Genomic DNA, 57,671 nt, shown 5'->3' on the forward strand with positions numbered 1-57,671 from the left:
GGTCTCCAGCATGTCGCCGGCCGGAACGACGGTCATGTCCTGGACCTCGGCCTGCTGGAGCATGTCCTTCACGCGGTCGCTGGTGCCGCACTCGGCGGTGCACTGGTTGATGCTGCCGGTGAGGACGAAGTCCGCGCCGAGGACGAACGCGGCGGCCACCGCCTCCGGCACTCCCAGTCCGCCCGCCGCGCCGACCCGCACCTGCCCGGCGGCGGGGAACCGGGCGGCGGCCCGGTCGCGCTGGTGGACTGTGTCGGGCAGCAGCACGACGAGTTGCCGCTGGTCGGTGTGGCCGCCCGAGTCGGCCTCGGCGCACAGGTCGTCGGCGAGGGTGACGCGTTCCGCGAGGGCCGCCTCCTCGGCGGTGACGGCTTCGTCGGCCAGCAGTTCCTCCACGAGGTGCCGCGGCGGGGGTTCGAGGAAGTACTGTGCGACCTCGGGTCTCGACACCTTGGCCATGACCCGGTGCGGCACGTGCACGGAGCCGTCGGGTGCCGTGCGCAGGCCGCTGATCCGGTACTGGACCAGCGGCCGGGTCGGGACGATGAACGAGGCCGCCTCGACCCGGCGAACCCGGTGCTCGAGGAACAGCCGTACCTGCTCCTGTTCTTTGGCCGGGTTCTCGTGCGACGCGAGGAGGTTGACTCCCCACGGGCCGTCACCGATCTCCCGCTGGAAGCGGCGTACGGCGGCGACGACCCGGTCGGCGCGCAGGCCGCCCGTGCCGAAGTAGGCGAGCAGGCCGGCCCTGCCCATCCGCAGGACGAGTTCCTCGGAGGCCACCGCCTTGTACATGGAGCCTGCCGCGTAGGCGTAGCGGACGCCGTGGTCGGCGCGGAAGGCCGCGCTGCCCAGCGCTTCCGCGCCGATGCGGCCGTGGTCCTCGGCCGTCCGGTCGGCCCGCACGAGCGATGTGGTCATCTGTGCCCCGTCCTGTCTGTGCCGCGTCCCGACGTCGTTGGCGTGCGGCCCCGGGGTCCGGGGCCCTGGCATCGTCGGGCACCCGCCGGTCCGGGCGGGTGCCGCGGTCACTGGCCGGCGCCGGCCTTGCTCTGCTCGTAGCGCTCGAGGATGGCGGGCATCTCGGCGCTGACGAAGCCCAGGAACCGCTCCATGTTGGCCAGCCGCAGCAGGCGCTCCTCGGAGGCGTTCTCGGTCCTGAGGCCGGTCAGCCCGTTAGCGGCGACGCGGTGGAAGTCGGGGAACTCCGAGAAGATGCCCCGGACCTTGGGGCCCCAACTGTTCTCGCGCAGCCGGATGGTGTAGTTCTCCTGGAGCGATCCGGTGCGCTCGAAGACGCTGACGGGGTCGTTCTCCGGGGTCAGCTGGTCCACGATGCGGTCGATCGCGGCGCGCGGCACACCGAGGGCCTTCTCGATGTCGGCGGCGGTCTGCTCCGGCGGGTCGCAGATCATCATCCAGCCGACGACGCGGCCGCGGTCGTGCGGCATTCCGTCGTTCTCGAAGTAGTACTGGGCGACCTTCTCCACGAAGGCCTGCTCACCCTCGGAGAGGGTGGTGGGGGCGGTCTGCTCGGTCATGGTGAGCTCTCCTCGCGGTGCGTCCGGGCGGCGGTCGGTCAGGCGGCAGCGGTGCGGCGGTGCTCCTCCCAGCGCTTGGACATGTCGGCGAGGTCGCCGACGATGTGGCCGAACAGCTCCTCGATCTCGGCGATCCGCCTGCGGCGGTCTTCGTCGGCGTCGGCGAGGACCTCGAGGCCGAAGCGGAAGATCTGGTGGTACTCGGGCCAGCTCGCGAAGGTGTCGGCGACGGCCTTGGGGTAGCCGTCGTCGACGAGCCGGTAGCGGGTCTCCTCGCCGGGAGACTCGATGCGCCGGTACAGGCCGGCCAGCGTCAACTGCTCGATGAGCTGCTCGATGCTGTCCGGCTCGGCGTCCACCGCGGCGCAGATCTGGTCCAGCGTCTGCTCGATCGGGTCACTGATGATCATCCACGCCATGGCCCGGCCCTTCTCCCAGGTCACGCCGTGCGCCTCGTGGTAGTGCCGCGCCACCTCGTCCACGAACGACCGCTCGGCCTCGGTCAGGGTGGCGTAGGTCTTCTCCGTCGTGCTGGTCACGTGTCCCGCCCTTCGGTTAGGCATGTGGCCGGTCCCGGCGTTCGGTCGGGAAGCTGTCGCGCCCGGCGGGACCGGCGGCCAAGCCTTGTCGACCAGGACCCCGGCCCGCCCCCGGAACTCCCCCAGCAGCGACCCCAGTACGGGTGGGCCGGGGGGCCGGGGCCGCGGGTATGCCGAAGGCGCCGCGGGCGCCCACCAGGGGGCGCCCGCCGCGCCACGTCGTGCTGCTCGGTGGGGGTCTACGCGGAGCGGCGGACGCTCTCGCCGTGCGCCGCCGGCCCGGTGGCCAGTGCCTGGGACAGTTCGGCCCGTTTGGCGATGCCGAGCTTGGCGTAGGCCTGGCTGAGGTGCCATTCCACCGTCTTGACGGTGACGAACAGGGCCTGGGAGATCTCCCGGTTGCTGAGCCCGGCCGCGGCTTTGTGCGCGACTCTCTCCTCGGCGGGTGTCAGCGGCGCTCTTTGCTGAAGGCCGCTTCTGACCTGGCGGACCCCTGCCAGGCGCAGCTCGGCCCGCGCCGTGGTCTCCAGTACGGAGGCGCCGATGCCCTGGGCCATGTCCAGTCCGGCCGTCAGGCGGCTGCGGGCCGCACCGCGCCGGCCCTGGCGGCGCAGCGCGGCGCCGAGCGCGACCAGGACGCGCGCCCGTTCGAGCAGGTAGGGCGTGGGTGCCAGGAGCTGGTCGGCGCTCTCCAGCATCTCCAGTCCCTCGTCTCCCCCGACGATCTCGCCGTGCGTGCGCAGCGCGGCGGCCAGCGGGCGGACGGCGCCGAAGGCCCGTGCGCGTTCGGTGACGTCGGCGGCGAGCTTACTGGCCGCCCGCGGTCCGGTCGTGATGGCCAGGGCCCGCGCCGCTTCCGGCAGGTACTCGGAGGACGCGGACGGGTACAGCCAGCCCTCCTCTCCTGCCTGGTCGCGGCATTCGGTGAGTTCCCGCAGCCCGTCCTCGAAGCGGTCCTGCCGGATGCTGAGCCGTACGCGCGCGATCCGCAGCGGGACGGACAGGGCCGACGGCGGCAGGGGTCCGGTCAGTCTGATGCGGCGCAGCGTGTCCTCGGCCTCCTGGAGTTGGTCCGTCTCGATGAGGCAGTGCGTGAGTACGGCGGCCGCCAGCGGCACGCAGGCGAGCGTCAGGGAACAACACTCCTGTTGTTGCAGCAGGCGCCGTGCGCCGGCTTCGGCCTCGGCGAGCCGGCCGGTGTCGAGGAGTACTCCGCCGAGCAGGCTCGTGGCGGTGGCCGCGGCGAGCATCTGCCCTGCGTCGGACGCCTTGCGCGCGGTCTCGCGCAGCACCCTTTCCGCCGTCTCCGCCTCGTCGCACTGGGTGAGGGTCCAGGCGGCGACCGCGGCGTCGGTCAGTTCCGTGTCTTCGCCGTACGGTGCCGCTCCGTCGGTGATCGCGGCGGCGGCCAGTCTGGCAACCCGGTGGGCCGGACGTCCGCGTGACAGTGCCTCGATGGCCGCGTGCGCTCTCGACGCGGCAGTGGCGGACGGCAGGCGGGGCGGGGTCGACGCGCGTCGGCCGGGGGCGATGCGGGCCACCACCGCGGCCGTCGTGCGCACCGCCTGCTCGGCGGGCTCGGTCGCGTCCGGCGGTGCGGCGCCCGGCTCCGCCAGCAGGGTGAGTGCCTCGTCGTAGCGGCCCGACGCTGTCAGTGCCATGCCCAGTTCGAGGCGAAGTCGGCTGCGGAAGGCCGGTTCGTGCGTGCGGCGCAGGGCTTCGCGGAGGTGTTCGATCGCCGAGGACTGCCGGGCGCGTAGTTCGGCCGACCCCAGCTGCCCCAGGATGTACGGGTCGTGCTCGGTGCTGGAGTCTGCCAGTGCCTGGCGCAGGTACCGGGTGGCGTCCACCGGCGACGCCCGGCGCATGGCCTCGACGGCGGCGGCACGCAGGGTCCGGACGGTCCAGGCGTCGCAGCCGGGTTCGGTACGGCACAGGTGTTCCGCCACCGTGGCGAGGTCGACGTCGGCGGTGTGCAGCGAGTGGGCGGACCGCCGGTGGGCGCGGCTGCGCGCGTCCGACGACATCTGGGCGTACACGACCTGCCGTACGACGGGGCGCCGGAAGGTGTAGGGCACCCCGGGGTTGAGCAGGTCGGCTTCGCGCAGGGCGTTGGCGGCGTCGAGGGCGACGCCGTTGTCCAGTGCGGCCGCGGCCGCGCAGTGGCGGGGGTCCGCGTCGTCGCCGAGGACGGCCACTGCTTCGGCGAGGGCGCGTGCGGACGGCGACAGTTGCTGGAGGCGGCTGGCCACCTCCTTGGCGATGCGGGCGGGCGCCAGGCTGAATATCTCCTCGGCGGCCGACTGTTCGGGGGTGATGCCGCGGCGGCGCATCTCATCGAGCAGTTCTGTCAGGTGGGAGGGATTGCCGTGGCTGGCGACGAGGCAAGCTTCGGTCACGTCGTCGTGTGGAGCGTCTCCGAGCCATACGCTGATCGCTTCGGATACCGCGTCCCTACCCAGGGGTTCCAGCGCGGCGTGCCCGGCGAGCGGTGAGCGGCTGGCGGACAGAAGCAGTTCCTGGGCTTCGCCGGGTACGTCGGGGGCGTTGGCGAGCACCAGCAGGACGCCGCTGCCCTCCAGCCGGTTGACGAGATAGTTGACGAAGCGTAGCGAGGCGGTGTCGGCGTAGTGGGCGTCATCGATGAGCAGCATCAGGGGAGCCGATGCAGAAAGGTTCTTGCAGAGCCAGTAGAGACCGTGCAGGACTCGGTAGAGCCCGCCGTCTTCCTGGGGCGGTGTGCTGATGCCCCCGGGGTTGGCGTAGTCGAAAATGCTGCTGGCGAGAGCCGCGGGACCGGCGAGCAGGTCGCCGCGGTCCGTGCGGTCTGCAGCGCTGAGGCAGTGTTCGAAAAGTTGGCGGACGACGACCCAGACGAATCTCCGCTCCAGCGCGCCCGCCCGCGCGTGGAGCACCTGTAATCCTTCCTTCTCCGCCTCCTGCCGCGCCGCCGCGAGAAGTCGCGTCTTGCCCGCTCCGCGGGCTCCCTCGAAGAGGACAAGCGCGCCGTCACCGCCGCGCGCCTGCCGCACTCCCGCCCGTATGAGTTCCATTTCGCGATCCCGTTCCAGAAGCAGGAATTCCTGCATTGCCACACCCCTTGATGGAAAGTCGAAAAGATCGGGAAGATTCCATAACGGAGAAGGCGCATAGCAAACTATGCGCCTTTTGGTGTGTGGATTTTCTATTGTGGCCTTGGTGGTCGTGACACGTTCCCCCGCCCGCATGACGTCGCGCCGATCAGGACTGGTTCAAAAGTTAACACGTGACGCCACCGTGTGCACTATATGGAGCAGTTAAAGAAGCGTCAAGATTGACCTTCCCAATATGGCCAAGGAGGCCGGAAAATGACATAGCCACCCCATGTCCTGGCCGACAAGGGGTGGCTTGATCCTCACTGACCGGATCAGGCGGGGCGCAGAGAGACCGGAAGCTTGTCGAAGCCCACCATTTGCGGGGGGATCGCCCAGGCGAGGTCGCCGTCCCGGTCGACCGTTATCTCCTTGAACCGGTCGAACAGGACGTTCAGGACCAGCCTGGTCTCCAGTCGGCCCAGGGCGTTTCCGATGCAGTGGTGCGTGCCGAAGCCGAAGCCGAAGTGCCGGCCCTCGCTGCGCCGGTGGACATCGAAGGTCTCGGGGTCGGGGAACTGCCGCTCGTCGCGGTTCGCCGAGCAGAAGCTGGCTGCGACGTGCTGGTTCTCCGGGATGACGACCCCGGCCAGCTCCACCTCCCGGGTCGATGCCCGCAGGCCGGTGGTGATCGGGGGCCGGTGCCGCAGCACTTCCTCGACCGCCTGCGGAATCAGGTCACGATTCTCACGCAGTTCGGCCTGGGCGCCGGGATTCAGGTCCAGGAGGTCAATCGAGTTGGCAATGGTCATGGTGGTGCTGATATGACCGCCGGCGAACATCACATTCGCGAAGTTGACCGTTTCGTCCTCGGTCAGCCGGTCGCCGTCGAGTTCGGCGTTGGCGAGCCGGGTGAGCATGTCGTCGGTGTTCTTGTTCTTCCGTTCACGTACCCGTTCCCTCAGGTACGAAATGGCTTCCTGCTGGAGTTCGCCGAGCGCCTCGAGATATCCCTCCTGTGCCATTTCCTCCGGGGTCACGTTCATGACCTTGCGGGCCCAGTCATAGAAGAGGACGCGGTCCTCGGCGGGCAGGCCGAGAATCTCCAGGATTACGGCGATGGGTACCGTGTAGGCGAGATCTGCCACGAGGTCCACCTGACCGCGGTCGGCGATCTCGTCCACGATCTCGTGGGTCAGCCGCACGATCGCTGGCTCGTAGGCCGCGATCGATGCGGGAGTGAACGCCGTGCTGAGGATCTGACGCACTCGGGTGTGCCGCGGCGGGTCCATCTGCGGCAAGCTTTCCAGTCCGGACTCGGGGAAGCCCATGCGATGCATTTCGGACGAGTAGATCCCCGGGTTCGTCAGGACGTGCCGGGCGTCGGCGTACCGGTACACCACCCACCAGCCGGTGGCGGGGTCCCGGTGCACGGGATGCTCGTCGCGCATCATGCGGTACCAGTCGTAGATCGCCGGATCGTTCACGTTGGGCTGCGGCGGGATCTCGATGCCTGTCGTGGACATCCCATCACCTTTTCCCTGGCGGGCGGGTCGGTCGATGCAGCCTTGCGAGGAGGCCCCGGGACGCACACTGGGGTATCCCCCAGCATCCACCCCAGAGCCTTCGCCCGACCTCGCCCAAAGAGGCTCAGCTGTTGATGTCCCGCCGGTTGAAACGCCGCACGCCGAGGCCGAACAGCAGCCCCGAGGCCACCACGAGCACCAGCACGTCCATCCACTGGAAGCCGTGCCGCAGCGGTTCACCGCCGATGTAGTAGTGGAACGGCGACACGTACGCGAGCCAGTCGGCGCCGAGCTGGCCGGCGAAGGTGTGCAGGGTGTAGGACACCACGCCGATCACGGCACTCGTCACCAGGACGACCGCCTTGCGGCCGACGGCCGCGCCCAGGCCGATGGCGAGCGCGCCGAAGAGGATCGCCAGCAGGGCCAGGTGGAAGCACTGGGCGAGGAACTCCAGCGGGGTGATGCTCGTCAGCTCGGAGCCGTTGCGGATGGCCAGCAGGCCGAGCCACACCAGCACCGCAATGCTGAGCGCGCCGGCGATCAGGGCGCCGAAGCGCTGGACCGTGAGCTGGGTGCGCGTGATGGGGTGGGCGAGAAGCAGGTCGAGCTGGCCGGACTCCTCCTCGGTGGCCACGGCACGGGTGCCCGCGGTCACGCCGTAGATCATGGCGAGCAGCGGGAGGATGACGCCGAACACGCTGGCGTGCAGGTAGCCCGCTGCGGTCTGGTCGATGTTCAGACCCTCGCGCAGGGCTTCGGGCAGGTTCGCTGTGTTCTCGCGCTGCGACGGGTACGTGCTGGCGTACACCATGCCGACCACCGCCGTCCCGACCGCCCAGCCGGTCAGGCTCCGTCGGCTGTCGGAGAGGTACTTGGTGAGGATAGCGGCGCTCATCGGTAGTCCTTTGTCCTTTCGGTACGGTTCTCGAGCGGCGACGGCGACACCGTCAGGCTGCGGGTGCCGTCTCGGTGCGGGGCGCATCCTGGGCGCCCGCGTAGTAGCTGTGGAACAGTTCCTCAAGGGCCGGTTCGGTGGCGCGCAGGCTGGTGACGGTGTGCTGTGCGAGGGCCTTGATCAGTGCGTCCGGACTGCCGGAGATCTGGCCGGTCAGCGTGGTGCCCGCCGCGTCGAGGCTGAGCCGGTCCGCCCCGGGCAGGCTCGCGAACGTCCCGGACGGCACCGGCGTCTCGAAGGTGATCTCGATGTCGCGGACGGCGCCGGTGCGCAGGTTGGCCACGGTGTCGAGGGCGGCTAGACGGCCGTCGCGGATGATGCCGACGCGGTCGGCGACCGCCTCGACCTCGCTCATGATGTGGCTGGACATGAACACGGTCTGGCCGGCGTCCCGGGCCTCGGCCACCATGCCGAGGAACGTCTGCTGCACCAGCGGGTCGAGTCCGGAGCTGGGCTCATCGAGCACGAGCAGCTCGGGTTTGTGCATGAATGCCTGGACGAGGCCGACCTTCTGCCGGTTGCCCTTGGAGAGCTTCTTGATCCTGGTGGCCTGGTCGAGGCCGAGCCGCTCGGCGAGCTCGTCGATGCGTGCCTCGGGCACACCACCGCGCAGCGCGGCCAGGAAACGCAGATAGCTGCGGACGTTCTGGCGGCCGTCGCACACGAAGTCACCCGCCAGGTAGCCGACCCGGCGGCGCAGTTCCACCCCGTCCTCCAGCGGACGCAGCCCGAGAACCGTCGCCCGGCCCGACGTGGGCCGGATGAGGTCGACCAGCAGCCGAATCGTGGTGGACTTGCCGGCCCCGTTCGGGCCGAGGTAGCCGAACACTTCGCCCTGGCGCACGTCGAGGGTGAGGTCGACCAGGCCGCGGCGCGCGCCGTAGGTCTTGGTGAGCTCCCTGAGCTCGATCACGTTCTCCATGGCACGCAACGTATCGAACATTCAGGGATCTGTAAACGTATCGAGTTCTCAGGGTGCTTGGTATGATAAGAACTCGTCAAGATGGAGGGCGTTGATGGACGAGAGGGACACCCAGCTGCGTGAGTGCGCGGAACGGCTCGCGCTGACGCTCGCCCAGAGCGGCATGCAGAGGACCACTGCCCGGGTGATGACCGCGCTGCTGTTCACCCAACAAGAAACGATGACCGCCGCCGACCTCTGCGAGGAACTGAAGATCAGCAGCGGCGCCGTCTCCGGCGCCGTGAACCAGCTCATCCCGACTGGCATGGTCGAGCGTGTACCGGCCCCCGGCAGCCGCCGCGACCACTACCGCTTCCGCGAACACGCGTGGGCGACCCTGATGGGCAACCAGAACGCCCTGCTCGACAGCATGTGGAACGCTGCGGCCGAAGGCATCAAGGCCGCGGGCCACGACAGCGTCGCCGGCCGCAGGCTCGACGAGATGCAGGACTTCTACAGCTTCATGCAACGCGAGATGGCGGCCCTGATCGACAAGTGGCGCCAGCGGTACGACGCCGGCGGCCGCTGAACAGGACGGCGCCTTCCGAGATCGGGCAGCAGGACGGGCGCGGCAGTGGCCGTCGTGGGCTGGTGGGGCAGAATCCCGGGGCGGTGAACGTCACCGCTAGCTATATAGCTAGACGCTTCAGGAGGCGCATCCCTTCGAAGAAGTGATCTGCCCCGCCTTTTGGGGCGCGTCACCCAGAGCCTGGCTCGACCAAGTCCCGGGCCCCCTGGGCAGTGGTCGACACCGCCTGCGACGGTCCAGGCGCGTGGGGCCGGCCAGTGCCCGCCCCGTTGCCTAATCGCTCGGTGGGACTACCCTGCCGACGTGGCCTCCGTCTATCGCGACGCGGCGCACCAACAGCGGGTGCGGAACTGGTGTCTCGAGCGGCTCGGTGAGTGGGATGTGCCGCACCTCCGCCATGAGGTCCCGACGACCGCCGGAGTCGCCCGCCGCCCCGGCGGCATCGTCGCCGGTGCCCTGCAGTACCGCCACCAGTGCATCCAGATGTTCGAGGGCTACTCGGGCTTCCGCGACGAGGTCGAGGCCGAAGAAGCCCTCGCGCGTGGCCAACTGCTCGCCGACATGGGCACCGATGGCGACCGCCTGTCTCTGACCGGCCCGGCCGGTGCGGAGGCTGAAGCGCGGCTCGCTGAGTTCGCCCGCCATGCCGTCTTCGACGGACAGGTCGTCACTGACGAGGTCCGGCTGCGCCGCATCGTCACCCGCCACGACCCGCACCTGTACCCGGGCACCTTCCTCACCCGCGTCTACAACCCCGAACGCGCCCTGTGCCGCACACCCTCCGGCTCCACCGAGACACCAGAGGCGGATGGGTCTCGCGCCATCCCCTTCGCGCGTCCCGGAAACGTGCTGATCCAGTCCCGCCGGGCTGGGACCTGACCCCGACATCGCCGCGGCGGCGACCGGCCTGGGCGAGGCGCTTGTCATGGACGGCGAGCTCGTCTGCGACGGATGACCGTCATCTCGCCTGGACGTGGGCATGACAGATGAAGGCCTGAGGGCTTCCTTTCGGAAGGCTGGAGACGCAGGAGAATGGTGTCGAGCGGTCCGCCGCTGAGACCTGCTCACCGGGGGCATGGTAGGACCGAGCCAGGTATCGCCGGCCTGCTCGACCACCTCGGTGGACAGGATCTGCGGCGGCTTCGAGTGGCCGGTCGGCCCGAGCCCGTTCGTGCTGCGCCGAGGCGAACGAACCGCGCACGTGGGCTACAACGCCCACTGGCAGGAGGCGGCGGGTGTTACTTCTCGGCCGTACCAGGTTCCCTGCTGAGGGACTCCTGGTAGGCGTCCGCATAGGTGCGCGAGTCCTTGACCAGGTCGTCGCAGAACGCGGCGACGTCGTTGCCGATGAGTTCCAGGACCCCCTTGCCCGCGGCAGCGCCTTCCTCAAAGAAGTCGACGATCCCGGGGAGCAGGGGCCCGTCAGGCAGGTCGATCGGTCCGACCTTGAACAGGTACTTCTGCATCTCCTTGTAGACGATCTGGTAGTCCTGCGGGAGCGCCTTGACCCGAGCCATGTGCGCCCGCCACTGCTTCTTGCCCTCGATGATGTCCTGGATGCTCACGTCAGCCTCCCAGCCGGCTCAGCTTCTTTGCGACGTTCCTGTTCAACTGCTCGCGCCACCGGTCGCGATAGGTTCGAGCCCCCTCTCCACCCGCCAGCGCGGTGCAGAAGCCCGGGATGTCGTCGCCGAGCACCTCCTGGACGCTCTGCCCGTCCGCCGCTGCCACTTCGAGCAGCCCCAGGGCGGCGTCGAGGATCGGCATCAGGTTGCGGCCGGTGAAGTCCCCATAGGGGAAGAGGTGGGCGATGATCTGCCCCCAGGCCGCCCGGTAGTCGTCCGGCAGGGCCTCGGCCCGGGCTTCGAACGCCTTCCAATCCCTGGTGAGATCGCTGCCTGTGATCTTCTCCCAGAAGTTCATCTCCCGCCCCCCTTGAGCCTGTCGATGCGTGATGAGACGTACTGCCATTTCGCCCAGAACTTCGCGAGCTCCTCGCGTCCGGCATCGTTGAGCGCATAGAACTTGCGCTGCGGACCGACCCCGGATGGTCGTTTCGCCACCTGGACGAGTTTGTTCCTCTCCAGCCGCAGCAAGATGGTGTACACCGTCCCCTCGACGACGTCGGCGAAGCCGAGCTCGTTCAGCTGACGGGTGATGGCGTACCCGTAGGTTTCCTCGCGGCCGATGATTTCGAGCACGCACCCTTCCAGCGTGCCCTTCAGCATCTCCGTCAGGTCGTCCAACGCGGGCCCTCCTCACCTCCTATCGGTACTGCGTAGTACCGAGTACCACTACACAGTATCACCGAGTAGTGGAGGATGTCAGCGCGTCAGTCTTGCCTTCTGCAGGCTTGGGGCTCCCCGCACCGCAACACGCTGAACTTGGCAGAGAAAGCGCCGGATGGGGCCCGCGGAGAGCTGGAATACCGTCCCGTCCAGCCGGACTTGGTCGCCGAATTTGTCGCCGACACCGCCATCGACACCGGCCGTTACCGGCACCCGGTCCGCTGCGTACGCGTTCGAACCGATCTGGCGCCTGCGGAGGTGTGTTCGGTGTGGGTATGTAAAGTGCCGACCGCCCGCGAGCCCGGTCCGCAACTCGCGGGCGGCCTGCTCTTATACACGCTTACGGCGACCAGCTCCTGTCCCGGCTCGCCCGCTTTGCAGGCGGTGAGATACCGCTCGGTGTCCAAGGCAGCCGCGCAGCCGCTTCCGGCATCCATGATGGCCTGGCGGTAGATGTGGTCGACGACGGCGAAGACGCCGGGGATGTTCGTGCTCGTGGACGGGGACTTCACCTTGAAGGCAGCCGTTTTCGTCCAGGTCCAGCTGGCCCTTGAACAGCTCCGAGCGCGGGTCGTGGCCAATGGCGATGAACAGGCCGGTCGCGTCCGGATCGTGGGTGGCGCTGGTGAGGACGTCGCGCAGGACGACGCCGCCGAGCATGCCGTCTGTCTCCTTGATCTCGGCGATTTCGCTGTTGAAGGCGAAGGAGATCTTGTCGTCGGCGAAGGCCCGGTCCTGCATGGCCTTGGAGACCCGCAGGGTGGAGCGCCGGTGCACAACGGTCACGGCCTTCCTCACCCGGTTCCCCGCCCTGGGCGACAAGTGGTGTCAGCTCCCCAGCTCCCACGTACAAACCCAACTCACTGACTCAACTCCCCGTGCCGATGGGTTCCTCCTTCCAAGGAAGCCGCCTCGCTGCCTTGACGTGACTGTGCCGGCGGTCACGCGGACGGCCAGGGTTCAGGGCCGGTAGATCATCTCGATGAGACCGGCCGCAATCAGGGCCCAGGCGGCGAGCCCCAGTAGCCACATCGACTCAGTGAGGCCCCCGGCTGTTCCCAGGGCGGCCACGAGGCGTTTGGCTGAAAACCGTCAGGGGCTCCCTTCCCCGGCGCCGGTTCACGCCGGGCTGTCGTTGCCCAGCTCCTCACGGATCAGGTTGATCAGCTCCTCGTCGTCGGCGGCGTCGAGCCGGTCCGCGATGGTGTCCGCGGTCTGTGCTCCGGCCGCCCACCTGGCGAGGAAGGCCTGCAACCGAACGGTGACCCTGGTCTTCGACAGCTCGTCCGGCGGATTGTCGGCCATCGCCGCCTCCAACCCGTCCAGCATCCCGATGAGCGGTTCGACGTCCGTGGCCGATGTCGCGCCCGGCAGCGTCCTGTCCAGGTGGGCGGCGAGCGCGGCGGGCGTCGGATGGTCGAAGACGATCGTGGCCGGGAGCGGCACGCCGCACTCCTTCGCCAGCCGGTCGCGGAACTCGACGGCCGTCAGCGAGTCGAACCCGAGGTCGCGGAACGGCCTGGTCTCGTCCATCTGCTCCGTCGAGGCGTAGCGGAGCACCTCGACGAAGACGCGCCGGATCACCTCCAGGAGCTCGGCCGTCCGCTCCCGCGTCCCCAGTACCGCAAGCCGGGCGCGCAGCCCGCCTCCGTCCTCCTCAGGAGCTTGCGCCGGGGTCAACGCACCGGCCACTTCGGGCAGGTCGCCAAGGAGCGGGCTCGGCCGGCCGGAGGTGAACGCCCGTGCGAACCGGTCCCAGTCCACGTCGGCGACGGTCAGCGCGCTCTCGCCGCGGTCGACGGCCTCCGCCAGTGCGGAGATCGCGAATTCCGGGTCGAGCGGCTCCAGGCCTCGACGGCGCAGGAAGTCCTCCGCTCCGTCGGATACCATCCCGGACCCCGCCCAGGGCCCCCACGCCAGCGAGGTTCCGGCGAGACCGCGGTCCCGCCGGTTCCTGACCAGGGCGTCCAGGTAGGCGTTCGCCGCCGCGTAGAGGGCTTGACCACCGCTGCCCCAGGTCGCCGCGATCGACGAGAACACGAGGAACAGTTCCAGGTCGGCGTTCTCAGTGAGCGCGTCCAGGTGCGCCCCACCGCCCATCTTGCCGCTGGTGATCTTCACGATGTCGTCGACGTCCGTCTCCGTCAGCATCGCCGACTGGGCGACGCCAGCGGCATGGACCACTCCGATCAGCGGGCGGTCGACCGGGATCGCGGCCATCGTCCCGGCCAGCGCGTTCCGGTCGGAGACATCGCACTCGGCCACGGTCACCCGGGCTCCTGCCGCCGTGAGTTCGGCGGCCAGGTCGTCGGCACCGGGTGTGCTCGCCCCCCGGCGACTGGTGAGGACCAGGTCCGTGACGCCCCGGCTGACCAGCCACCGCGCGACGGCCGCCCCGAGTGCGCCGGTACCGCCCGTGATCAGCACCGTGCCGGGCTTCGACGGCTTCCACGCCGCCGTAGGGGCGTCCGGGTGGCCGGTGCGGGTCAGCCGCCGGGCGAGAACCCGGCCGCCGCGCAAGGAGATCTGGTCCTCGTGGGTGCCGCCGCCGAGCACGGCCGCGAGAGCCGCTCGGGTACGGGAGTCCGGTACGGCGGGCAGGTCGATCAGCCCGCCCCACAGCCTCGGGTGCTCAAGGGCAGCGGCTTGGCCGAAGCCCCACAGCTGTGCCTGTTCGGGGTGGGTGACCCAGTCCGTACCGTCGACGGCCACCGCGCCGCGGGTGACCATCCACAACCGCGCGTCCAGGTCCGCGTCGTCGAGGGCGTGCATCAGAGTGAGGCTCTTCGCCAGCCCCGTCGGCAGGTAGACGATCCCGGTGACGTCGTCGGCGGCCGCGCGCAGGCGGCTCGCCAGTCCGTCCCGGTCGAGATCGCCGATGGTGACGCGGACGATTTCGGCTCCCGCCGGCTCGCCGAGGATCGCGTCATGCGCGTCGGCCCCCATGTCGGTGTCCGTGACGAGGAGCCAGGTGCCGTCGAGCCTGGTCGGCGGGACCGTGACCGGCTTCCACACGACCCGGTAGAGGCGGCCGTCGAGCGCCCGGTCCTGGCCGCCGGACCCCGCTCGGGTGCCCGACGTGAGCGACAACCGCGGCCAGTAGCGGTCGCGCTGGAAGGCGTACGTCGGCAGGGACACCCGACGGCCCGCGGGCACCACGGCCGGCCAGGCGACCTCGGCGCCCGCCGTCCACAGTCGGGCAAGCGCCTCCACGACGGTGTCCTGGTCCTCTCGGCCCTTGCGCAGCAGCGGCGCGAAGGTGCCTCCCTTGACGGATTGCCGCGCCATCCCGCACAGCACTCCGTCGGGGCCGAGTTCCATGAACCGTGTCACGCCCTGTTCCGCCAGATGGGTGACGCCGTCGGCGAACCGCACCGCCTCACGCACCTGCCGCAACCAGTAGTCCGGTGTGGTGAGCAGGCCTGGCTCCGCCACCCTGCCGGTCAGGTTCGACACGACCGCCGTGCGCGGCTCGGCGAAGGCCAGGGTCTCCAGTACCGCCGCGAACTCCGTCAGCATGGGCTCCATCAGCGCCGAGTGGAAGGCGTGCGACACCGTCAGCCGGTTGGTCCGGCGCCCCTCGGCGGCCCATCGCGCCGCCAGTTCGTCGATGACGTCCGCGGTACCCGAGACGACGACCGACACCGGGCCGTTGACCGCCGCGATGTCCGCACGGCCGGCGATCTCGTCGATCACCTCGGCCTCGGTGGCCTGGACCGCCAGCATCGCGCCGCCCGCCGGCAAGGCCTGCATCAGGCGGCCGCGGGCCGCCACGAGCGCACAGGCGTCGGGGAGCGAGAAGACGCCCGCCACATGGGCCGCCGCGATCTCGCCGACCGAGTGACCCAGCAGGAAGTCCGGCGTCACGCCCCATGATTCGAGGAGGCGGAACGCGGCCACTTCCAGGGCGAACAGGCCGGCCTGCGCGTAGACGGTACGGTCCAGCTCCCCGCCTTCGAACACGACGTCCCGCACCGGCCGGTCGAGCCGGAGGTCCAGCTCCGCGCAGACGGCGTCGAACGCGTCCGCGAACACCGGGAAGGTCTCGTACAGCCCACGGCCCATCCCGGTCCGCTGCGCCCCCTGCCCCGTGAACAGGAACCCGGTCCGTCCGTCGGCGGCGACGCCCGCCACCACGTCGCCGGAGGACCGGCGCTCGGCCAGAGCGCCGAGCGAGCCGTCCCGGTCGGCACCGAGCACCACGGCGCGGTGTTCCAGACCCGCACGGGACAGCAGCGACCGGGCCACGTCCAGAGCGCGCAGGTCCGGGCGCTCGGCGGCGAAGCCGCGCAGCCGCTGCGCCTGGGCGGCCAGCGCCCCGGCCGAGCGCCCCGACAGCAGCCACGGTCGCGGGCCGTCGGCCGCCGAAGGCCGTACGGCATCCACCGAAGACCGTGACGGCTCCGGGGCCGGGGCGGCTTCCAGGATGACGTGGGCGTTGGTCCCGCTGATGCCGAACGAGGACACACCCGCCCTGGCCGGCCGGTCCACGGCGGGCCACGGCCGGGGTCCCGTCGCGAGTTCCACCGCGCCCGCCGACCAGTCCACCTGCGGAGTCGGTGCGCCGACGTGCAGGGTCGGCGGCACCGTGCCGTGCCGCATGGCAAGCACCATCTTGATCACGCCGGCGACGCCCGCCGCCGCCTGGGTGTGGCCGAGATTCGACTTCACCGAGCCCAGGAGCAGCGGCTCGCCCGTCCGGTCCTGCCCGTAGGTGGCAAGGAGCGCCTGCGCCTCGATCGGGTCGCCGAGCCTGGTGCCCGTGCCGTGCGCCTCCACCACGTCCACGTCGGACGGCGACAGGCGAGCGTTGGCCAGTGCCTGCCGGATCACCCGCTCCTGCGACGGCCCGTTCGGCGCCGTAAGCCCGTTCGACGCGCCGTCCTGGTTGACCGCGCTCCCCCTCACCACGGCGAGGATCTCGTGTCCGAGGCGTCGGGCGTCGGAGAGCCGTTCGACCAGTACGACGCCGACGCCCTCGCCCCAGCCGGTGCCGTCGGCGTCGGCGGAGAACGCCTTGCACCGGCCGTCCGCCGCAAGCCCGCCCTGCCGGTCGAACTCCGCGAACACCGTTGGGGTCGACATCACCGACACGCCGCCCGCGACCGCCATCTCGCACTCGCCGTTGCGCAGCGCCTGGACCGCCAGGTGCAGTGCCACGAGCGAGGACGAGCATGCCGTGTCCACCGTCATCGCCGGGCCTTCGAGCCCGAAGGCGTACGCCACCCGGCCGGACAGCACCGACGCTGCGTTGCCCGTGGCCACATGCCCTTCCACCTCGTCGTCGGAGGCCGCCAGCATCACCGGGTAGTCCTGCCCGTTGGTTCCGGCGAAGACCCCGACCGGCCGGCCCCGCATCGCGTGCGGATCCACACCCGCGGACTCGAACGCCTCCCAGGACGCCTCGAGCAGCAGCCGCTGCTGCGGGTCCATGGCGAGCGCCTCACGCGGCGAGATCCCGAACAGGCCGGCGTCGAACTCCGCCACGCCGTCGAGGAATCCGCCCCGTGCGGCCGAGTCCACACCCGCCCAGCCGGCCTCCCACCCCCGGTCGGACGGAATCCCGGTCATCGCGTCGACGCCGCCGGACAACAGTTCCCAGAGCGCGTCCGGCGATCCGGCGCCGCCCGGGAACCGGCAGGACATGCCGACGATCACGATCGGCTCGGCGGGCTCGGCGCCCGCGGCCGGCAGGGCCTCGCCCTCCTCGGCACGGCCGAACAGCTCCTCGGCCAGGTTCCGCGCAAGCAGGGCCGGAGTCGGCCGGTCGAAGACCAGCGTGGTCGGCAGCGGAAGGCCCGTCCGGGCCCCCGCCAGGTTCCGGAACTCCACCGCCGTCACCGAGTCGAACCCCAAGTCGCGGAAGGCCTGGTCGGCGCCGACCGCGTCCGGTGAGCCGTGTCCGAGCACCGCCGCCGCCCAGGACCGTACGGCGTCCAGCAGCAGTCCGGGGCGCCGGGTCTCCGGTGCCGCCGCCAGCTCCGCCCGGAACTTCTCCGCCTCTCCGACGCTCCCGACCCGGGTCGTGGCCACGGCGGCCTCCGGCAGGTCGGCCAGAAGTGCGCTGGGCCGGATTCCGGTGAGGCCGCTCGCGAACACGGGCCAGTCGATGTCGGCGATCACCAGGGTGGCCTCGTCGTGACCGATCGCCCGGGCCAGGGCCGTGACCGCGAGTGCCGGGTCCATGGGCGGGAGCCCACCGCGCCGCAACCGCTGCACCAGGGCCGGGTCGGCCGCCATGCCGTCGTTCGCCCACGGCCCCCACGCGACCGACACGCCCGGCAGGCCGCGCTCACGCCGCCCCTGCATCCAGGCGTCGACGAACGCGTTGGCGACGGCGTAGTTGCCCTGGCCGGCGCTGCCGACGGTGCCGGCCAGCGACGAGAAGGCCACGAAGAACTCCAGGTCGTGCTCGTGCGCCCGCGTCACCTCGTCCAGGGCGACGAGGCCGGACGCCTTCGCGGCCAGCACCGCCTCGAACCGTTCCGGCGTCAGCGAGTCCAGCGTCCCGTCGTCCAGCACACCGGCGGCGTGCACGACACCGATCAGCGGGTGGTCCGCCGGGATCGCCTCGGCCAGCGCCGTACGGTCGGTCACGTCACAGGCCGCGACCAGGACCTTCGTGCCCTTCTCCGCCAGTTCCATGACGAGGCTCTCCATGCCCGGCGCGCGCATGCCGCGCCGGCCCGTCAGCACGACGCAGGCCACGCCGCACTCGGCCAGCCATCGGGCGACAGTGGCCCCCAGGGCCCCGGTGCCGCCGGTGACCAGTACGGCCCCGTCGCGGCCCGGCGACCACGTCGGCCCGCCGCCGTCGGACGCCGCACGGACCAGACGGCGTCCGTATACGCCCGTTCCGCGCACGGCCACCTGGTCCTCGCCGGTGAGACCGCCCAGCACCGCGGCCAGCCGCGCGCCAGCCCGGGCGTCCATCACCGAGGGAAGATCGATCAGGCCGCCCCAACGGTCCGGGCACTCCAGTGCCGCGACCCGGCCGAGCCCCCACACCTGCGCCTGCACGGCAGCGGGCGAGGGGTCCGAACGGCTGACGGAGACCGCCCGCTCGGTCAGCGCCCAGAGCGGGGCGGTCATGCCCGCGTCACCGAGCGCCTGGAGCAGACTCAGGGCCAGCGTCAGGCCCTCCGGCATCGACGAACCGGCGGCCGGGTTCTCGGCGAGCGCTGCCAGGGTCACCACGCCCGCGACCGTTCCCGCGCCGAGGAGCCGCGCGGCCAGGGCCTCCCGGTCCGCATCGGCGGCCACGAACCGGACCACTTCGGCGCCCGCCGAGCGGATCGCCGTCTCCACGTCTCCGGCCAGCGCGTGCGCCGCACACGCTTCCGGGACCACCAGCAGCCACCTGCCGGTCAGGACCGGAGCCGTCGGCATGCCGGTGACCGGCCGCCAGGTCACCTGGTAGCGCCAGGACTCGGTCGCGGACTCCCGGCGGCGCCGGCCGCGCCACGAGGAGAGCACCGGCAGGGCCGCACCGAGCAGGTCCGAGGTGTCGGGGACACCGGGGATGTCCAGGATGTCCGCGAGATCGCCGAAGTCCTCGCGCTCGACCGCGTCCCAGAACCTGACCTCCGCCGTGTCCCCGGCGGATACCGCGAGCTCGGCGGCAGGGGCCTGCGGCCAGAACCGCTCCCGCTGGAAGGCGTACGTCGGCAGTTCCACCCGCCGCCCCTCGGGCAGCACGGTGGTCCAGTCGACCTCGGCGCCGTCGGCCCACAGCCGGGCGAGCGCCCGCAGCGCGGCCCCGGTGTCCTCACGGCCCTTGCGCAGCATCGGCGCGAACACCCCGTCCGTGACGGTCCGCTGTGCCAGACCGCAGAGCACACCGTCGGGGCCCACCTCCGCGAACCGGGTGACACCGTGCTTCCGCAGACAGGCGACGCCGTCGCCGAAGCGGACCGCGTCCCGCACCTGGCGAACCCAGTAGTCCGGACGTGACATCACACCGGGCTCGGCGAGTTCCCCGGTCAGGTTCGAGACCAGCGGAACGGTCGGCTCCGCGTAGGACAGGGTCTCCAGGAGCGCGGCGAACTCGGCGAGCATCGGCTCCATGAGCGCGGAGTGGAAGGCGTGCGACACCGTCAGCCGGTGCGTCCTGCGGCCCTCGGCCGTCCACCGGGCCGCGAGTTCGCCGATCACGTCGGCGGCGCCGGAGACCACCACCGCGTCCGGGCCGTTCACCGCGGCTACCTCCGCCCGTCCGGCGAGCGCCTCGACCACGTCGGCCTCGGCGGCCTGGACCGCCAGCATCGCCCCGCCGGCGGGCAGGGCCTCCATGAGACGGCCCCGCGCCGCCACCAGGGCGCAGGCGTCCGGCAGGGAGAAGATCCCCGCCACGTGGGCCGCGGCGATCTCACCGATGGAGTGACCGAGGAGGAAGTCGGGTGTCACGCCCCATGACTCGAGCAGCCGGTACGAGGCCACCTCGACGGCGAAGAGACCGGCCTGGGCCCAGACCGTCCGGTCCAGGTCCAGCCCCTCGAACACCACGTCCGTGAGCGGCCGGTCGAGCCGGAGGCCGAACTCAGCGCACACCGCGTCGAAGGCCTCCGCGAACACCGGGAAGCCCTCGTACAGACCACGCCCCATGCCGGCGTACTGCGAGCCCTGGCCGGTGAACAGGAAGGCGGTACGGCGGTCTCCGACCGCGCCGGAGACCACGGCCGCGTCGGGTTCTCCCGCGGCCAACGCGGACAGTCCGCGGACGAGTTCCGCATGGTCCCCGCCGACGATCACGGCCCGGTGGTCCAGATCGGCCCGGGTGACGGCCAGTGACCAGGCCACATCCCGTACGTCAGCCCCCGGCGCCACGAACGCCCTCAGCCGCGCCGCCTGCGCGCGCAGTCCGTCGGCCGTCTTCGCCGAGACCGTCCAGGCGGGGAGCTCCGGAGCGGCCTTCGGCGTCTCCACCGTGGCCGGTGGCACGCTTTCGAGGATGACGTGGGCGTTGGTTCCGCTCATCCCGAAGGACGACACACCCGCACGACGCGCCCGGTCGGCCTCGGGCCAGGGGCGCGCCTCGGTCAGCAGCTCGACCGCGCCCGCGGACCAGTCCACCTGCGGGGACGGCTCGTCCACATGCAACGTCGCCGGAAGCACCCCATGCCGCATCGCTTGCACCATCTTGATCACGCCGGCGACGCCGGCGGCGGCCTGGGTGTGACCGATGTTCGACTTGACCGAGCCCAGCCACAGTGGCTGGTCCTCGGGCCGGTCCTGGCCGTAGACCGCAAGGAGGGCCTGCGCCTCGATCGGGTCGCCCAGTGTGGTGCCCGTGCCGTGCGCCTCCACGGCGTCGACCTCGGACGGCGACAGCCCGGCGTTCGCCAGCGCCTGCCGGATCACCCGCTGCTGAGAAGGGCCGTTCGGCGCGGTCAGACCATTCGACGCGCCATCCTGATTGACCGCACTGCCTCGCAGCACAGCCAACACCTCGTGCCCGTTGCGGCGCGCGTCGGAGAGCCGCTCCACCACCAGCACACCGACACCCTCAGCCCAGCCGGTGCCATCCGCCCCGGCCGCGAACGACTTGCAGCGGCCGTCCGATGCCAGACCACCTTGCCGGTCGAACTCGGCGAACGCGGCCGGTGACACCATCACGGTGACACCGCCCACCAGCGCCAGCTCGCAGTCGCCCGCACGCAGCGCCTGCGCGGCCCAGTGCAAGGCCACCAACGACGACGAACACGCCGTGTCCACCGTCACCGCCGGCCCCTCCAGACCGAGCGTGTACGCCACCCGGCCCGAGATCACACTGTTCGCCGTCCCGGCCAACAGATGCCCCTGCGCCTCCTCCAAGCCTCCGGTCGTACCGTAGCCCGAGGACGACGCGCCGACGAACACGCCCACCGAACCCCCGCGCACCGACCGCGGATCGATGCCCGCGTTCTCGAACGCCTCCCACGACGCCTCCAGCAGGATCCGCTGCTGCGGATCCATCGCAAGGGCCTCACGCGGCGAGATCCCGAACAACGCCGCGTCGAACTCCGTCACCCCTTCGACGAACCCACCCCGCGCCGCCTCCACAGCCAACGCATCGGACGACCAGCCACGATCCGCCGGGAAACCCGTCACACCGTCCACACCCGCGGCCACCAGATCCCACAACTCACCCGCCGACCGCACACCGCCCGGGTACCGGGCGCTCATCCCCACGATCACCAACGGATCGTCCGAGACGGACACCACCCCGCCAGCCGCATCCGACTGGGAAACTCCGGAAGCGACACACTCCAGCAACTCCTGAGCCAGATGGCGCGCCAGCACCTCCGGCGTCGGATAGTCGAAAGCCACCGTCGCGGGCAGCGACAACCCCGTATCCCGGTTCAGCAGATTCCTCAGCGCGACCGCCGTCAGCGAATCGAACCCGAGGTCACGGAACGCCTGCTCGGCATCGATGGACTCGGCGGAGGCATGCCCCAACGCAGCAGCGGCGCACGTCCGTACGAGATCCAGCAGCATCCGCTCACGACGCCCGTCCGGGGCCGCCTCCAACGCCTCCCGGAACGCCGACGCCTGCTCCATGGCCGCCACCACAGGAGCCAGAGCCGCACCCGCCTCGGGCAGATCCGCGAAGAGCGCACTGGCACGCGCGGACACGAAGACCGGCGCGAACCGCTCCCAGTCCACATCGGCGACGGTCACGCACGTCTCGTCACCGTCCACCGCACGGGCCAGGGCGAGGACCGCGAGCTGGGGATCCATCGTGGTCAGGCCGCGGCGACGCAGCAGTTCCCCGGTCTCTCCCTGGCCGGCCATGCCCTCGCCGGCCCACGGCCCCCATGCCACGGATGCGCCCCGCATGCCCCGCGCCCAGCGGCTCTGCACCAGCGCGTCGAGGTAGGCGTTGGCGGCCGCGTAGACGCCCTGCCCACCGCTGCCCCAGGTGGCCGCGATCGAGGAGAACACCACGAACAGGTCGAGGTCGAGGTCCAGCTCGGCGGTCAGCTCGTCGAGGAGTGCGGCGCCGGTCGCCTTCGCGTCGAGCACGCGGGCGATCTCCGCCTCATCCGTGGCCGCGAGCGGCACGCCCCCCTGCCCGACTCCGGCCGCATGCACCACGCCCGTCGGCCGGTACTCCGCGAGCAGCGCGGCCAGCGCTTCCCGGTCGGTGACCTCGCAGGCGGCCACCACGACTTCGGTGCCCGCCGCGGTCAACTCGGCCACCAGCTCGTCGGTGCCGGGTGCGTCCGCGCCGCGACGGCTGGTCAGGACCAGCCTCGGCACTCCGCGACCTGCCATCCACCGGGCCGTCTCCGCACCCAGCGCACCGGTACCGCCGGTGATCAGGACCGTGCCGGACGGCGTCCACGCCGTACCGGGTGCCGCCTCGCCGGCCGCGCGCGCCAGGCGGCGGCCGTACACACCGGCGCCGCGCACGGCCACCTGATCCTCGTCGGTTCCGCCGCCGAGCACGGCGACGGCGCGCCGCGCCGCGTGCGCGTCGGGTTCGGCCGGCAGGTCGATGAGACCGCCCCAGCGGTGCGGGTGCTCCAGTGCCGCGACCCGGCCGAGCCCCCAGATCTGGGCCTGTACGGGTTCCCGCAGCGGGTCGGAACGGCCGATCGAGACGGCCCCGCTCGTGACCATCCACAACGGGGCGTCGATCCCCGCGTCGCCCAGTGCCCGGAGCAGCTCCACCGAGGCGGACACCACCGCACCCGCCCCGAGGACCGCGACGATCCCGGAGACGTCTTCCGGGACGGACTCGAAGTCGAGCGGAAGTACGTCGGCACCGGCGTCCCGCAGCGCGGCGGCGAGGCCGTCCCCCTGCGTGGATCCCTCGGGTGCGGCCAACAGCCAGGTCCCGGACAGCCTGGTGTCCGTCAGTCCGGTCAGCGGCTTCCAGGTCACCCGGTAGCGCCACGCCCCGATCACCGCCTCCTGGCGGTGCGACCGTCGCCACTGCGACAGCACCGGCAGGACGGAACCGAGCGCGTCCGGGGCCTCGGCGATGTCGAGCGTGTCGGCGAGCCCCGCCAGGTCCTCACGCTCGACCGCCTGCCAGAACCGCGCCTCCACCGGATCGGCCGAGACACTCCCCAGGTCGATCGACTCGGGCCAGTACCGCTCCCGCTGGAAGGCGTACGTCGGCAGCGACACACGCCGCCGCCCCGCCGGCAGCACCACGGACCAGTCGATCTCGGCGCCACTGGTCCACAGGGCGGCCAGTGCGGCCAGTACGGTGCCGGCCTCGTCACGATCACGGCGCATCACCGGCGCGAACACGGCATCCGACACCGACTGCCCGGCCATTCCGCACAACACCGCGTCCGGTCCGACTTCCACGAACCGGGTCACACCATGCTGGTGCAGGGCGTCGACACCATCGGCGAAACGAACCGCCTCGCGGACCTGCCGTACCCAGTAGTCCGCGCTCGACATCAGCCCCGGCTCCGCGACCAGCCCGGTCAGGTTCGACACGAGCGGAATCTCGGGCTCCTGGAACGTCAACCCCTCCAGTACGGCGGCGAACTCGGCGAGCATCGGCTCCATGAGCACCGAGTGGAAGGCGTGCGACACCGTCAGCCGACTCGTCTTGCAGCCCTGGGAAGCCCAGTCGGCCGCCAGTTCCTCGATCACGTCGGCAGCACCCGACACCACGACGGACGTGGGGCCGTTGACCGCGGCGATGTCCAACCGGCCCGCCACCGCCCCGACCACCTCGGCCTCGGAAGCCTGCACCGCCAGCATCGCCCCACCGGACGGAAGCGCCTGCATCAGACGACCACGCGCCGCCACCAGCGCACAGGCATCCGCCAGGGACAAGACCCCGGCCACATGCGCCGCCGCGATCTCACCTATGGAATGACCCAGCAGGAAGTCCGGGACCACGTTCCAGGACTCCACCAGCCGGTACGAAGCCACCTCGACCGCGAACAGGCCCGCCTGCGCCCACACCGTCCGATCGAGATCAGTGCTCTCGAACACCACATCCCTGACCGACCGGCCAAGCCTGACGTCCAACTCCGCGCACACCGCGTCGAACGCCTCCGCGAACACCGGGAACGCCTCATACAGACCCCGGCCCATCCCAGCCCGCTGCGCACCCTGCCCCGTGAACAAGAACGCCGTCCGGCCGCTCTCACCCGCCACACCGGACACCACGCCGCCCGAGGGACGGCCGTCCGCCAGGGCGGCGAGGCCGTTCAGCAGCTCCTCCCGATCAGACCCCAGCACGACCGCGCGGTGGGCAAGCCCGGCGCGCCCCGTCGCCAGCGACCACGCCACATCGCCCGGGCGGTCATCCGACCCCAACCGGTCGGCCAACCGCGCCGCCTGGGCCCGCAACGCCCCCGCACTCCGGCCCGACACCACCCACGGCACCAGCACCGGAACCGACCCCGCACCCGTACACGGCTCGGACGCCTCCACCGGCGCCTCGGGAACAGCCGGACCCTCCTCAAGGACCACGTGCGCGTTCGTCCCGCTGATCCCGAACGACGACACACCCGCCCGGCGCGGCCGGTCGGCCGCGGGCCAGGGACGGGCCTCGGTCAGCAGCTCCACCGCACCCGCCGACCAGTCCACCTGCGGAGTCCGTTCATCCGCGTAGAGCGTGGCCGGGAGTGTCCCGTGGCACATAGCCTGCACCATCTTGATCACACCGGCGACGCCCGCGGCGGCCTGCGTGTGCCCGATGTTCGACTTGACCGACCCCAGCCACAGCGGCCGGTCTTCGGGCCGGTCCTGGCCGTACGTCGCAAGGAGTGCCTGCGCCTCGATCGGGTCACCGAGGCTTGTGCCGGTGCCGTGCGCCTCCACCACGTCCACCTCGGACGCTTCCAGACGGGCATTGGCCAGGGCCTGGCGGATCACCCGCTCCTGCGACGGCCCGTTCGGCGCCGTCAGACCGTTCGACGCACCGTCCTGGTTGACCGCGCTGCCCCGGACCACCGCCAGGATCTCGTGGCCGTTGCGGCGCGCGTCCGACAACCGTTCGACAAGGAGCAGTCCCACGCCCTCGGACATGCCGGTGCCGTCCGCGACGGCGGAGAACGCCTTGCACCGACCGTCCGAGGCCAGACCGCCCTGCCGATCGAACTCGACGATCACGCCCGGCGTGGCGAGCGTGGTCACACCGCCGGCCAGCGCCAGCTCGCATTCACCGTTGCGCAGCGCCTGGACCGCCAGGTGCAGTGCCACAAGCGACGACGAACAGGCCGTGTCCACCGTCATCGCGGGGCCTTCGAGCCCGAACACGTAGGCCAGTCGGCCGGACGCCACGCTGGTGGCGCTGCCGGTCATCAGGTGCCCGAGCGCGCTGTCCGGAATCCGCATGCCCAGGCCGTACTGGGAGGCGGCGGCGCCGACGAAGACGCCTGTGGACCTGCTCTCCAGGTCCGTGGCGACGATTCCCGCGGATTCGAACGCCTCCCAGGCCGTCTCGAGCAGCAGTCGCTGCTGCGGGTCCATGGCGAGGGCCTCGCGCGGAGAGATGCCGAACAGTCCGGCGTCGAACTCCGTCGCACCGTTCACGAAGCCGCCCCGCGCGGCCTCCCCTTCGACCACGCCGAGGGGCCAGCCGCGGTCGGTGGGGAATCCGGAGGTCGAGTCCGTCCCGTTGCTGACGAGTTTCCACAGGTCGGCCGGGGAGTCCACGCCGCCGGGCAGACGGCAGGCCATACCGACGATGGCGATCGGCTCGCCGGGGGCGGCCGTCGTCAGGACGGCGGCGGAGACCGGTGCGGCCTCGCCCAGGAGCCTGGTCGCGAGGTGGTCCGCGAGCGCGGTCGGGTTCGGATGGTCGAACACCGTGGTGGCGGGCAGCCGGAGGCCGGTGGCCGTGTTGAGCCGGTTCCGCAGTTCGACCGCGGTCAGCGAGTCGAAGCCGAGGTCGCGGAAGGCCTGCCGGGCGCCGATCGCGTCGGCCTCGGCGTATCCGAGTACGGTCACGGCGTTGCCCCGGACCAGGTCCAGCAGGATCTGGCGTCGCCTGCCCGCGGAGGCTCCACGCAGTTGCCCTGCCAGCGTGGTGTCGTCGCCGGTGTCCCGGTCGGCCGCGCGCCGCGCGGCGGGCCTGATCAGGCCGCGCAGCAGCGCCGGTACCTCCGCGCCGCGTGTGCGGTCAAGGAGGACCGGCACCAGGTGCGGTGCGTGCGTGGTGGAGGCGACGTCGAAGAGCGCGAGGCCCTGGGCGGTGCTCAGGGCGACCCCGAGCTTGTCGGCGCGTGCTCCCGCCGACGTGCTCAGGTGCCGGGTCATGGTGCTGGACTCCTGCCAGAGTCCCCAGGCGAGCGACTGGGCGGGCAGTCCCCGGGCCCGCCGGTAGGAGGCGAGGCCGTCGAGGAAGCCGTTCGCCGCCGCGTAGTTGGCCTGGCCGCCGGTGCCGAACGTCGCCGAGGCCGACGAATACAGCACGAACATGGCGAGGTCGGCGCCGAGGGTGAGGTCGTGGAGGTTGACGGCGGCGTCGGCCTTGGGCCGCAGCACCGCTTCGACGCGTTCGGGGGTCATCGCGTCGAACACGCCGTCGTCCAGGACTCCGGCGGCGTGCACGACGCCGGTCAGCGGATGCCGGGCCGGAATCCCCGCCAGGACACCGGCCAGCGCGTCGCGGTCGGCGGCGTCGCAGGCGGCGACCGTCACCTCGGCTCCCAGCGTTTCGAGGTCCGCGACCAGTTCCGCCGTGCCCGGGCCGTCCGTTCCCCGCCGGCTGAGCAGCAACAGGTGTCGGATGCCGTGCCCGGTCACCAGGTGCCGGGCGAGGAGGCCCCCGAGCGTACCGGTGCCACCGGTGATCAGTACGGTGCCGTCGGGGTTCAGCGGCACCGGCATGGTGACGACGTTCTTGCCGACGTGCTTGGCCTGGCTCATGAAGCGGAACGCCCGGAGCGCGTCGCGCACGTCCCACGCGGTGATCGGCAGCATGGTCAGGACGCCGGCGTCGAACAGGGCGAGGATCTCCGCCATGATCTCGCGGATGCGCTCCGGTCCGGCCTCCGCGGGGTTGAAGGCCCGGTACCGCACGCCCGGGTGGTCGGCCGAGACCTGGGCGCTGTCCCGCAGGTCCGTACGGCTCATGTCGGCGAACCGGCCGCCGTCGGACAGCAGGCGCAGGGAGGCGTCCACGAACTCGCCCGCCAGCGAGTTCAGTACGACGTCCACGCCGCGGCCGCCGGTCGCCTGCCGGAAGCCGTCCTCGAACGCGAGGTCTCGTGAGGAGGCGATGTGCGTGTCGTCCAGGCCGGCCGACCGCAGTACGTCCCACTTGCCGGGGCTCGCGGTTCCGAACGCTTCCAGGCCCAGGTGGCGGGCGAGTTGCAGCGCCGCCATCCCGACGCCGCCCGCGGCCGCGTGCACCAGCACCGACTCGCCCGGCCGGACCGCGGCCACGTCGACCAGGCCGTAGTACGCGGTCGTGAACACGACGGGCACGGTGGCGGCCTGCGCGAAGGACCAGCCGGCCGGGATCCGTGCCAGCAGCCGCCGGTCGGTGACCGCCCGCCCGGCGAAGCCGCCGGAGAACATGCCGAACACCCGGTCGCCGACGGTCAGGTCGGTGACGTCCGGGCCCACCTCGGTCACCACGCCCGCGGCCTCGGCGCCCATCACCGCACGGTCCGGGTACATGCCGAGTGCGAGCAGGACGTCACGGAAGTTCACCCCGGCCGCGCGGACGGCGATCCGGACGTCTCCGGCGCCCAGAGGGGCGTCGGCCGCGGGCACCAGGGTCAGGTTCTCCAGAGTGCCTTCCTCGGTCACGTCCAGTCGCCACGCCGCGGGCCCGTCGGGGACGGCCAGTCCGTCGGTGGCGCTCTGGTGAACGAGCCTCGGGACGCGGGCTCCGCCGTCGCGGATCGCGATCTGGGGCTCTCCGTCGACGGTCGCCCAGGCCCGCCAGTCCGCGTCGTCGCCGACGGGGTCGCGGTCCAGCAGCACGAGGCGGCCGGGATGCTCCGACTGCGCGGACCGCAGCAGGCCCCAGACCGCTGCTCCGGCCAGGTCGGTGACCGGCTGACCGGGACCGGCCGGGACGGCGCCACGGGTGACGACCACCAGGCGGGCGGCGGCGAACCGGTCGGCCGCGAGGAAGCCCTGCACCGTGCGCAGCACGTCGCTCGTGGTCCGCCGGACGGTCTCCGGTACCTCGCCCCCGGCCGTGGCGGGCGGCACCGTCAGGACGATCACCGAAGGTGTCGCGTCGTCCTCGATGGCGTCGATGTCCCGCCAGTCCGACGTGTCGGGCCGGGTGGGAGCCGTGTCCGGCAGCGGCGTCCAGTCCACGGTGAACAAGGCGTCGTGGACCGCGCGTTCTCCGGCCCGCCGCAGGGATTCGGCGGCGACCTCCCGCAGGGTCAGCGACTCGATGTCGATCACCGGCGCACCCGCGGGGTCGGCGGCCCGCAGAGCGATGCCGTCCGGGCCGACCGTCAGCGCCACGCGGAGCGAGGTGGCCCCGGCGGCCCGCAGGCGCACTCCGCTCCACGCGAACGGCAGCCGCGTTCCGGCTTCGGTGCCGTCGGCGAGGCCCACCGCGTGCAGAGCGGCGTCGAGGAGCGCCGGGTGCAGTCCGAACCCTTCGGGCCGCACGTCCTCCGGCAGTGCGACCTCCGCATAGATCGTGCTGCCCGCGCGCCAGGCCGCGCGCAGCCCTTGGAACGCCGGGCCGTAGCCGTATCCCGCCGCCGTGAGTGCCGCGTAGAAGCCGTCGACCGCGATCGGCCGGGCGTCGGCCGGCGGCCAGACCGCGAGGTCGGCCGGGTTTTCCGGGGCGGTGGTCGCCGGGGTCTGAACGCCGGTGGCGTGGCACACCCACTCGGTGTCCACGGCGTCGGGACGGGAGAACACCTGCAGGGTGCGGCAGCCGGTGTCATCGGCGGCGCTCACGCTCACCTGGATCGCGACGCCGCCCTGGTCGGGCAGGACCAGCGGCGCTTGCAGCACCAGTTCGGACAGCAGCTCGCAGTCGGCCTGCTCGCCGGCCCGCGCCGCCATCTCGACGAACGCGGTCCCCGGCACCAGGACGTCGCCGTGCACGGCGTGATCGGCCAGCCATCCGTGCCCGGAGAGACTCAGCCGTCCGGTCAGTACGAAGGCTCCATCGGGCAGCGGAACGGCGGCGCCCAGCAGTGCGTGCTCCGTCACGACCTGGCCGACCGTGGTGAGGTCGCCTGCCGCGACGGCCGCCTTCGGCCAGTACCGCTCGTGCTGGAAGGCGTACGTCGGCAGGTCGATCCGGCGGCCCTCGGGCACGACCGGGGTGAAGTCGACGTCGACTCCCGCGGTCCAGGCCTCGGCCAGCACCGCCAGCACCTGGTCCGGGCCGCCGCGGCCCCGCCTCAGTGTGCCCACGACGGCGGCGTCGACCTCGGCGTCCTCGGCGGTCTCCTGCACACCGATGCTCAGCACCGGGTGCGGGCTGCATTCGATGAACACCGCCCGGCCGTCGGCCAGCAGGGCCCGGGTGGCCTCTTCGAACCGCACGCTCGAGCGCAGATTCTCGTACCAGTACGCGGCATCCATCCCCGCCGTATCGAGGGGCGCACCCGTCAGCGTCGAGTACAGCGGTACGCGTGATGTCACCGGCCTGATCGCGGCGAGATCCTCAAGGACCCGCCCACGCACCCGCTCCACCTGCGCCGAATGCGACGCGTAGTCCACCGGAATACGCCGCGCCCGAACCTCCCGCACCTCACACAACGCCACCAGCGCGTCCAGCGCCTCCGGCTCACCCGACACCACCGTCGACGACGGACCGTTCACCGCCGCCACCGACAACCGGCCCCCGAACGAACCGATCAACTCCCCGACCACGGCACTCCCCGCCGCGACCGACACCATCCCGCCCGTGCCCGCCAGCTCCACCAGAGCCCGACTGCGCAGCGCCACCACACGCGCACCGTCCGACACCGACAGCCCACCGGCCACCACCGCGGCGGCGATCTCACCCTGCGAGTGACCCACCACCGCCGACGGCTCCACACCATGCGCCCGCCACACCGCAGCAAGCGACACCATCACCGCCCACAACACCGGCTGAACCACATCCACCCGGTCCAGCAACACTTCGTCGTCCAGGGCCCGGGTCAGCGACCACGGTACGAAGGGCGCCAGTGCCGCCTCACACTCCGCCAGTCGGTCGGCGAACACCGGTGAGGAATCGGCCAGTTCACGCGCCATGCCGACCCACTGCGAGCCCTGGCCGGGGAAGACGAACGCCACGTCACCGGGAACGACCCGGCCCCGCACCACACCCTCACCACCGAGCACACCCAAGCCGTCCAACATCACGGCCCGGTCCCCACCCAGCGCCACCGCACGATGCTCCAGACCCGCCCGCGACAACAGCGACCGAGCCACATCCGGCACCGCGAGGTCCGAACGCCCGGCCACGAACGCGTGCAACCGCTCGGCCTGCGCGACCAGAGCAGCAGACGTCCTGCCAGACAACAACCACGGGAACGTACCGACAGCGGTCGGAGGCTCCTCGGCCTTCGCGACGATCGGTACCTCCTCCAGGATCACGTGTGCGTTGGTGCCGCTGATCCCGAAGGACGACACACCGGCCCGGCGCGGACGCCCCACCTCCGGCCAGGGCCGAGCCTCGGCAAGGAGCTTCACGGCGCCCGCCGACCAGTCCACCTGCGGGGACGGTTCGTCCACGTGCAGCGTGGCCGGCAGGACGCCGTGGCGCAGCGCCTGCACCATCTTGATCACACCGGCCACACCCGCCGCCGCCTGGGAGTGCCCGATGTTCGACTTGATCGATCCCAGCCACAGCGGCCGGTCCTCAGGCCGGTCCTGGCCATACGTCGCGAGCAGCGCCTGCGCCTCGATCGGGTCGCCAAGCCGCGTACCCGTACCGTGCGCCTCCACCGCGTCCACATCGGACGGCTCCAGACGGGCATTGGCCAGGGCCTGCCGGATCACCCGCTGCTGAGAAGGGCCGTTCGGCGCCGCCAGACCGTTGGACGCACCGTCCTGGTTGATCGCGCTGCCCCGGATCACCGCGAGGATCTCGTGTCCTCGCCGCCGTGCGTCGGAGAGCCGCTCAAGCACCACGACGCCGACGCCCTCGGCCCAGGAGGTTCCGTCGGCGGAGGCGGCGAACGCCTTGCACCGGCCGTCGGCCGCGAGCCCGTCCTGCTTGTCGAACTCGGCGAACACCCCCGGGGAGACCATCACGGCGACACCACCGGCCAAGGCCATCTCGCACTCGCCGTTACGCAGTGCCTGGGCCGCCAGGTGCATGGCCACAAGGGACGACGAGCAGGCCGTGTCCACCGTGACCGCGGGACCCTCAAGCCCGAACGTATAGGCGATCCTGCCGGACAGCACACTGCTCACGGTGCCCGTCAGCATGTGGCCTTCCGCATTTGCGGGCATGTCCATGCCGAGGCCGTAGCCGGACGTCGAGGCGCCGATCACCACGCCGGTCGGCGTGTGGCCCAGGGAGAACGGGTCGATGCCCGCCGACTCGAACGCCTCCCACGAGGCCTCGAGCAGCAGCCGCTGCTGCGGGTCCATGGTGAGCGCCTCACGCGGCGAGATCCCGAACAGCCCGGCGTCGAAGTCGGCCACCCCGTCGACGAAACCGCCGCGCCGGACGTAGGAACCGCCCTCGGGCCAGCCACGGTCGGTGGGGAAGTCCGTGACGCCGTCCCGGCCCTCGGTCACCATCTCCCACATCTGCGTCGCCGACCGGACACCACCCGGATACCGGCAACTCATGCCGACGATCGCGATCGGCTCGTCGTCGGCGGCCGACGCCGCCGCCGGCACCGGCAGCGCGGCCGCGCCGGACGGGCCCGCAGTGCCGGATGTGCCGAACAGCTCGCCGAGCAGGTACTCGGTCAGCGCGGCGGGGGTCGGGTGGTCGAAGACCAGCGTCGCCGTCAGCCTCAGCCCCGTCTCCGCCCCGAGCCGGTTGCGCAGTTCCACCGCGGTCAGCGAGTCGAACCCCAGGTCGCGGAAGGCACGACGTGGCTCCACCGCCTCCGCCGTCGGGCGTCCCAGTACCATCGCGGTCCGTGCTCGGACCACTTCGAGGAGCATGCGCGACCGTTCCCCCGCGGGTGCGGCGGCGAGGGAGTCCCGCAGTTCCGAGCCCGCGACGGCGTCGGTGGGCGCCTCGGCCGTCCCGGCCGCACCGGCAACCTCGCTCAGCAGCGGACTGGGACGGCCGGAGACGAACGCGGGCGCGAACCTCTCCCAGTCGACGTCCGCGACTCCGACGCAGATCTCGTCGCGGTCGATGATCCCGGCGAGCGCCCGGACCGCCACCGCGCGGTCCAACGCGGACAGGCCACGGCGACGGAGGAAGTCCTCGAAACCGGCATCCGCGGCCATGCCCACCTCGGCCCACGGACCCCAGGCGACGGACGTGCCGACCAGCCCGCGAGCGCGACGGTTCTCCACCAGCGCGTCGAGGAAGGCGTTGCCGGCCGCGTAGGCGCCCTGGCCGCCGCTTCCCCAGATCGCCGCGACCGACGAGAACACCACGAACAGATCGACGTCACCGGCCAGTTCGTCCAGGAGCGCGGCTCCGGCCGCCTTCCCCCGATCACCTCGGCCACGGCGTCCGCGTCGGTGTCCATCAGGGTTCCCGACGCACCGACTCCGGCCGTGTGCACGACTCCCGTCAGCGGGTACGCCGCCGGAATCCCGGCCAGTACCTCCGCCAGCGACTCCCTGTCCGTCACATCGCACGCGGCGACGGTGACCTGGGCGCCGAGCGCGGTCAGCTCGGCCACGAGCTCATCCGCTCCCGGCGCGTCCGCGCCACGACGGCTCGTCAGCAGCAGGCGCGGCACACCCCGGCCCGCCAGCCAGCGCGCCACGTCCCCGCCGAGGGCACCCGTCCCGCCCGTGATCAGGACGGTACCGTCCGTGGTCCACTCCCCTGCGACCGTCTCCTCTGACGCCGGCGCCCGCACCACACGGCGACCAAGCGTCCGCGTCCCTCGCAGCGCGACCTGGTCCTCGCCGCTCGTACCGGCGAGGAGGGCAGCCAGTCGCCCGCGGTCCGTGCCGTCCACGACAGACGGAAGATCGATCAGACCGCCCCAGCGGCCCGGCTGCTCCAGGGCGGCGACCCGGCCGAGGCCCCACAGCAGCGATTGCTCGGGGTTGTCCAGCCGGTCGTCGGCACCGGTGGACACGGCGGCACGGGTCAGGCACCACAACGGGGCATCGGATCCCGCGTCACCGAGCGCCTGGAACAGCAGCAGCAGCACCGCGAGTTCATCGGGCATCGGAAGCCGCCCGGTGGCCGCCCCCGCCACGAACACCACACCGGCGAGGTCCTCGTCGGCCAGGCGTGCCGCGAGAACGGCCCGCTCCTCGGTCGACCGCAGACGCGTGACCTGCGCCCCGGCGTTCCGCAGCGCGCTCTCCACGTCGTCGGCGGGGGCGGTGTCGCCGGAAGTGACGAGCAGCCAGGATCCTGGGAGCTCGACGGTCTCGTCGTCCGCCACCGCGAACGGCTTCCACTCCACGCGGTAGCGCCACGCGTCGACGATCGCGTCCTGACGGCGCGACCGTCGCCACGCGGACAGCGCCGGGACGACGCCGTCCAGGATCTCCGGCGTGTCCTCCAGCCTCAACGTGGCGGCCAGTTCCGAGAGATCCGCCCGCTCCACGGCCGCCCAGAACCGGGCGTCCTCCGCTGACGCGGGCGCGTCGATCGGTGCGTCGGGCCAGTACCGCTCGCGCTGGAAGGCGTACGTCGGCAGCGACACACGCCGCCGCCCCGCCGGCAGCACCACGGACCAGTCGATCTCGGCGCCGGTGGTCCACAGGGCGGCCAGTGCGGCCAGTACGGTGCCGGCCTCGTCACGATCACGGCGCATCACCGGCGCGAACACGGCATCCGACACCGACTGCCCGGCCATTCCGCACAACACCGCGTCCGGTCCGACTTCCACGAACCGGGTCACACCATGCTGGTGCAGGGCGTCGACACCATCGGCGAAACGAACCGCCTCGCGGACCTGCCGTACCCAGTAGTCCGCGCTCGACATCAGCCCCGGCTCCGCGACCAGCCCGGTCAGGTTCGACACGAGCGGAATCTCGGGCTCCTGGAACGTCAACCCCTCCAGTACGGCGGCGAACTCGGCGAGCATCGGCTCCATGAGCACCGAGTGGAAGGCGTGCGACACCGTCAGCCGACTCGTCTTGCAGCCCTGGGAAGCCCAGTCGGCCGCCAGTTCCTCGATCACGTCGGCAGCACCCGACACCACGACGGACGTGGGGCCGTTGACCGCGGCGATGTCCAACCGGCCCGCCACCGCCCCGACCACCTCGGCCTCGGAAGCCTGCACCGCCAGCATCGCCCCACCGGACGGAAGCGCCTGCATCAGACGACCACGCGCCGCCACCAGCGCACAGGCATCCGCCAGGGACAAGACCCCGGCCACATGCGCCGCCGCGATCTCACCTATGGAATGACCCAGCAGGAAGTCCGGGACCACGTTCCAGGACTCCACCAGCCGGTACGAAGCCACCTCGACCGCGAACAGGCCCGCCTGCGCCCACACCGTCCGATCGAGATCAGTGCTCTCGAACACCACATCCCTGACCGGCCGGCCAAGCCTGACGTCCAACTCCGCGCACACCGCGTCGAACGCCTCCGCGAACACCGGGAACGCCTCATACAGACCCCGGCCCATCCCAGCCCGCTGCGCACCCTGCCCCGTGAACAGGAACGCCGTCCGACCCTCCACAGCGACACCCGACACCACATGGGCCGAAGGCTCACCCGCGGCCAGCGCTGCGACACCCGAACGCAGCGCGTCCCCGTCGCCTCCGAGCACGATCGCGCGGTGGTCCAACCCGGCCCGGGTCGTCGCCAAGGACCACGCCACATCACCTGGACCGTCGTCAGGCCGCAGGGACGCGAGCAGCCGGGACGCCTGAGCCCGCAGCGATTCCGCGCTCTGCCCCGACACCGGCCACGGCCACGGCTCCGTACGCGCGTCCGTCTCGGGTGCCGCCTCCTCCACCGGCGACTCGGTCGCGGTGGGGCTCTCTTCGATGAGCACGTGCGCGTTCGTGCCGCTGACGCCGAAGGCGGAGACGCCGATGCGACGAGGCTGCTCCGTTAGCGGCCACGACCGGGCCTCGGTCAGCAGCTCGACTCCGCCCCCCGACCACTCGACGTGCGGTGTCGGGGCGTCCACGTGCAGGGTTCGCGGCAGCAGGCCGTTCCGTAGCGCCAGCACGCTCTTGACGACACCGACCACGCCGGACGCGGCCTGGGTGTGCCCGAGATTGGACTTCACCGAGCCGAGCAGCAACGGGTGGCTGGCCGTACGGCCACGGCCGTAGATGGCTTGCAGGGCTTCGGCTTCGATCGGGTCGCCGAGCTTGGTACCAGTGCCGTGCGCTTCCACCGCGTCGACATCGGACGGCTCCAGGCGCGCGTTGGCCAACGCCTGTCGGATCACCCGTTCCTGCGAGGGACCGTTCGGCGCGGTCAGCCCGTTCGACGCGCCGTCCTGGTTGACCGCGCTCCCCCGCACCACGGCCAGAACCTCGTGGCCCAGCCGTTTCGCGTCGGAGAGCCGTTCCAGCAACAGAATGCCGACACCCTCGCTCCAGCCGGTACCGTCCGCCTCGGCCGCGAAGGACTTACAGCGCCCGTCGAACGCCAGGCCACCCTGCTTGCCGAACTCGGCGAACGCGGTCGGGGTGCTGATCACGGCGACTCCGCCGACCAGTGCCAGGCCGCATTCGTTCTGCCGCAGCGACTGGATGGCAAGGTGCAGGGCCACAAGGGACGACGAGCACGCCGTGTCCACCGTGACGGCCGGCCCCTCCAGGCCGAACACATAGGACAGCCGGCCGGAGAGCACACCGCTCGCGGTGCCGGTCAGGTGGTAGCCCGCGGTGTTCTCCGGCAGCCGGCCGGCGCCGTCGTACCCCGAAGGAGACGCACCGACGAAGACGCCCGTGGTCGTTCCCGCCACGGAACGCGGGTCGATGCCCGCCCTCTCGAACGTCTCCCACGCGACCTCTAGGAGCAGCCGCTGCTGCGGATCCATGGCCAGGGCCTCGCGCGGGTTGATGCCGAACAGCGCGGCGTCGAACTCCATCGCGTCGCCGAGGAAGCCGCCCCGGCGAGTGTAGTCCCGGGTGCCGGAGCGGGGGGCCTCCCAGCCGCGGTCGGTCGGGAACCCGGTGATCGCGTCGGTTCCCTCGACGACCAGCCGCCACAGGTCGTCCGGGCCGTTCACGCCGCCGGGCAGTCGGCAGCCCAGTGCGACGATCGCGATCGGCTCGCGGGCCGCCGCCTGCGCCTCCCGGTTCTGCCTGCGGAGCCGCTCGTTCTCCTTCAGCGAGGCCCGGAGCGCTTCGACAGCCTTGTCACCGCGGGTGTTCATCGATTTCTCCATGGCTCAGGCGTCATCCCGTTCGGTGTTCAGAGCGATCTCGATCAACGCGTCGGCGTCCAGGTCGTCCAAGTCGCCCAAGTCATCCAGGCCGTCCACGTCGTCCAGTGGGTCGGACTCGTCCCGCGACGTCTGGTCGGCGGTGCCGGCCAGGCCCAGCAAGGCCTTCATCAGTCCGGCCTCCCGCAACCGTTCGATCGGGATGGTCGCCAACGTTTCGCGGACCGCCGCCTCCTCCGGATCGGTGGACCGGTCGTCGACCGCGACGCCCAGTTCCTCGCCGAGGTGGGCGGCCACCCCGTTGGGGGTGCGGTGGTTGAACACCAGGCTCGACGGGAGTCGCAGGCCGGTCACCCGGCTCAGCCGGTTCCGCAGTTCGACCGCTGTCAACGAATCGAAGCCGAGGTCCTTGAAGGCCTGACCGGCCGCGACGGTACGACCGTCCCGGTACCGCAGCACCATGGCCGCCTCGGCGCGGACGACATCAAGGAGGATCTGGGGGCGTTGCCTGACCGGTGCCGCCGCCAGACGCGCGGCGAGGGCGGATGCCTCCTCGGCGAGCTCCGCCCCGGTCGTCTCCGCTGTCTCGCTCGGCAGCAGTTCGGCCAGCAGCGGGCTTGGCCTGACCGAGGTGAAGGCCGCGCCGAAGACGTTCCAGTCCACGTCGGCCACGGTCAGGCAGTCCTCCGCCCGGTCGACAGCCTGCGCGAGGGCCTGGACGCCGAGCGCGGGATCCATCGGGGTCACCCCGCGGCGCAGCAGGCCGCCGTCGGCGTCCCCGGCCGCGGCCAGCCCGGCCCCCGCCCAGGTCCCCCAGGCCACGGAGGTGCCGGCCAGTCCGCGATCACGACGGTGTCGTACGAGCGCGTCCAGGAAGGCGTTGCCCGCGGCGTAGGCGCCCTGCCCGCCGCCGCCCCAGACCGCGGCACCGGACGAGAAGACGATGAACTGCTCCAGGCGGAGGTCGCGGGTGAGCTCGTGCAGGTGCAGCGCTCCCCCGATCTTCGCTCCCAGTACCGCGTCGAGATGGTCGGCGTCGATGGCGTCCAGTACCCCGGCGTCCCCGACACCGGCCGCGTGCAGCACGGCGGTCAACGGCAGGTCCTCCGGTACGGCTGCCAGGACTCCGGCAAGGGAGTCCCGGTCGGCCACGTCGCACGTCGCGAGGGTGACCCGGCAGCCGATGGCGGCCAGCTCGTCCGCGAGCGCATCCGCCCCGGGTGTCTCCGCACCCCGTCGGCCGAGGAGCACCAGGTGGGGCGCTCCGCGCTGGGCCAGCCACCGGGCGGACTCGGCCCCGAGAGCACCCAGTCCTCCCGTCACCAGGACCGTTCCGGTGGGCCGCCAGCCCGCGGGCGCGGGGCCGGCTGTGTCCATCGGTGCGCGCACGAGCCGTCGGGCGAGCAGGCCCGTGTCCCGGATGGCGACCTGGTCCTCGTCGGTGTCCTCGCTCAGCACGACGGTCATCAAGTCGCCCGCACGGGTGTCGACGACTTCCGGTATGTCGACGAGACCGCCCCAGCGTCCCGGGCTCTCCAGCGCCGCCACCCGGCCGATGCCCCAGACCGGGCCCTGCGCCGGGTTCTCCAGCGGGTCGGTGTCTCCGGTGGAGACCGCGCCCCGGGTCACCACCCAGAGCGGCGCCTCGATCCCCGCCAGTCCGAGCGCCTGGATCAGGTTCACGGTGGCGGCTGTGCCCTCGGGCAGGGCGGAGCCGGGCAGCGCGGCTCCGACGGCGGCGGTCAGCGAAAGGACTCCGGAGACCTCACCCAGGTCACGGGACGCTTCGCCGAGTCGTGCGGTCAGCGCGTCCCGGTCCGAGCCTGGGTCGACGAGTACGGGCACGTCGGCTCCGGCGGCGCGGAGCGCGGCCGTGGCCCAGTCGGTGAGTTCGGAGTCCCGCGGCGCGACGATCAGCCAGGCGCCGAACAGCAGCCCGGTGGCGGGCAGGCCGGTCAGCGGCGTCCAGTCGACGCGATAGCGCCAGCGGTCGATCGTCGCTTCCCGGCGTCGCCGCACACGCCAGGACGCGAGCGCGGGCACGACCGTGTCCAGCGTCTGGGATCCGACGTCCAGTGTGTCGGCCAGTTCTGCCAGGTCGCCGCGCTCCACGGCGTCCCAGAACTCGGCCTCCACCGGGTCCGCCGCGTCCAGCGCCGGCATCGTCGAAGCCGTGTTCGGGTCCGGGTCCGGCCAGTACCGGTCCCGCTGGAAGGCGTACGTCGGCAGCGGTACGCGTACCCGACGGCCCTGGGGCAGCACCCGTGACCAGTCGATCTCGGCACCGGACGTCCACAGAGCGGCCAGTGCGCTCAGTACGGTCTCGTGCTCGTCCCGGCCCTTACGCAGCAGGGGCGCGCAGACCACATCAGGAAGCATCTGGCCGGCAAGCGCACTCAACACGCCCTCCGGTCCGACTTCCACGAACCGGGTCACGCCGTGCTGGTCCAGGGCGTCGACCCCGTCGGCGAAGCGGACCGCTTCGCGGACCTGCCGTACCCAGTAGTCCGGGGTGGACATCAGCCCCGGCTCCGCGACCGTGCCGGTCAGGTTCGACACCAGCGGAACCTGGGGCTCCTGGAACGTCAACCCCTCCAGTACGGCGGCGAACTCGGCGAGCATCGGCTCCATCAGCGCGGAGTGGAAGGCGTGCGAGACCGTCAGCCGGTGCGTCTTGCGGCCCTCGGCCGACCACCGGACCGCGAACTCCTCGATCACATCGGCAACACCCGACACCACGACGGACGTGGGGCCGTTGACCGCGGCGATGTCCAACCGGCCCGCCACCGCCCCGACCACCTCGGCCTCGGAAGCCTGCACCGCCAACATCGCCCCACCGGACGGAAGCGCCTGCATCAGACGACCACGCGCCGCCACCAGCGCACAGGCATCCGCCAGGGACAAGACCCCGGCCACATGCGCCGCCGCGATCTCACCTATGGAATGACCCAGCAGGAAGTCCGGGACCACGTTCCAGGACTCCACCAGCCGGTACGAAGCCACCTCGACCGCGAACAGGCCCGCCTGCGCCCACACCGTCCGATCGAGATCAGTGCTCTCGAACACCACATCCCTGACCGACCGGCCAAGCCTGACGTCCAACTCCGCGCACACCGCGTCGAACGCCTCCGCGAACACCGGGAACGCCTCATACAGACCCCGGCCCATCCCGACCCGCTGCGCACCCTGGCCCGTGAACAGGAACGCCGTACGGCCCTCACCCGCCACACCGGACACCACACCTGCGGAGGGACGTCCATCCGCCAGTGCAGCAGTGCCTTCGAGCAGCCCCTCCCGGTCGGAACCGAGCACCACCGCGCGGTGGTCCAGCGCCGCCCGGGTCATCAACGACCCCGCAACGTCCGCCAGTACGAGATCCCGGTCTCCGGCAACGAACTCGTTCAACCGACCCGCCTGAGCGGACAACGCACCAGCCGAACGGCCCGACACCAACCACGGCACCAAACCCTGCCCGGCCGACGACTCCTCCGGCTCCTCCGCAGGCACCGCCTCCAGGATGACGTGGGCGTTCGTTCCGCTGATCCCGAACGACGACACACCCGCCCGGCGCGGACGATCCACCTCCGGCCACGGACGCGACTCCGTCAGCAACTCCACCGCACCCGCCGACCAGTCCACCTGACCCGACGGCTCATCCACATGCAACGTCGCCGGAAGCACCCCGTGGCGCAGCGCCTGCACCATCTTGATCACGCCAGCGACACCCGCCGCGGCCTGCGTGTGCCCGATGTTCGACTTGACCGAGCCCAGCCACAGCGGCCGATCACCGTCACGGTCTTCGCCGTACGTCGCAAGCAGGGCCTGCGCCTCGATCGGGTCGCCGAGGCTCGTACCCGTACCGTGCGCCTCCACCGCGTCCACCTCGGACGGCGACAAGCCGGCATCCGCCAACGCCTGCCGGATCACCCGCTGCTGGGAAGGACCGTTCGGCGCCGTCAGACCATTCGACGCACCGTCCTGGTTGACCGCGCTGCCCCGGACCACCGCCAGGATCTCGTGACCGTTGCGGCGCGCGTCCGACAACCGCTCCAGGACCAGGACACCGACGCCCTCGCCCCAGCCGGTGCCATCCGCACCGGCCGAGAACGCCTTGCACCGGCCGTCGGCCGCCAGACCGCCCTGCCGGGCGAACTCGGCGAAGGCGGCGTTGGTGGACATGACCGTGACACCGCCGGCGAGCGCCATCTCGCATTCGCCGCGCCGCAGCGCCTGCGCGGCCAGGTGCAGGGCCACGAGGGACGACGAGCACGCCGTGTCCACGGTCATCGCCGGGCCTTCGAGCCCGAACGCGTACGAGACGCGGCCGGACAGCACGCTGGTCGCACCGCCGGTCAGCCGGTGGCCTTCCGTGTCCTGGGGGAGGTCCACGTCGACGCCGTAGTACGAGGGCGCCGCACCGGCGAACACGCCGATCGGCGTGCCCTTGAGCGCCTTGGGGTCGAGGCCGGCGGACTCGAACGCCTCCCACACCGCCTCAAGGAGCAGCCGCTGCTGCGGATCCATGGCGAGGGCCTCACGCGGGGAGATCCCGAACAGGGTCGCGTCGAACTCCGCGACCTTGTCGACGAAGCCGCCCAGGGCCGCGTACGGGACACTCGCCCCGTCATCGCTCCAGCCGCGGTCGTCCGGGAAGGCGGTGATCCCGTCCCGGCCGGCGTGCACGAGCTGCCACAGGTCGGCCGGTGACTCCACGCGACCGGGGAAGCGGCACGACATCCCGACGATCGCGATCTGCTCACCGGGATCGACGGCGGTGGTGGGGGTGGCGGAGTGGGGGCGTGCTTCCTGGTCGGTCCTGCCGACCAGCCGGGTGGTGAGAGAGTCCGCGAGGGCCACGGCCGTCGGGTGGTCGAACACCAGGGTCGCGGGCAGCCGCAGACCGGTGGCGGCGTTGAGCCGGTTCCGGAGCTCCACGGCGGCCAACGAGTCGACACCGAGCTCCTTGAACGCCTGGTTCGGTCCGATCACGTCGGCGGTCGTGTGGCCGAGCACGGTCGCCGTGTTCGTCCGAACCAGGTCGAGCAGGAGCTTCCGCTGTTCGCCCGCTTCGAGGCCCTGGAGCCGGCCTTCCAGCACTGCCTGCCCGCCCGTGCCCTGACCGGAGGCCCGCCGGGTGGCGGAGCGCACCAGGCCGCGCAGCAAGGACGGTGGATCGGCGGCGGCGGTCCGGGCGGCCGAGAGGTCGAGCGGGATCGGCAGCAGGTGCGCCGCGGGCAGGCTTGAGGCGAGGTCGAACAGTGCCAGTCCGCGTTCGGCCGTCAACGTGGCGCCGAGCCGGTCGCCGCCGGCCACCGTGTCTCCTTGGGCGAGGTGCCCGGTGAGGGCGCTCGTTTTCTCCCACAGGCCCCAGCCGAGCGACTGCGCGGGCATGCCGTGCGACCTGCGGTGCGCGGCGAGGGCGTCCAGGAAGGCGTTGGCGGCAGCGTAGTTGGCCTGGCCGCCGGTGCCGAACGTCGCGGCGGCGGACGAGTAGAGCACGAACATGGTCAGGTCGGCGTCCGCGGTGAGCAGGTGCAGGTTGATCGCCGCGTCCACCTTGGGGCGCAGTACCGCGTCGAGCCGAGCCGGTGTCAGCGCGCCGAACACACCGTCGTCGAGCACACCGGCGGTATGGACGACGCCGGTCAGCGGGTGTTCGGCGGGTATCGCGGCGAGTACGTCGGCGAGCGCGGTCCGGTCGGCGGCGTCGCAGGCCGTCACCGTGACGTGCGCTCCGGCGCTCTCCAGTTCGGCGACCAACTCCGTTGCCCCGGCGGCGGCGTGGCCCTGGCGGCTGAGCAGGAGCAGGTGCCGCGCGCCATGCTCGGCGACCAGGTGCCGTGCCAGCAGGCCGCCGAGGGTTCCGGTCCCGCCGGTGAGCAGGACGGTGCCTTCGGGGTCGAGGGGCGCGGGCACCGTGAGGACGTTCTTGCCCACGTGCTTGGCCTGGCCCATGTGCCGGAACGCCTCGACCGCGTCCCGGACGTCCCATGCCGTCGTCGGCAGCGGCCTCAGCACCCCTGCGTCGAGCAGGGTGATGACCTCGGCGAGGATCTCGCCCATCCGAGCCGGTCCCGCCTCGCCGAGGTCGAACGCCCGGTACCGGACGTCGGACCGCGGGACGCTCTCCCGGACGTCGGCCTTGCCCATTTCGAGGAACCGCCCGCCGGGCGCGAGCAGTCGCAACGAAGCGTCGACGAACTCGCCGGCGAGCGCGTTGAGCACCACGTCGACTCCCCGCCCGCCGGTCGCCCGCCGGAAGGACTCCTCGAAGTCCAGGTCGCGGGAAGAGGCGATGTGCGTGTCATCGAGTCCCTGCGAGCGCAGCACGTCCCATTTGCCGGTGCCGGCCGTACCGAACACGTCGAGGCCCAGGTGCCGGCCGAGTTGTACGGCCGCCATGCCGACGCCGCCGGCAGCGGCGTGTACGAGCACCGATTCACCCGGCTGCGCGCCCGCCAGGTCGCGCAGTCCGTAGTACGCGGTCGCGAACACCAAGGGTACGGAAGCGGCTTGGCCGAAGGTCCAGCCGCCCGGGATCCGGGCCAGCAGCTCGCGCGCCGTGATCGCGGAGGAGCTGATGCCGCCGGAGAAGAAGCCGAACACCCGGTCGCCGGGGGCGAGGTCCGTGACGCCCGGCCCGGTCCCGGTCACCACACCGGCCGCCTCGGCGCCCAGCAGCGCACGTTCCGGGTACATGCCGAGCGCGATCAGGACATCGCGGAAGTTCACTCCGGCGGCACGGACGGCGACGCGCACCTGGCCGGGGCCGAGCGGGGCTTCGGCGTCCGGGGCGGCCACCAGAGCGAGGTTCTCCAGCGTCCCCTGGCCGAGGGTGTCGAGCCGCCACGCGTCACGCCCGGGCGGCACGGCGAGTCCGTCCGACGGCCGGGCCAGCCGGGCGGTGAGGACGCGGCCGTCGCGCACGGCCAGAACCGGTTCGTCGCCCTGCGCCGCGACCTGCCACGACCCGTCGCCCTCGCCCGCGGGGTCCAGGTCCACCAGGACGATCCGGTCCGGGTTCTCGGTCTGCGCGGATCGGACCAGCCCCCACACCGCCGCGGCGACCAGGTCGACGGGCTCCTGGCCGACGGTCACGGCCCCGCGCGTCACGATCGCCAGCCTGCTGTCCGTCAGCCGTTCCTCGGCCAGCCACGCCTGAACGCCGGCCAGCACACCGCCCGCCGTCTCGCGTACGAGATCGGCCAGGTCGGGGCCATCGGTCGCGGGCACGAGCACGGGCCCTGCGGTGCGCACGGGCAGGGCGACGAGCCGTGGTACCGGCAGCCCGTCGTCGAGCGCGGCCACCAGTTCGTCCGGTCCTGTGAACCGGGGCGCGTCGACTCCCGGCACGGTCTCGCCGACGACCGCCCACGTCGAGACGTCGGCCGTGGCGGCCTCGGTCGTCAACGGAGCCCAGTCGACACTGAAGAGCGCCTTGGAGACGGACGCGTCGGTCGCCGCGCCCAGCAGCTCGGCCCCGACCTCGCGCAGCACCAACGATTCGATGGTCATGACGGAGGCGCCCGTGCCGTCGGCCACGCTCAGCGACGTGCCGTCGGCGGTCACGGTCAGGACCACGCGCAGCGCCGACGCACCGGCCGCGTGGAGCCGTACTCCGGTCCAGGCGAACGGAAGCCTGGCGGAGCGGTGGGAACCGGTGGCGGTGGCGGTCGCGGTGGAGAAGCCCACCGCGTGCAGCGCGGCGTCGAGCAACGCGGGGTGCAGGCCGTACGCGTCCGCCTCGCCGACCTCGTGTTCCGGGAGCGCGACCTCGGCGTAGACCGTGCCGCCATCCCTCCACGCGGCATGAAGTCCGCGGAATGCCGGGCCGTAGCCGTAACCGACGGCGGTCAGTTCCTCATAGAACCCGGAGAGGTCGACGGACTCGGCACCCGCGGGTGGCCACGGCACGGCTTCGGCCGGGGCGTTCGGCAGCGGGGCCGCCGAGGTCAGTACTCCCGTCCCGTGGCACACCCACTCCCCGCCCCCCGTCTCGGAGCGCGACAGGATCTCCACGGTGCGGTCCCCGACCTCATCGGCGACGCCGACACTCACCTGGACCGCGACGCCGCCTTCGCGCGGCAGTACCAGGGGTGACCGCAGCACCAACTCCCGGAGCACGTCGCAGCCGGCTTCCTCGCCGGCCCGCAAGGCCATCTCCACGAAGGCGGTGCCGGGTACCAGCACGGTGTCCAGTAAGGCGTGATCGGCGAGCCAGGAGTGGGCCGACAGGCTCAGCCGCCCGGTCAGCACCAGCCCCCCGCCGTTCAGGGCCACCACGGCGCCCAGCAGCGGATGCCCTGCCACGACCTGACCGACGGCCTTCACATCGCCCGACCCGGCACGGGGCTTCGGCCAGTACCGCTGCCGCTGGAAGGCGTACGTCGGAAGGTCGACCTGGCGGCCGCCGGCGACGGTCGGGGACCAGTCGATCTCGACGCCGCTGGTCCACAACGCGGCCAGCGCGGCCAGTACGGTGCCCGCCTCGTCCCGGTTACCACGCATCACCGGCGCGAACACGGCATCCGAGACCGACTGCCCGGCCATTCCGCACAGCACCGCGTCCGGACCCAGCTCGACGAACCGGGTCACGCCGTTTTGGTGCAGGGCGTCGACACCGTCAGCGAAGCGGACCGCTTCGCGGACCTGCCGTACCCAGTAGTCCGGCGTGGACATGAGGCCGGGCTCCGCGACCGTGCCGGTCAGGTTCGATACGAGCGGAATCTGCGGCTCCTGGAAGGTCAACCCCTCCAGTACGGCGGAGAACTCGGCGAGCATCGGCTCCATCAGCGCCGAGTGGAACGCGTGCGACACCGTCAACCGGTGCGTCTTGCGCCCCTCGGCCGACCACCGGGTCGTGAACTCCTCGACCGCATCGGCAGGACCGGATACGACCACCGAGGCCGGACCGTTGACAGCGGCGACGTCCAGCCGACCCGCGACCGCCTCGATCACCTCGGCCTCGGTGGCCCGCACCGCCAGCATCGCCCCACCGGCGGGAAGGGCCTGCATCAGACGACCACGCGCCGCCACGAGCGTGCAGGCGTCCGCCAGGGACAGAACGCCCGCGACGTGCGCTGCGGCGATTTCACCTATGGAATGGCCGAGCAGGAAGTCCGGAACGACACCCCAGGACTCCAGCAGCCGGTACGAGGCCACCTCGACCGCGAACAGGCCCGCCTGCGCCCACACCGTCCGATCGAGATCAGTGCTCTCGAACACGACCTCCCTGACCGACCGGTCAAGCCTGACGTCCAACTCCGCACAGACCGCGTCGAACGCCTCCGCGAACACGGGGAACGCCTCGTACAGCCCAGCACCCATCCCAGCCCGCTGCGCACCCTGGCCCGTGAACAGGAACGCCGTCCAGCCCTCCACCACGACACCCGACACCACATGGGCCGAAGGCTCATCCGCAGCCAGCGCGGCAAGGCCTTCGAGCAGGCCCTCGGGGGCGGAGCCGAGCAGCACGGCGCGATGCTGCAGCGCGGCACGGGACACCAACGTACGGGCCACATCCACCGGCGCGAGGGCCTGGTTCGCGGCCAGGGCCTCGTACAACCGGCCGGCCTGGGCGGACAGCGCTCCGGCCGACCGGCCCGATACCAGCCACGGCAGCACGCCGTGGGCGGCCGGGGGCTCCACGGCGGGAGCGGACTCCGCAGCCGTATCCGGCTCCACGGCCGGAGCGGACTCCAGGATGACGTGGGCGTTTGTGCCGCTGATCCCGAACGACGACACGCCCACGCGGCGGGGACGGTCCGCCTCGGGCCAGGGTCGCGTCTCCGTCAGCAGCTCGACCGCGCCCGCCGACCAGTCCACGTGCGGGGACGGTTCGTCCGCGTGCAGGGTGGCCGGGAGCGCCCCGTGGCGCATGGCCTGCACCATCTTGATGACACCGGCGACGCCGGCCGCCGCCTGTGTGTGACCGATGTTCGACTTGATCGAGCCCAGCCACAGCGGCCGGTCCTCAGGCCGGTCCTGGCCGTACGTCGCAAGGAGCGCCTGCGCCTCGATCGGGTCGCCGAGGCTTGTGCCGGTGCCGTGCGCCTCCACCGCGTCGATGTCGGACGGCTCCAGGCGCGCGTTGGCCAGCGCCTGCCGGATCACCCGCTCCTGCGAGGGACCGTTCGGGGCGGTCAGACCGTTCGACGCGCCGTCCTGGTTGACCGCGCTGCCCCGGAGCACCGCCAGAACCTCGTGGCCCAGCCCTTGCGCGTCCGACAGGCGCTCAAGGACCAGGACACCGACGCCCTCGCCCCAGCCTGTGCCGTCCGCACCGGCCGAGAACGCCTTGCAGCGACCGTCCGAGGCCAGACCACCCTGCCGGTTGAACGAGGCGTATCCGCCGGGCGTGGACATCACAGTGGCGCCGCCCGCGAGCGCGAGCTCGCACTCGCCGGACCGCAGGGCCTGCGCCGCCCAGTGCAGGGCCACAAGGGACGACGAGCACGCCGTGTCCACCGTGACCGCCGGACCCTCCAGGCCGAACACGTAGGCCAGTCGGCCGGACATCACGCTGGCGGTGGTGCCGGTGGCGATGTGTCCTTCCAGACCCTCCGGCGAGGCGAGTGCGAGCAGGCCGTAATCCTGGCCGTTGGTTCCCGCGAAGACGCCCGTCCGGCTGCCGTGCACGGCACGCGGGTTGAGGCCGGCGGATTCGAAGGCCTCCCAGGAGGCCTCGAGGAGCAGCCGCTGCTGCGGGTCCATGGCCAGGGCCTCGCGCGGGCTGATGCCGAAGAGGGCCGCGTCGAACTCGTCGGCATCGTGGATGAAGCCGCCCTGCCGGGCGTAGCCGTCGTCCTCGTCGTCCGCCCATCCCCGGTTGACGGGAAATCCGCCGACCGCGTCGGTCCCCGCCGCCACCAGGCGCCACAGGTCGCCGGGTGAGCGGACACCGCCGGGGAAGCGGCAGCCCATGCCGACGATCGCGATCGGTTCCTGCGCCCTGTCCTCGATGGTGCGGATCCGGCGGTGCGCTTGACGCAGCTCGGTCGTCACCCACTTCAGATGGTCGAGCAGCTTCTGGTCATCCGCCATGGATCTTCCCCTTCACGAGCGGAGCTTCGACGCCGATCAAGCCGGGCCCCCGAATTCCTTACGGATGAGGTCGAGGACCTCATCGGCACTGGCGTCGTCCAGCACGTCGTTCGCCTGCGTCTCGTCCGTCCCAGCCAAGCGGGCCAGCATGCCCTGGAGCCGGGCGGCGACGTCCGCCCGTTCGCGCTCGTCCGGTTCGAGCCGCAGCAGCCTGGCCTCCAGCCGGTCGAGATCCGCGGCGACATCGATCGGCCCCTCGGTCTCCTCCGGCAGCAGCAGGCCCCCGAGGAAGGCTCCGAGCGCCCTGGGCGTCGGGTGGTCGAACACCAACGTGGCAGGGAGGTTCAGGCCGGTCTCGTGGTGCAGGATGTTGCGGAACTCCACCGCGATGAGCGAGTCGAACCCGATCGAGCGGAAGTCCTGCTCCGGTGCGATGGCGTCGGCGCTGTCGCGGCCGAGGGCCGTGGCGGCACGGGCGCGGACCATGTCGAGCAGCATGCGATGCCGCTGCGCGGCGGGCAGGGCCGCGAACTCCCGGCGCAGGTCGGCGGCGCGGTCCTCGGTCGTCACCGTTCCCGGGACCAGGGCGGCGCCCTCCGGCAGGTCGCGTACGAGCGGATTCGGACGGTTCCCCGAGAACCTGGGCGCGAACGTGTGCCAGTCGATGTCCGCGACCACGAGGTGCGGCTGGTCGTCGCCGATGGCCCGGGCCAGCGCCCGTACCGCCGCACTCGGGTCCATGGCCGGCACGCCGCTGCGGCGCAGCCGGTCCGTCACGACCCGGCTCGCGGCCATGCCTTCGTGCGCCCACGGACCCCAGGCCACCGATACGCCCGGCAGCCCCCTGTCGTGCCGACGCTGCATCCACGCGTCCAGGAAGGCGTTCGCGGCCGCGTAGTTGCCCTGGCCGGCGCTGCCGAGGGTGCCTGCCAGCGAGGAGAACGCCACGAAGAACTCCAGGTCCCGGGTGAGCTCGTCCAAGTGGACGAGGCCGGACACCTTCGCCTCCAGGACGGTCTCGAACCGCTGCCGTGTGAGGGAGTCCAGCGTGCCGTCGTCCAGTACGCCCGCGGCGTGCACGACGCCGATCAGCGGAGCGTCCGCCGGAATCTCCGCCAGCACCGCGGCGAGCGCGTCCCGGTCCGCCACATCGCAGGCCGCGACGGTCACCTGGGTGCCCAGCGCGTTGAGTTCGGCGACCAGCTCGGCGGCGCCGGGCGCGTCCGGGCCCCGGCGGCCGGTCAGCAGCAGACGGGTCACGCCGGCTTCGGCGAGCCACCGTCCGACGACCGCGCCAAGGGCGCCGGTTCCGCCGGTCACCAGCACCGTTCCGGGACCCGACGGCGACCACGACGGCTCGGTGCCGTCGGCGGCGTCGGCACGGACGAGGCGTCGGACGAGGACGCCGCCCGGACCTCGCACCGCGACCTGGTCCTCGCCCAGCGTGCCGCCCAGCACACCGGCCAGCGTCCGTGCGGCAGCGGCGTCCACGGTGTCCGGGAGATCGATCAGGCCGCCCCAGCGCTGAGGGTGTTCCAGCGCGGCGACTCGGCCGAGGCCCCACACCTGCGCCTGGTCGGGACTGTCGAGCGCGTCGCCCGGGGCTGTCCGGACGGCGCCGCGGGTCAGCGTCCACAGCGGCGTCTTCATGTTCGCGTCGCCGAGGGCCTGCAGTGTCACCAGGGCCGCGGCCACCGCCGGTGACACGGCGGGGCCGGCGGCCTCCGTGCGGTCGGCAGCGGCGATCAGCACGGTCCCGGCCACGTCGGGCACGCCGTCGGTCGCTTCGAGGATCCGGGCCGCGAGCGAAGCACGGTCGAGTTCCGCCTCGCCGAGCGCGATGTCGATGATTCCCGCTCCCCCGGAGCGGATCGCCCCGCGCACGCCCTCGGCAAGGTCGTCGTCGGTTCCGTCAAGGGTGACCACGAGCCAGGACCCGTCGAGTTCGCCGTCGGGGACGGGGACCGGCTTCCAGGTGACCTGGTAGCGCCAGTTGTCGAGCACCGAGTCCTGGCGGCGCAGTCGGCGCCACGAGGAGAGCGCGGGCAGGAGCTCACCGAGTACCTGCGACCGGTCGCCGAGGCGGAGCGTTCCCGCGAGCTCGTCCAGGTCCTCGCGCTCGACGGCCTCCCAGAACCGGGACTCCACGACGTCTCCGGACAGCACCGGCGACGCCGCCGGGGTCGGCCAGAACCGCTCCCTGTGGAAGGCGTACGTCGGCAGTGCGACCCGACGGCCACGCGGCAGGACGGTCTGCCAGTCCACCTCGACGCCGACCGTCCACAGGCGGGCCAGCGCGTGCAGCGCCGTCTCGGTCCCGCTCCGGTCGCGGCGCATGACGGGCGTGAAGAGAGCGTCCGAGACCGACTGTGCAGCCATTCCGCACAGCACACCGTCCGGTCCGACTTCCACGAACCGGGTCACGCCGTGGTGGTGCAGGGTGTCGACACCGTCGGCGAACCGGACCGCTTCGCGGACCTGCCCTACCCAGTAGTCCGGGGTGGACATGAGCCCGGGCTCCGCGACGATGCCGGTCAGGTTCGACACGATCGGGATCCGCGGCTCCTGGAACGTCAGCCCCTCCAGTACGACGGTGAACTCGGCGAGCATCGGCTCCATCAGCACCGAATGGAAGGCGTGCGAGACCGTCAGCCGACTCGTCTTGCGGCCTTGGGAGGTCCAGTACGCCGCCAGTTCCTCGATCACGTCGGCAACACCCGACACCACGACGGACGTGGGGCCGTTGACCGCGGCGATGTCCAACCGGCCCGACACCGCCTCGGCCACTTCGGCCTCGGAGGCCTGCACCGCCAGCATCGCCCCACCGGACGGAAGCGCCTGCATCAGACGACCACGCGCCGCCACCAGCGTGCAGGCATCCGCCAGGGACAAGACCCCGGCCACATGCGCCGCCGCGATCTCACCTATCGAGTGGCCGAGCAGGAAGTCCGGGACCACGTTCCAGGACTCCAGCAGCCGGTACGAAGCCACCTCGACGGCGAACAGGCCCGCCTGCGCCCACACCGTCTGATCGAGATCAGTGCTCTCGAACACCACGTCCCTGACCGGCCGGTCGAGAAGCAGGTCGAACTCCGCGCACACCGCGTCGAACGCCTCCGCGAACACCGGATGCGACCCGTAGAGGTCGCGGCCCATCCCGACCCGCTGCGCCCCCTGGCCCGTGAACAGGAACGCCGTACGTCCCTCACGCGCGGTGCCTGTGACAACGCCTGCCGAGAGCGCGCCCGAAGCCAGCGCCGCGGCGCCCGGCCGCAGCGCGTCCCGGTCGTCTCCGAGCACGACCGCGCGGTGGGCAAGCCCGGCCCGCCCCGTCACCAACGACCAGGCCGCTCCGACAAGGTCGAAGTCGGGACGGGTGTCCATGTGCCCGACGAGCCGCTCCGCTTGTGCCCGCAGCGATTCGGCGTTCTGGGCCGACAGCAGCCACGGCAGCGGCCCGCCCGCCGGAGCCGGGGCCGGCGCGGACGCCGCCTCACCGACAGCCGACGGCGCTTCCAGGATGATGTGGGCGTTCGTACCGCTGATACCGAAGGACGACACACCCGCCCGGCGCGGACGGTCCACCTCGGGCCACGGCCGGGCCTCCGTCAGCAGCTCCACCGCACCCGCCGACCAGTCCACCTGCGGCGAAGGTTCCTCCACGTGCAGGGTGGCCGGCAGGACGCCGTGGCGCAGTGCCTGCACCATCTTGATGACACCGGCCACACCGGCGGCGGCCTGGGTGTGCCCGATGTTCGACTTGACCGACCCCAGCCACAGCGGCCGGTCTTCGGGCCGGTCCTGACCGTACGTCGCAAGGAGCGCCTGCGCCTCGATCGGGTCGCCGAGGCTGGTACCCGTACCGTGCGCCTCCACGGCGTCCACCTCGGACGGTGACAGCCCGGCGTTCGCCAAGGCCTGCCGGATCACGCGCTGCTGAGACGGGCCGTTCGGCGCCGTCAGACCGTTGGACGCACCGTCCTGGTTTACCGCGCTGCCTCGGACCACCGCCAGAACCTCATGGCCGTTGCGGCGCGCGTCCGACAGACGCTCGACCAGCAGGACGCCGACGCCCTCACCCCAGCCGGTCCCGTCCGCATCGGCCGAGAACGCCTTGCACCGGCCGTCGGCCGCCAGACCGCCCTGTCGGTCGAACTCGGTGAAGACACCCGGCGTGGACATCACCGTGACACCGCCGGCGAGCGCCATCTCGCATTCGCCGCGCCGCAGTGCCTGCGCCGCCAGGTGCAGGGCGACCAGCGAGGCAGAGCAGGCGGTGTCGACCGTCATCGCCGGGCCTTCGAGCCCGAAGGCGTACGCCACGCGACCCGAAAGGACCGCCGCCGCGTTGCCCGTGGCGACGTGGCCTTGGACCTCGTCACCCGATGCGGCCAGGAGGGTCGGGTAGTCCTGACCGTTCGTGCCCGCGAAGACGCCCACGGACCGGCCCCGCGCGGACCGCGGATCCATGCCGGCGGACTCGAACGTCTCCCAGACCGTCTCCAGCAGGAGTCGCTGTTGCGGGTCCATGGCGAGGGCCTCGCGCGGCGAGATCCCGAACAGGCCCGCGTCGAACTCCACGACGCCGTCGACGAACCCACCGCGCCGCGCGTACGAGCCCGAGTGCGCGGCGGCATCCCAGCCCCGGTCGGCGGGGAAGTCCGTCATGGCGTCGACGTCGTCTGACACCAGGGACCACAGGGCCTCCGGCGATCCGGCGCCTCCCGGGAAGCGGCATGCCATGCCGACGATCGCGATCGGCTCGTCCTCGCCCCCGGCGGCGGCCGGAGCCGGAGTCGGTGCGGAGCCGGTCGTGCTGTACAGCTCGGCGAGGAGGAACTCGACCAGGGCGGTGGGGGTGGGCTGGTCGAAGACGAGTGTGGCCGGCAACGTCAACCCGGTCCGGGCACCGATGAGGTTCCGGAAGGTCATCGCGGTCAGCGAATCGAACCCGATGTCGCGGAACGCCCGGCCGGGCTCCACCATCTCGGTCGATACGTGTCCCAGTACCGCTGCCGCGCTTCCGCGGATCAGGTCCAGCAGTACCCGGCCACGCTGGGCGACCGGAATCGCCTCCAGGCCCTCCGGTCCGGCCTGCTCGTCCTCGACGTGACCGGGCCGGCCGGCTTCGGGAAGGTCGGCCAGCAACGGGCTGACGCGTGCGCCGGTGAGAGCGGCCGACATCCGAGTCCAGTCGACATCGGCGATCGCCACGAAGTCCTCACCGTGGTCGACGGCGCGGCCCATCGCCTCCATCGCCAACTGCGCGTCCATCGGCCTCAGTCCGGCCCGGCGCACACGGTCGACCACTGCGTCCTCGGTGGCCATGCCGTGTTCCGCCCAGGCGCCCCAGGCGATCGACAGTCCCGCAAGGCCGCGGTCCCGACGCCGCTGGATCCACGCGTCCAGGAAAGCGTTCGCCGCAGCGTAGTTACCCTGCCCCGCACTCCCCAACGAACCCGCGATCGACGAGAACACCACGAACAAGTCCAGATCCAGACCCGCGGTCAACTCATCCAGCACCACCAGACCACCGGCCTTGCCCGCCAACACCCCCTCGAACCGCTCCGGCGACAAACCATCCAGCACACCGTCATCCACCACACCCGCCGTATGCACCACACCCCTCAACGGCACATCCGACGGAATCCCCCCCAACACCCCCGCGAGCGCGTCCCGATCCGCCACATCACACGCCACCACCGTCACCCGCGCACCCAACGCGGACAACTCCCCCACCAACTCCTCAACACCCGGCGTATCCCAGCCGCGACGACCCGTCAACACCAGATGCGGCACCCCACGACCCGCCAACCACCGAGCCACCTCACCACCCAACGCACCCAGACCACCCGTCACCAGCACCGTCCCCGACGGCACCCACGACGACCCACCCCCCACAACCCCCGACCCACGCACCAACCTGCGCCCGAACACCCCCGACGAACGCACCGCAACCTGATCCTCACCACCAGCGCCGGCCAAAACCCCTACCAGACGCCGCCCCACACGCTCATCCACCACCAACGGCACATCAACCAAACCACCCCACACATCGGGCAACTCCAACGCCGCAACCCGACCCAAACCCCACACCTGCGCCTGCACCGGACTCACCAAACGATCCGCACGACCCACCGACACCGCACCAACCGTCACCGACCACACCCGAGCCCGAACACCCACATCACCCAACGCCTGCAACAACACCAACGACCCAGCCACACCACCCGAAACAACCGAACCCGAGACATACGGCCCCTCGGCCAGCGCCAACAGCGACACCACACCGACGACCGGCCCCACCTCCGCCAGCCGCGCCGCCCACACCTCCCGATCAGCACCATCGAGGACACAACGCACCACGTCCCCACCCGCCGAACGGATCGCCGCCTCCACCTGACCGACCACCGCCACCGCCCCGACAACCGCCGGAACCACCACCAACCACCGACCCGACAACCGGGCCTCCGGCAGACCCGACAACGGCTTCCACGTCACCCGATAACGCCACGACCCGATCACCGACTCGCGGCGCCGCAACTGTCGCCACGACGACAGCACCGGCAGGACGGAGCCCAGCGCGTCCGGGGTCTCGGCGATGTCGAGAGCCTCGGCGAGTTCGCCGAGATCCTGGTTCTCGATCGCCTTCCAGAATCTGGCTTCGTCCGGGTCCGCGGCGGCAAGCGTGCTGGTGACGGCTGCCTTGGGCCAGTACCGGTCCCGCTGGAAGGCGTACGTCGGCAGCGGTACGCGTACCCGACGGCCCTGGGGCAGCACCCGTGACCAGTCGATCTCGGCACCGGACGTCCACAGAGCGGCCAGTGCGCTCAGTACGGTCTCGTGCTCGTCCCGGCCCTTACGCAGCAGGGGCGCGCAGACCACATCAGGAAGCATCTGGCCGGCAAGCGCACTCAACACGCCCTCCGGTCCGACTTCCACGAACCGGGTCACGCCGTGCTGGTCCAGGGCGTCGACCCCGTCGGCGAAGCGGACCGCTTCGCGGACCTGCCGTACCCAGTAGTCCGGGGTGGACATCAGCCCCGGCTCCGCGACCGTGCCGGTCAGGTTCGACACCAGCGGAACCTGGGGCTCCTGGAACGTCAACCCCTCCAGTACGGCGGCGAACTCGGCGAGCATCGGCTCCATCAGCGCCGAGTGGAAGGCGTGCGAGACCGTCAGCCGGTGCGTCTTGCGGCCCTCGGCCGACCACCGGACCGCGAACTCCTCGATCACATCGGCAACACCCGACACCACGACGGACGTGGGGCCGTTGACCGCGGCGATGTCCAACCGGCCCGCCACCGCCCCGACCACCTCGGCCTCGGAAGCCTGCACCGCCAACATCGCCCCACCGGACGGAAGCGCCTGCATCAGACGACCACGCGCCGCCACCAGCGCACAGGCATCCGCCAGGGACAAGACCCCGGCCACATGCGCCGCCGCGATCTCACCTATGGAATGACCCAGCAGGAAGTCCGGGACCACGTTCCAGGACTCCACCAGCCGGTACGAAGCCACCTCGACCGCGAACAGGCCCGCCTGCGCCCACACCGTCCGATCGAGATCAGTGCTCTCGAACACCACATCCCTGACCGACCGGCCAAGCCTGACGTCCAACTCCGCGCACACCGCGTCGAACGCCTCCGCGAACACCGGGAACGCCTCATACAGACCCCGGCCCATCCCGACCCGCTGCGCACCCTGGCCCGTGAACAGGAACGCCGTACGGCCCTCACCCGCCACACCGGACACCACACCTGCGGAGGGACGTCCATCCGCCAGTGCAGCAGTGCCTTCGAGCAGCCCCTCCCGGTCGGAACCGAGCACCACCGCGCGGTGGTCCAGCGCCGCCCGGGTCATCAACGACCCCGCAACGTCCGCCAGTACGAGATCCCGGTCTCCGGCAACGAACTCGTTCAACCGACCCGCCTGAGCGGACAACGCACCAGCCGAACGGCCCGACACCAACCACGGCACCAAACCCTGCCCGGCCGACGACTCCTCCGGCTCCTCCGCAGGCACCGCCTCCAGGATGACGTGGGCGTTCGTTCCGCTGATCCCGAACGACGACACACCCGCCCGGCGCGGACGATCCACCTCCGGCCACGGACGCGACTCCGTCAGCAACTCCACCGCACCCGCCGACCAGTCCACCTGACCCGACGGCTCATCCACATGCAACGTCGCCGGAAGCACCCCGTGGCGCAGCGCCTGCACCATCTTGATCACGCCAGCGACACCCGCCGCGGCCTGCGTGTGCCCGATGTTCGACTTGACCGAGCCCAGCCACAGCGGCCGATCACCGTCACGGTCTTCGCCGTACGTCGCAAGCAGGGCCTGCGCCTCGATCGGGTCGCCGAGGCTCGTACCCGTACCGTGCGCCTCCACCGCGTCCACCTCGGACGGCGACAAGCCGGCATCCGCCAACGCCTGCCGGATCACCCGCTGCTGGGAAGGACCGTTCGGCGCCGTCAGACCATTCGACGCACCGTCCTGGTTGACCGCGCTGCCCCGGACCACCGCCAGGATCTCGTGACCGTTGCGGCGCGCGTCCGACAACCGCTCCAGGACCAGGACACCGACGCCCTCGCCCCAGCCGGTGCCATCCGCACCGGCCGAGAACGCCTTGCACCGGCCGTCGGCCGCCAGACCGCCCTGCCGGGCGAACTCGGCGAAGGCGGCGTTGGTGGACATGACCGTGACACCGCCGGCGAGCGCCATCTCGCATTCGCCGCGCCGCAGCGCCTGCGCGGCCAGGTGCAGGGCCACGAGGGACGACGAGCACGCCGTGTCCACGGTCATCGCCGGGCCTTCGAGCCCGAACGCGTACGCCACCCGGCCGGAGAGCACCGACGCGGCGTTGCCCGTCAGGACGTGTCCGTCGACCTCTTCGTCGGAGGCCGCCAGCAGGCTGCCGTAGTCCTGGCCGTTCGTTCCCACGAAGACGCCGACGGAACTGCCATGGACGGACAGCGGGTCGGCTCCGGCGGACTCGAACGCCTCCCAGGACGCCTCAAGCAGCAAACGCTGCTGCGGATCCATGGCGAGGGCCTCGCGCGGAGAGATCCCGAACAGGGTCGCGTCGAACTCGGTCGCGTGGCTGAGGAATCCGCCTTCCGGCGCGTACGTCCGAGCCTCGGGATCCAGGTCCCAGCCACGGTCGGTCGGGAACGGGCCGACGCCGTCCACGCCGTCGGTCACGAGCTGCCACAGCTCAGCGGGGGTGCTGACGTCGCCCGGGAAACGGCAGCTCATGCCGACGATCACGATCGGCTCGTCCACCCCGGCCGTCGCGGGCGCCATCGCCTCAGTCAGGAGGGTCTGGTCGCCGAGCATCATGCCGAGCAGATGGTCGGCGAGCCGGGCCGGCGTCGGGTGGTCGAACACCAGCGTCGTCGGCAGCCGCAGCGTCGTCTCGGCGCTGAGCCGGTTCCGCAGTTCGACCGCGGTCAGCGAGTCGAAGCCCAGCTCACGGAAGGCCCGGGCGGGTGCCACCGCGTCGACGGAGGCGTGGCCGAGCACGGACGCGGCCTGGGTGCGGACGACGTCGAGCAGGATCTGCCGGCGCCGGCCTGCCGGCGCCGACGCCAGCTCGGCTCGCATCGGCGCGGGGGCCTCCTCGCGGGCGAGGGCCGGTCGTGCGACGGCTTCGGGCAGATCGGCGAGCAAGGCGCTCGGGCGGGAACCGGTGAATCCTTCGAGGAACCGCGGCCAGTCGATGTCCGCGACGGCCGCTTCGCTCTCACCGCTCTCAATGGCCTTGGCCATGGCCTGGATCGCCGTCTCCGGGTCCATCGGCACCACGCCGCCGCGCCGCAGCCGCTCGACGACCACCTCTTCGGTGGCGAGTCCGTCCTGTGCCCAGG

Annotated in this window: 15 protein-coding genes and 2 pseudogenes (2 of these 17 cut by a window edge); 2 read left to right on the plus strand and 15 right to left on the minus strand. The window is 71.7% G+C overall.

Annotation, left to right across the window (positions count from 1 at the left end):
• The 7 genes from WBG99_RS00110 to WBG99_RS00140 form a co-directional block, all read right to left on the minus strand.
• A protein-coding gene (locus WBG99_RS00110) for a PfaD family polyunsaturated fatty acid/polyketide biosynthesis protein (RefSeq protein WP_338894306.1) crosses the window boundary here: on the minus strand, positions 1 to 921 show its 5' portion. Its footprint begins 501 nt before the window's first position; only the first 921 of its 1,422 coding nucleotides appear in the window; it begins with the start codon at positions 919 to 921; its stop codon lies beyond the left edge, outside the window.
• 107 nt (positions 922 to 1,028) lie between these two features.
• Entirely contained in the window at positions 1,029 to 1,541 is a 513-nt protein-coding gene (locus tag WBG99_RS00115) for a hypothetical protein (RefSeq protein WP_338894307.1), read from the minus strand.
• 38 nt (positions 1,542 to 1,579) lie between these two features.
• Positions 1,580 to 2,080, minus strand: coding sequence for a hypothetical protein (locus tag WBG99_RS00120; protein ID WP_338894308.1), 501 nt, complete (start codon positions 2,078 to 2,080; stop codon positions 1,580 to 1,582).
• 239 nt (positions 2,081 to 2,319) lie between these two features.
• Positions 2,320 to 5,307, minus strand: coding sequence for an AAA family ATPase (locus WBG99_RS00125; RefSeq protein ID WP_338894309.1), 2,988 nt, complete (start codon positions 5,305 to 5,307; stop codon positions 2,320 to 2,322).
• 179 nt (positions 5,308 to 5,486) lie between these two features.
• On the minus strand, positions 5,487 to 6,677 hold the full coding sequence (locus tag WBG99_RS00130; RefSeq protein WP_338894310.1) for a cytochrome P450: 1,191 nt from the start codon (positions 6,675 to 6,677) through the stop codon (positions 5,487 to 5,489).
• 124 nt (positions 6,678 to 6,801) lie between these two features.
• On the minus strand, positions 6,802 to 7,572 hold the full coding sequence (locus tag WBG99_RS00135; protein ID WP_338894311.1) for an ABC transporter permease subunit: 771 nt from the start codon (positions 7,570 to 7,572) through the stop codon (positions 6,802 to 6,804).
• A gap of 52 nt (positions 7,573 to 7,624) precedes the next feature.
• Complete coding sequence (locus WBG99_RS00140; protein ID WP_338894312.1) at positions 7,625 to 8,554, minus strand: ABC transporter ATP-binding protein; 930 nt, start codon at positions 8,552 to 8,554, stop codon at positions 7,625 to 7,627.
• 94 nt (positions 8,555 to 8,648) lie between these two features.
• Between WBG99_RS00140 and WBG99_RS00145 the strand changes: the two genes are divergently transcribed.
• Positions 8,649 to 9,122: a helix-turn-helix domain-containing protein gene (locus tag WBG99_RS00145; RefSeq protein ID WP_338894313.1), complete on the plus strand. Its 474-nt coding sequence runs from the start codon at positions 8,649 to 8,651 to the stop codon at positions 9,120 to 9,122.
• Positions 9,123 to 9,425: 303 nt separating this feature from the next.
• The gene (locus tag WBG99_RS00150) at positions 9,426 to 10,001 is read left to right on the plus strand and encodes a hypothetical protein (protein WP_338894314.1); all 576 of its coding nucleotides are present in this window, start codon (positions 9,426 to 9,428) and stop codon (positions 9,999 to 10,001) included.
• Between the two features lie 359 nt (positions 10,002 to 10,360).
• Here the strand turns inward: WBG99_RS00150 and WBG99_RS00155 are convergent, their stop codons facing one another.
• The 8 genes and pseudogenes from WBG99_RS00155 to WBG99_RS00190 all read right to left on the minus strand — a co-directional run.
• A complete protein-coding gene (locus tag WBG99_RS00155; protein ID WP_338894315.1) occupies positions 10,361 to 10,687 on the minus strand; it encodes a DUF1048 domain-containing protein in 327 nt (108 codons plus the stop codon).
• A gap of 1 nt (position 10,688) precedes the next feature.
• Entirely contained in the window at positions 10,689 to 11,045 is a 357-nt protein-coding gene (locus WBG99_RS00160) for a DUF1048 domain-containing protein (protein ID WP_338894316.1), read from the minus strand.
• Positions 11,042 to 11,368 carry a PadR family transcriptional regulator gene (locus WBG99_RS00165; RefSeq protein WP_338894317.1) on the minus strand — a complete coding sequence of 109 codons (327 nt, stop codon included), beginning with the start codon at positions 11,366 to 11,368 and terminating at the stop codon, positions 11,042 to 11,044. The genes WBG99_RS00160 and WBG99_RS00165 overlap by 4 nt, the downstream gene beginning before the upstream one ends.
• Before the next feature lie 422 nt (positions 11,369 to 11,790).
• Positions 11,791 to 12,214, minus strand: a pseudogene (locus WBG99_RS00170) (NAD(P)/FAD-dependent oxidoreductase); the annotation flags it as partial.
• A 315-nt stretch (positions 12,215 to 12,529) separates the two neighbouring features.
• Positions 12,530 to 32,869, minus strand: a complete 20,340-nt coding sequence (locus WBG99_RS00175; protein WP_338894318.1) for an SDR family NAD(P)-dependent oxidoreductase — start codon at positions 32,867 to 32,869, stop codon at positions 12,530 to 12,532.
• A 71-nt stretch (positions 32,870 to 32,940) separates the two neighbouring features.
• Positions 32,941 to 36,762 (minus strand): annotated as a pseudogene (locus WBG99_RS00180) (SDR family NAD(P)-dependent oxidoreductase); the annotation flags it as partial.
• A gap of 3 nt (positions 36,763 to 36,765) precedes the next feature.
• Positions 36,766 to 47,802 (minus strand): SDR family NAD(P)-dependent oxidoreductase, encoded by an 11,037-nt coding sequence (locus WBG99_RS00185; RefSeq protein ID WP_338894319.1) that lies wholly within the window; start codon positions 47,800 to 47,802, stop codon positions 36,766 to 36,768.
• Between the two features lie 36 nt (positions 47,803 to 47,838).
• On the minus strand, positions 47,839 to 57,671 hold the 3' end of the coding sequence (locus WBG99_RS00190; protein WP_338894320.1) for an SDR family NAD(P)-dependent oxidoreductase. 27,961 nt of this gene lie beyond the right edge of the window; only the last 9,833 of its 37,794 coding nucleotides appear in the window; its start codon lies off the right edge, out of view — the gene reads right to left on this strand; the stop codon is at positions 47,839 to 47,841.

The sequence above is a fragment of the Streptomyces sp. TG1A-60 genome (assembly GCF_037201975.1).
Lineage (GTDB): Bacteria > Actinomycetota > Actinomycetes > Streptomycetales > Streptomycetaceae > Streptomyces.

Bases quoted from the DNA above. Each gene is read 5' to 3' on its own strand.
- WBG99_RS00145 (WP_338894313.1), top strand. From the start codon at position 8,649: ATGGACGAGAGGGACACCCAGCTGCGTGAGTGCGCGGAACGGCTCGCG.
- WBG99_RS00160 (WP_338894316.1), bottom strand. From the start codon at position 11,045: ATGAACTTCTGGGAGAAGATCACAGGCAGCGATCTCACCAGGGATTGG.
- WBG99_RS00125 (WP_338894309.1), bottom strand. From the start codon at position 5,307: ATGCGGGCGGGGGAACGTGTCACGACCACCAAGGCCACAATAGAAAAT.
- WBG99_RS00115 (WP_338894307.1), bottom strand. From the start codon at position 1,541: ATGACCGAGCAGACCGCCCCCACCACCCTCTCCGAGGGTGAGCAGGCC.
- WBG99_RS00135 (WP_338894311.1), bottom strand. From the start codon at position 7,572: ATGAGCGCCGCTATCCTCACCAAGTACCTCTCCGACAGCCGACGGAGC.
- WBG99_RS00140 (WP_338894312.1), bottom strand. From the start codon at position 8,554: ATGGAGAACGTGATCGAGCTCAGGGAGCTCACCAAGACCTACGGCGCG.
- WBG99_RS00185 (WP_338894319.1), bottom strand. From the start codon at position 47,802: ATGGCGGATGACCAGAAGCTGCTCGACCATCTGAAGTGGGTGACGACC.
- WBG99_RS00130 (WP_338894310.1), bottom strand. From the start codon at position 6,677: ATGTCCACGACAGGCATCGAGATCCCGCCGCAGCCCAACGTGAACGAT.